Source organism: Dactylosporangium siamense, from assembly GCF_016862795.1.
GTDB classification, from domain to species: Bacteria; Actinomycetota; Actinomycetes; order Mycobacteriales; family Micromonosporaceae; genus Dactylosporangium; species Dactylosporangium siamense.
The window spans coordinates 1-57,671 of the sequence record NZ_BONQ01000042.1; the positions used below are offsets into that span (position 1 = coordinate 1).

Consider the following 57,671-nt stretch of genomic DNA (forward strand, 5'->3'; position numbering starts at 1 on the left):
GGGTCGGTGTCCCGGCTGAACCGGATGGTGTCCGCGGCCCCGTCGAGGAGATGCCGTCGGGCGAGTTTCCGGTTCACTCCGCTGGCGGCTCCCTGCTGGACTGGCCGCCGGCGTCGCGGGAGGCGAGCGCCTGCGCCATGCGGCTGAGCAGGAGTTGCCGTTCCTGTTTGGTCGGTGCGAGTTCGGCCGCGCGTTCCAGCTCGGTCGCGGCCTCGGCGTGGCGGCCGAGGCGGGTGAGGATGTCCCCGCGCACCGCGCCCAGCAGGTGGTAGCCGGCCATCCTGCGGTCGGCGAGCAGTGGTCGGGTCGTGGCGAGCGCGGCTTCGGGTCCGTCGACGTGGAGCACGGCGACCGCGCGGTTGAGCTCCACGACGGGTGACCGGGTGACCTGGGTGAGGGCGTCGTAGAGCGCGAGGATGGCGACCCAGTCGGTGACCGCGAACGTCACCGCGCGGACGTGGCAGGCGGAGATGGCGGCTTGCAGCGAAAACACGCCGAGGGGCCGGGCCAGGTCGAAAGCGCGGTCGAGCATGCTGAGGCCGTGCTCGATCAGCGTGCGGTCCCAGAGTCGGCGGTCCTGGTCCTCGAGCCGGACCGGGATGCCGGCAGCGTCGACACGGGTCCGGAAGCGGGAGGCCTGCAGCTCCATCAGGGCGACCAGTCCGAACACTTCGGGCTCGGTCGGGGAGAGTCCTGCGAGGACCCGTCCCATCCGCATCGCCTCGACGGCGAGGTCGGCGCGGACGAGGTTCGTGCCTGACGAGGCCGAATAGCCCTCGTTGAAGATCGCGTAGAGCACATCCAGCACCGCGCGCAGGCGTTCGGGGAGTTCCTCGGCTGACGGGGCCTCGATCGGCACCCGTGCCTCGGCCAGGGTCCGCTTGGCGCGTGAGATCCGCTGCCCGATCGTCGCAGGGGGCACGAGGAAAGCACGGGCGACCTCGTCGGTCGTCAGTCCGCCGAAGAGCCTCAGTGTGAGCGCGACCCGGGATTCGGGTGAGAGCACGGGATGGCACGTGGTGAACACCATGGTGAGCAGGTCGTCCGGGATCGGATCGAGTGCGTCGGCCGGTTCGCCCTCGTGCCCGGCAACGAGGAGCGGCGCCTTCTTACGGGCCGTCTCCTCGCGCCGGGCGCGGTCGATCGCCTTGTGCCAGGCGGTCTTCATCAGCCAGGCACCCGGCTTCGGCGGGATGCCGTCAGCCGGCCACTGCTCCAGTGCCGACACGAACGCCTCGGACGCGAGATCCTCGGCGATGTCGAGGCTCCCGATCCGGCGGGCGAGTGTCGCGATCAACTGGGGCGCCTCGATCCGCCACAGCGCCTCGACCGACGTGCGCAGGTCCATGGCCGGCTCCGGTTCAGTCCGAGGTCCGGTCGAGCAACCGCTCGCTCTTGGCGAGCGTGTCAGCGTCGACAGTCCGGGCGAAGTCGGCCAGGTCGAACAACGGCCGGATCTCCAGGATCTGCGAGTCGCCGTAGGACGGGTCGAACGGACACCGCTTCGCCCACTCGATCGCCTCGGCCAGCGAGCTGACCTCCCAGATCCAGTAGCCCGCGATCACCTCTTTGGACTCGGTGAACGGGCCGTCGACCACCGTCGTGCCCGCTGTCGAGAACGCGACCTTCGCCCCGGCGGCGCTGGGCTGGAGCCCCTCGCCGCCGAGCATGATGCCGGCGTTGACGAGTTGCTCGTTGAAGACCCGCATCTTCTCGAACATCTCGGTCGTCGGCTCACTGTTGCCCTCGTCGGCGGCATCGCCCTTGGTCATCACCATCACACGCATGAGAATGATCCTTTCGGTTGATCTGGTCTCAGTCCAGGCCGGTGGTACGGCGCAGCAGGCCGGCGATGAAGTCGGTGTCGACCGTGTCGCCCTCGGCGAGGTCGACGACCTTGCGGTCGCCGTTGCCCAGCGACCGCAGCACGCCCGGCACCGGGTCGACCTCACCAGCACCGAACACCATGAACGAGACCTTGGCGGCGGCCACGTGCAGCACTGCGGTGTTCTGGCCGGCGAGGTTGAAGTGCGGCTTGCCGTACTGGATGACCTCCTCGACGCCGGGGACGGTGTCGAGAACGGTCCGGCGCAGCGTCGCGCACAGGTCCTGCTGCCACGGCTTGGTCTTGGCGAGGTAATCGGTGATGTCGTCGCTCATCTTGGTGCTCCTGTTCAGGCGGCGGTGACGCGGTAGGTCGACACGACCACCCCGGACTCGAAGGTGGTGGTGTCGAAGTGCTGGAGGCCGGTTCGGCTCTCGGCGCGGAACAGTGGCTCGCCGCCGCCCTTGAGGACCGGGTAGGTCCAGATCTTGTACTCGTCGAGGAGGCCGGCCGTCGCGAGTGCATCGGTCAACCGGCCGTTGCCCCAGATCAGGATGTCGCTGCCATCGTCTTCCTTGAGTGCCTTGACGGCGGTCAGCAGCTCGGCGCCGGCGATGACGGTCGTCGGGTTCCAGGCGCTGGTGTCGACCGGCTGGGAAGCGACGACGTACTTGTGCATGGCGTTGACGTGGTCGGCGTACGGGTTGCCACCCATGTTGGGCCACGCCTGCGCCATGCCCTCGTAGGTGATGCGGCCCAGGATCAGCGCGTCGGCGCCGAGCGTCAGGTCCAGGGCGTACCGCATGGCCGCCGGGTCGTTGTATGCCAGCGACCACTCGTGGGGGTTGTCGATGAAGCCGTCGACAGTGGTGTAGGTCGAAGCGATGATGCGTCGCATCGGGTCTCCCCTGGTGGTGGGCCGGCGTTTCCGGCCCGCACCCGTCCTTCGCGCGACAGCGCGCCGTTTCGACATCAGAGCCCAAAGAATCTTTTTCCCATGATCCAGTGCACCTTGTGCACCTATGACGGCTCGAGGTGCACCGGATCATGGGACGGGCGGGCCCGGTTACAGGAGCTCGCGGAGGGCTTCGACCAGGAGCCAGACACCGAAGACGACGAACAGGATCGCCGCGCCGTACTTGATGGTGCGTTCCGGGAGGCGCTTGCCCAGCATCCGGCCCGCCACGATGGCCAGGGCGTCGGCGGCGACCATGCCGATCGTCGAGCCGAGCCAGGTGCCGAACCAGCCGTGCTGGGTGGCGAGGGTGATCGTGGCGAGCATCGTCTTGTCGCCGAGTTCGGCCAGGAAGAACGCCACGCCGACGGCGACGATCGCGGAGCGGGTGGTGGGCTGGGAGGCCTTGTCGCGTTCGGCGTCGGTGAGGGAGTCGCCGCGCAGGGTCCAGGCGCCGAAGGCGAAGAAGGCGACGGCCGCGACGAGGGAGATCCAGCCGGTGGGGAGGGCGGTGCCGAGACCGTACCCGACGGCGACGGACACGAGGTGCACGACGGCGGTCGCGACGGTGATGCCGATGAGGACCGGCACGGTCTTGTACCTGGTCGCGAACGTCAACGCCATCAGCTGGGACTTGTCGCCGAGTTCGGCGACGAAGATGACGCCGAAGCTGATGGCGAGGGCAGCGAGGAAACCGCTCATGTGCAGTGAAAACCTTCCCGGTGGACCGGGAGGAGGGCACGGACGACCTCGACCCGGCTTGTTCAGCCTGAGTCGAAGGTCTCGTCCGCCCCGGAGCTCCGGCCTGGCCGGAAGCAACAAGGCCGCGTGGCCGGGAGCGCGAGCGCCCCAGTATGTCGACCACGCAGTTGGAGGACTACTCCCCTTCGCGCGATCTCAGCCTACCTGATCACCCGCGCCGTTCACCTGGCGCAACGCCCGCACGTGCCGAAGATCTCAAGGGTGTGGCTGACGTCGGTGAAGCCGTGCTCCTCGCCGACGCGGTCCGCCCACCGTTCGACGGCCGGGCCGAGGACCTCGACGGTGCGGCCGCAGCCACGGCAGACCAGGTGATGGTGGTGACGGTCGCTGCAGCGCCGGTACCGGGTGTCGCTGCCCGGCACCTGCATCACGTCGATCTCGTTGGTCTCGGCGAGCAGCTGCAGCGTGCGGTAGACGGTGGTGAGTCCGACGTTGGCGCCGCGCTCTCGGAGCATGACGTGCAGCTCCTGCGCGCTGTGGAACCCGTCGACGTTGCTGAGCAGCGCCATCACGGCGTCGCGCTGACGGGTGTTGCGCCTGGCGGGGTGCTGCTCCACGTCGTTCACCCGAAAAAGCTTAGCGTGACCTCACCAAACCGGCGTCGCACGCCCTCGCCAAACCTCCGCCGCCCCACCTGGCGCGCGCGGGCATGGCGTACGGTGCGGGCGTGGACATCAGCCTTGAGGTCGACGACGAGGAATCCCTGCGGATGCTGTACCGCTGGCTCCGCGACGACGAGATCCGCCGAACGGTGCCGGTGACGCTGATCCCGACGCCGCCGCGCCCCGGCGAGATGGGTGCCGCGTTCGAGATCATCAGCGCCGTGGTGAGCAACGGCATCGCGCTCGGCGGCCTGCTCGTCGCGGTGGCCTCGTGGCGCGGCTCGCGCCCCCGGCCGCCACGGGTCCGCATCCGGCACCGCGACACGGTCGTCGAGCTGGACGGCTCCCCCGACGAGATCCGCCGCGTCGTCGACGCCCTCGACCCACCGCCGGCAAACCCGCCGGCCACCAACCCGCCGCCCGCCAACCCGCCGGCCACGAACCCGCCGGCCGGCAACCCGGAACCGACCCGGAACGCGGACCCGGACCCGGCACCGGACCCGGAGTAGCCAGTGCGCGCCTCCCGGCTCATCTCGCTGGTGCTGCTGCTGCAGGCCGGTGGCACCGTCACCGCCGGCGAGCTGGCCGAGGCCCTCGAGGTGTCCGAGCGGACCATCTACCGCGACATCATGGCCCTGTCCGCCGCCGGCGTGCCCGTGTACGCCGAGCAGGGCCGGGCCGGCGGCTACCGGCTGCTGGACGGCTACCGCACGAAGCTCAACGGGCTCAGCCGCGCCGAGGCCGAGGCGTTGTTCCTGTCGGGTCTGCCCGGCCCGGCCCGCGACATGGGCCTCGGCGACGTGCTCGCCGCCGCCGAGCTGAAGGTCGCCGCGGCGCTGCCGGCACCGAACCGGGACGCCGCCGGCCGGGCCCGGCAGCGCTTCCACCTCGACGTGCCCGGCTGGTTCGAGGACCCGGCGCAGCCACCGCCGTGGCTGGCCGACCTGGCCCGTGCCGTCTGGGACGACCGGATGGTGCGCCTGAACTACCGGAAGCGGGACGTCGTCACGCGGACCGTCGAACCGTACGGCCTGGTCCTGAAGAACGGCGCCTGGTATCTCGTCGGGCGGATCGGCGCGAGCGGCGACCTGCGCGTGTACCGGGTCGACCGGATCGTGGACCTGACCACGGAGGAGGCCACGTTCACCCGGGACCCGGCGTTCGACCTGCCCGGGTTCTGGGCGGCCCGCGCCGACGACTTCGTCCGGCAGGTCCTCGCCGAGCGGGTCACGATCCGGGTGACGCCGCACGGCCTGTGGCTGCTGCGGTACGCGGTCGAGGCCCTCGCCGTGCGCGAGGCGGTGCACCACCCGGCCGACGAGCAGGGCCGGGTGGTGCTGCAACTGCCGGTCGAGTCGGTCGAGGTCGCCTACACCCAGTTGCTGAGGCTCGGCCCGGAGGTCGAGGTCCTCGCCCCGCCGTCGTTGCGCGACCTCATGCGGACGGCAGCGGCGCGGATGACCACGCTCTACCAGGAGCCCCGATGACCGCCCTCTACCGGTAGCCGGTCGCGTCGGCGGGCTTGCCGGGCTCGTGGACCTCCTTGAAGTACCGCCACCAGTCGGGGCGGCTGCCGTCGACGTCGGTGAACCCGTACACCCCGGACAGCTGCCCGCTGGCCAGCGACTGCCCGTTCCACCGGGCCACGTCGGGGTCGGCGGCGAGCGCGGCGACCGCGCGTCCCAGGTACGCCGGCGTCTCGGAGATCACGAAGTGCGGCTCCTTGGCCGTCGCGTCGAGCCAGTTGGCCTCGGTCACGCCGAAGTGCTCGAGCATCACCTCCGAGCGCAGCCAGCCGGGCGTGATCGCGACCGCGGTCGCGCCGTGCGCCTTGAGCTCGTGCGCCTGCGCGAACGCCAGCCGCAGCACGGACATCTTCGCCAGGTCGTAGAAGAACGACACCCGGTAGTTGTCGGCGTTGTATTCGAGGGTCCCGTCCGTCACCTCCACGACGAGCCCACCGGGCCGGCGGATGAGTAGCGGCAGCGCGGCGTGGCTGGTGATGATGTGGGTGTCGACCGCGAGCCGCAGGATGTGCAGCCCGGTCTCGAGGGAGTCCTCCCACAGCGGCTTGTCCCAGGTGAACAGCCCCTCGGCGCCCCAGATGTCGTTGACCAGCACGTCGAGGCGGCCCTGCTCGGCGTCGATGCGGGCGACCAGGTCCCGCACCTGCGCCGGCACCAGGTGGTCGACCTGCACCGCGATCCCGACGCCGCCGGCCGCGGTGACGAGCTCGGCGGTCTCCTCGATCGTCTCCGGCCGCCCCATCTCCGACGGCTGCTGCCGGGTGGTGCGTCCCGTCGCGTACACGGTGGCGCCGGCCGCCCCCAGCTGCACCGCGATCTGCCGGCCCGCGCCCCGCGTGGCCCCGGCGACCAGCGCGACCTTGCCCTTCAGTGGTGTGTTCATGGCTTGACCATGCCACCAAAACCTGACAACCGGTGTCCGACTTTACTGGCGGATCTTCCCGTCCACCCGGGGCCGGCGGGCGCCTTCGACGGCGACGCAGATGCCGTACACCTTGGCGTGCCCGGTCCAGCCGTTGATCCGCCCCTGGTTGTTGCTGATCTGCACCCTCCCGGCGGCGGCGTCGACCGCCGACACCAGGTGCAGGTACACCGTGCCGGCGACCTTGGCCAGGACGATGTCGCCGACCTCGACCTTCGCCGGGTCGACCGGGCTGACCGTCACCAGGTCCCGGCTGCGCACCAGCGGCACCATCGAGGACCCGCTCGGCCGGAACCGCACCGTCGCGCCTGCCGCGACCCGCGCGGCGACCATGTCCAGAGCACCCATCGTGTCCGCGAGCATGCGCTCCCGCGCCGCGGGGTGTCGAGCGAGAATTGCCGGGATGAACGTCTCCGGTCCCGCCGTGCCAGGTGCGCTGGCAGCGCCCCTCGCCGTCGCCGGCTGCGCGACCACGGCGGTGACGAGGTGCCTGGACGCCGCCGCCGACCTCGCCCACGCCCGCACCGGCCGGCGCCCGGTGGTCGCGCTCGACACCGCCCACGTCGCCGCCGCCGTGCGCGGTGAGCTGCTGCTGCGCGGCCCGGACGGGCGCGGCATCGAGGGGTTCGCCCCGCTGTCACGGCTGTGGCCGGCCGCCGACGGCTGGGTCCGCACCCACGCGAACTACCCGTGGCACCGCGCCGCGCTGCTGGCCGCCCTGGACACGGACGAGGCCGGCGTGGCCGGCGCGATCGCGGCCCGGTCCGCCCTGGACGTCGAGCGCCTGGTGTACGCCGCCGGCGGCCTCGCCGTAGCCGCCCGCCACCCAGCCGAGTGGCCGGACGGCCCACCGACCGGAAGCCAGGCCGGGCCGCTCGACGGGGCGGTCAGGGGTCCGGACGGGCCCCTGGTGCGCAGCACGCCGCTCGGCGCCGCCGGCCACCCCCGGCCCACCGCGGGTCACGCCGCGGGCCGGAACCTGCCCGCGGCCGGGATCCGGGTGCTGGACCTGACCCGGGTCATCGCCGGCCCGGTCGGCACCCGCATGCTCGCCGCCCTCGGCGCCGACGTCCTGCGCGTCGATGCCCCCGGCCGCCCCGAGCTGCCGCTGCACGCCGTCGACGGCGTCGTCGGCAAGGCCAGCACCACGCTCGACGCGAGCACCCCCGCGGGCCTGGAGACACTGCACCGCCTGCTGGCCGACGCCGACGTGCTCGTCACCGGCTACCGCCCGGGCGCCATGCGTCGCCTCGGCCTGGACCCGGACCAGGTCGCCGAACGCCACCCCGGGACGGTCGTGGTCACGCTGTCCGCCTGGGGCACGACCGGCCCGTGGGGCGCCCGCCGCGGCTTCGACAGCCTGGTCCAGGTCGCCTCGGGCATCGGCTGGCTCACCAGGGACCAGACCGGCCGCCCCGGCGCCCTGCCGTGCCAGCTGCTCGACCACGCAACCGGCTACCTCGCCGCCGCCGGCGCCCTGAGCGCCCTCGCGTCCCGCGAGCGCACCGGCGTCGCCGCCCACGTCGAGCTCTCCCTGGCCCGGACCGCCCGATGGCTCCTCGAGACCCCGGTCGACCCGTCACCCCCGGTGGACACGCCGACCGCACCGTTCCTCGCCCCGCTCGGCGCGGGCTGGACCGGCGTCACCCCACCCGGCACCCTCGACGGCGCCCCGCTGACCTGGCCACACCTGCCGCCGGCGTACGGCACCGCCCGCGCCACCTGGACGCGCTAGCTGGCGGGTCTGCGCAGGGTGGCGAGGATGCTGTCGCGGACGGAGGAGCGGCCGGCCTCCTGGGCACCCAGCAGCGCGGCGTCGTCGTCCAGGGTGCTGGTCGCGATCGCCGTCTCCAGCGGCGCGGCCTCGGCGAGGGCGGTGGCCACCGCCGCGCTCAGGACCGGGCCACCGGCCTGGCCGACCTCGCCACCGATGACCACGAGCGGCGGGTCGAGCACGGCGACGACGGCGGACAGGCCGATCGCGATCCGGCCGGCGAGGGTGGTGACGAAGCTGCGGGCGGCGTCGTCGCGCTCCGACGCCCGGGCCACCGCGGCGGCCATGGTGCCGGCGGCGGTGCTCTCCTGCAGGCCGTGCTCGGCGGCGAGGTCCAGCACGGCACCGCCGCCGACGAGGTCCTGGAAGTCGACCCGGCCGGTGAACCCACGGCCGCCGGTGACGCCGGGCAGCATCATCGGCATGTATCCGATCTCGCCGGCGCCGCCGCGGGCGCCGCGCAGCAGGGTGCCGCCGAGGTCGATGGCGAGACCCAGGCCGGCCTCGCCGAGCCAGAGCAGGGCGAAGCTCTCCGCGTCGCGGCCGGCGCCGTGGGCGCGTTCGGCCACGGCGGCGAGGTTGACATCGTTGTCAACGCCAACGGGAACACCGAGGCGGCGGCGGAGGTCGTCGACGAGCCCGGGCCGGCCCCAGCCGGGGACCTCGACGTGGTGCAGGACGTCGGTGCGGGGGTCGTACGACCCGGCGACGGCGATCTGCACCTGCGCGACCGGGTCGGGCGCGATCCTGGCTTCCTTGCACACGTCCTGGACGGCGTCCGCGATGGCGGACACCGGGTCGGTGCGGGTGAAGTCGACGGCGAGCTCCAGCCGGCCACGCACGGTCCCGGCGAGGTCGGTGACCGCCGCACTGACCGTCGGCAGCGAGCCCGACAGGTCGGAGGCGTCGGGCGCCGACACCGTGCGGTCCCGCACGGACAGCGCGACGGAGTACGCCGCGTCGGGGTTGACCGCGTACACCTCGGCGTTCGGGCCGGGGCCGGCGCTGACATACCCGACGACCGTGACGAGTTTCGCCTCGGTGAGTCGCCGCAGCGCCTCGGAGATCGTGGGTTTGGACAGGCCGGTCAGCTCGCGCAGGTCGCCCCGCGTGAGTGGGCCGCGTTCGAGGACATGACTCAGGGCGGCCGCGTCGTTCATGGCCCTGAGCAGCTTGGACGATCCGCCGAGGTGCGTCATGGTGGCTCGAACCGTATGGGCGGCCGTCGGCGGGTGTCAATCGCCACGCGCGGTCGGGTGGCCGTCACTTAAACTCATCAAGAGGACAAACCCGACGAAAAGCGTGGTCAGGTGATGGCGGTCGATCAGGAGCTGCTCTCGGCGGCGCTCGACCAGCTCGGCACCGGACTGCTCATCACCAGCGCCGACGGCACCGTGGTCGCGGCCAACCAGGCGACGCGGGACCTGCTGGAAGACGCGACGACCGGCGCGATGATCGGCGACACCGTCGCCGCGGCGATGACCGGCAGCGACACCGGCCGCTGGTCGCCGCGCCCCGGCCTCGTCGTCGAGTGGAGCTGGAGCGAGCTGCTGCCCGGCACCGCGCACGAGGGCCGCTGTCTCGTCCTGCGGGACGTGTCACACCGCATCGCCGACCGGGCCAGGCTCCGCCGGCAGAACCGGGCCCTCGCGGAGCTGGTCGCCATGAAGGCCGAGTTCACCGCCGCCGTGTCGCACGAGCTGCGCACCCCGGTCACGTCGATCGCGGCGATGTCGCAGCTGCTCGGCGAGGAGGTCACCGAGCCGGACCCCCTGGCCGCGCCCGTCGCCGCCGTCGCCCGCAACGCTGCCCGGCTGCTCGGTCTCATCGACAACGTGACGGAGCTGGCCCGGATCGAGAGCGCGCCGCCCGGGGGTGCCGGCGAGAAGGTGGCCCTCGAGCAGGTCGTGGCCGAGGCGTTGCACGGCTGGACCGCCGCCGCCCGGGACGCCGCGGTGCACCTGACCGCGGGCGGCGCGCAGGACGCGACGATCGAGGGTGAGCGGGTGCTGCTGCGGCGGCTCGCCGACGCGATGATCGGCATCGGGCTGGCCGCCGCCGAGCCGGGGGCGCTGCTCACCGTCGACGTGGCGCCCACCGACAGCGGCTGGCGGGTCACGGTGCCGATCGGCGGCCGCGGCGGCGAACGGCTCTTCACGTCCTCCACGGCCACCGGCGAGGGGGTGCGGCACGACTCGACGGCGTTGATGCTGTGCCGGGCCATCGTCGCGCGGCACGGCGGCCGGTTGACCACCGACACCGACCCGGAGGGCAGCACGGTCCTGGCCGCGCACCTACCGTCCTGACCCGGTTGCCGCCGGTCGGCGTGAGGCACTGCCGGAGCTCATGGGAGACTCCCGCACCATGCTGCACTTCGTCTTCGGCGTGGACCGCCCGGGCACCGGCCCGCTACGCATGGAGCTCCTCGAGAAGCACTGGGCGTACATGGACGGTTATGTCAAGGAGCTCACCGCCCGCGGCCCGACGCTGAGCGAGGACCGGACCGAGGCGACCGGCAGCATCCACATCGTCGAACTGCCCGACCTCGGCGCGGCCCGGACGTTCGCGTTCGACGAGCCCAACTTCCAGGGCGGCGTCTACGATCCCGTGCTGCTGCTGCGGTACGAGGACACCCTCGGCGGCACCATGTGGCAGCACGCCTCCGGCGCGGGCGAGGGTTTCCTGCTCATCGGCCACGCGACGCCCGGCACCCGACCCGCTCCGGCCGCGGCGCCGACGCGCGGCATGCTCGCCCGCGGTGAGCTGTTCTCGCACGAGGACGGCGGCTGGCTGGGGACCGCGGTGCTGGTCGAGGCGGCACACGTCACCGCCGAGGACGTCCTGCCGGGCCGGTACGACGAGGTGGAGATCCACCCCTGGCAGATGGGCGGCCGCCGCTAGGGCCCTCGCGGAGATCCCACCACTGCGGATCTGGCTCGGGACGTGTACGGTGCCGGTCGATTGATCCAAACGCGAGGGGAGCGCGAGTGCCATGCACATCAACGACTTTTTGAGCGCGATCCCGATCGGCCTGCTCGTCGGTGTCCTCGGCCGGTTGGTCCTGCCGGGCCGCCAGTCGATCGGTCTGTTCATCACCTTCCTGATCGGCGTGGGCGCCGCGCTGCTCGGCACGCTCGTCGCCGAGCTGGTCAACGTCGACGACAAGGCCCTGGTCAAGGTCTGGAAGATCGAGTGGAGCTGGTGGGAGCTCGCGATCCAGGTCCTGTTCGCGACGATCGGCATCGGGCTGGCCAACATGCTGACGTACACCAGGCTCGCCTCCGGCAACCCGAAGCCGCGCAAGCGCACCACCCGCCGCAAGAAGAAAGAGGATTAACCCAACTGGTCGATGGCCGTCCCGCGAGGGACGTTGGATGCATGGACAGACCAGTGGTGGTCGGCGTCGACGGGTCCACGGCGAGTCTCGGCGCGGTGCGCTGGGCCGCCGACGAGGCCGCCCGGCACGACCGGACGCTGCGGATCGTGCACGCGCTGTGCTGGGAGGGCCCCGCCGACGGGCAGGGAGTCGTGCTCGACGCGGCCGCCGACGCGCGGGGCTGGCAACCGGGCCTCGTGGTCGAGACGGTCACCGTCGGCGGGCCCGCCGCCCGGGTGCTGCAGGAGCAGTCGCGCACCGCGAGCCTGGTGGTGATCGGCGGCCGGCCGCACGACGGCGGCCTGCTCAACTCCTCCGTCGGCGCGCACCTGGCCGCCTTCGCGCACTGCCCGGTCCTGGTCGTCAACCAGGGCGAGCGGTGGCTGACCGAGGACCGCAACCCCGCCGACCTGTGGCCCGGCCCGCCCTCCGCGGACCGGGCCGGCCCCGGCGCGGACCCGATGACGGCGCTGCCCGGCTCGGCGCCGGTGGTGGTCGGCATCGACGGGTCGCCGTCCGGCTGGCGGGCCCTGGACTTCGCCTACGACGAGGCCAGGTCCCGGCACGTGCCGTTGCTCGCCGTGCACGCCGGGCACGCCCGCCCGCACAGCGCCGTCTACGCGGACCTGGCGCCGTGGCTGCGCCGCCACCGCGACGTCGACGCCCGGTTCTCCGGATCCGACGAGCCGGTCCTCGAAGCGCTCACCGCCGCCGCGAGCACCGCCCTGCTGCTGGTCGTCGGCGCGCACCGGGTCGGCTGGTACGAGCAACCGAGACCGAACCCCCGCACCCAGCTCATCGTGCACCACGCCGCCAGCCCGGTGCTGGTGACCCGCAGCGTCTGAGGCGTCAGCTCGCGCTGGTCTCCCGGGCGGACTGGAACACCTCGGCCGCGGCCAGCTCGCTGATGACCGCGTTGAGCTCGTCGATCTGCGCGTCGGTGTTGGCGGCCGTGACCTGCACCCGGAAGCCGACCTGGTCGCGGGGCACCCCCGGGTAGGGCGCCAGGGTCACGAACAGCCCGCGCCGCCACAGCAGCTCCGACACCTCGACCAGGTCGCGGTCCAGGGCGATCGGCAGCTCGATGATCGGCGTGTCGTCGGTGTTGGGGGTGAAGACGCCGAGGCCGCGGACGTGCTGGAGCACCCGGGTCGACATGCGGTACAGGTCGGCGCGCAGCTTGTCGCCGCGTTCGGCGTTGACGTCGAAGCCGGCCAGCACGGTGGCGAGGGACGCGGTCGGCGAGGGCCCCGAGTACAGGTACGGCGCCGCGGCCGCCTTGAGCCGGTTCTTCAGCACGGTCGGCACCGCCAGGAACGCCAGCAGCGACGAATAGGCCTTGGAGAACCCGCCGACGAGCACGACGTCGTCGTAGGACTCGCCGAAGTGGCGCACGATGCTGTCGCCGCCGGTGCCGTAGGGGCTGGTCTCCTCCTCGGAGCGGGAGCCGATGACGCCGAAGCCGTGCGCGTCGTCGACATACAGCACCGCGCCGTGGGAACGGCACAGGTCCAGATACCGGCCGATCCGCGGGATGTTGCCGGTCATGCTGTTGACGCCGTCCATGCAGACCAGGACCGGGCCGGGCAGGTCCGTGGCGAGCAGCGAGGCGAGCTCGTCGAGCGTCTTGAACCGTTTCAACGTGGCACCCAGACCACGGGCGTGCACGCAACCGTCCCAGATCGTCTTGTGCGCCCGCGCGTCGACCAGGAGCGTGCCCTGCTGGGCCAGGATCGGGATCACCGACAGGTGGATCTGTGTGATCGTGGGCAGGACGAGGGTGTCGGGGGCGCCGAGCAGATCGGCGAGCCGCTCCTCGATCCGCGGGTACAGCGCGGGATTGCCCAGCATCCGCGACCAGCTGGGGTGGGTGCCCCACCGGCGCAGCTCGCCCTCGACCGAGTCGATGATCTGCGGCTCCAGGTCGAAGCCGAGGTAGTTGCACGACGCCCAGTCGGTGAGCCAGTGCTCCCCGACCCGGATCCGCCGGCCGTCGATCTCGTCGATGACCGCGTCGTAGTAGCGGGTGCTGGCGCGCAGGTGAGCGATGCCGCTGAAGCGGGGATCACTGTCGACCGCCGCAGCGAGATGGTTGAGCACAAGTCCTCCGAGGGCCTAGGCCGCCGTCCGACTTCCCCGTTGAAGCCCCGACGCTTCCTCCAACAACCATTGACTCGCGTCACCGTAGCTCAACGGCCGGGAGAACAAGTACCCCTGGCCGAGATGGCAGCCCATTGCCACCAGAAGATCACGCTCAGCCTCGGTCTCGATACCTTCAGCTACAATTTGCAGTTGCAGAATCGCCGCGAGCTGCACGATCATGTCGACGACGGCGTGCTGCTCGGCGGACGAGGCGATCGTGTCGATGAAGCTCTTGTCGAGCTTCAGCACGTCGACGGGTAGCCGGCGCAGGTAGGACAGCGACGAGAAGCCGGTGCCGAAGTCATCGATGGCGATGCGCACCCCGGCCGCGCGCAGCTCGGCCAGCTCCGCGGTGACCTCGCCGTCGTCGTGCAGCAGCAGGCTCTCGGTCATCTCCACCAGCAGGCTCGCCGGCGGCAGCCCCATCCGGTCGATCTCGTCCAGGACCCACCGGGCGAAGCTCTGCTCGGGGCCCTTGAACTGGCCACGGAACTGGCGGGCGGAGACGTTGACCGACACGTACACGTCCTCGCCGGGGTGCAGCAGGCGCCACTGGGCCGCGGCCTCGACCGCGTTGCGCAGCACCCACGCGCCGAGCGGCACGATCAGGCCGCTCTCCTCGGCGACGGAGATGAACTCGGCCGGGGACACCATGCCGCGGGTCGGGTGGTTCCACCGCACGAGGGCCTCGAAGCCGTGGGTCCGGCCGTCGCCGATGCCGACGATCGGCTGGAAGTGCAGCAGGAACGCGCCGTCGGCGATGGCCCGGTCCAGGTCGGCGCGCAGCTTGTGCCGCTCCACGACGGCGCTGTGCAGCGACGACTCGTAGCGCCGCCAGCGGTCCTTGCCGGCGTCCTTGGCGACGTAGACGGCCAGGTCGGCGTGGCGCAGCAGGTCCTGGGCGTCGGCCGCCTCCGCGGTCGTGGCGACGCCGATGCTGGCGGTCGCGGTGACGTCACCGTGCGGCAGCTCGAACGGGGTCGCGAAGCTGGCAAGGACCTTCTCCGCGACGCGTTCGACGTCGGCGGCGGTGCCGGCCCGGCGGACCAGCGCGGCGAACTCGTCGCCGCCGAGCCGGGCGACGGTGCCGGCCGCGCCGTAGGAGCCGTCGACGGCGCGCAGCGCCTCGGTGAGCCGGTTGCCGACCGCGACGAGCAGCGCGTCGCCGGCGCCGTGGCCGAGGGTGTCGTTGACGACCTTGAAGTCGTCGAGCTCCATGATGAGCACGCCGACCGTGGCGCCGTTCTCCGCGCCGGAGCTGACCGCCTCCTGCACCCGGCCGAGGAACACCTCCCGGTTCGGCAGGCCGGTGAGCGCGTCGAAGGTCGCCCGCTGATACAGCTCCGCCTGCAGCCGGCTGCGCTCGGTGACGTCGCGGAGGGTGACGACGACCCCGCCGACGGTCGGCTCGCCGCGCAGGTCCCGGAACGTCGCCTCGACCAGGGCCGGCCGCCCGTCGGCGCCGACCACGCGCAGGTCGTCGCCGGGCCGGTCGACGCCGCGGGTGCGCAGGTCGTGCAGGCGGCGGTCGACCTCGACGAGGCTCTCCTTCGCGAACGCCATCGGCAGCGGCGTGCCGTCGAGCTCGTCGCTGCCGAACAGCGCCCGCGCGGACGGGCTGGCGTAGCGGATCTGGTCGTGGTCGCCGACGATGAGGATGACGTCGGTGGTGTTGAGCACGAGGGTGCGGAAGTACGCCTCGCTGTTGCGCCGGCCGATCTCCTCGCCGAGCGCGATCCGCTCCAGCGCGAGGGCGGCCTGGGTGGCGAGGATCTGCGCGGCCTCCTGCACGCCGACGAGCGCCACCTCGTCCGCGGCGATGAACAGCGCCCGCCCGGACTCGCGGCCCTCGACCGGCGCCAGGGGGCAGCACAGCGTGACCTCGAAGTCGCCGAGCTCGTCGGCGAGGGACCGCTCCAGGGTGCGGGTGTAGGGCATCGACACGGTGCCCCCATCGTGCGCACCGCCGGCCGGGGCGAGCACGACCCGGTGCGGCCGGCCGAGGGGCAGCAGCTCGGCGATCGCGGTGCGCACGGTCGCGGTCACGCCGGGCTCGTCCGTCGCCATCAGCAGCGCCGCGCCGGCCCTGCGCAGCCGCCGCTCCCGCTGCACGGTGCGGCGCTGCTCGTTGACCGCCCGGCCGAGCCGGAGCAGGACCATGCCGGACAGCAGCGCCGAGGACGCGGCGATGACGTTGGCGTCGTGGACCTCGCCGCTGCGCATCTCGAAGTACAGCACGCACGGCGCGATGAACAGGGCCAGACCGAGCAGCAGCAGCCGGCCGAAGTGCTCCTCGCCGGCCCGGTGCACCTTGGGTTCGGTGAGCTCCCGCATCGACGGGTGCAGCGCGGCGACGCCCCACAGCACGTAGAACGCGGCCCAGCCGAGGTCGACCGGGCCGCCGGTCTCCCACACGCCGTTGAGCTGCTTCAGCCCGTATCCGACGTCCGCGCTGAGCAGGCCGATGCCGCCGGCGGCCAGCAGCAGCAGGGCGGGGCTGCGCCGCACCGCGGTGATGAGCCGGGCACCGACGGCGAGCACGACGATGTCGGCCAGGGGGTAGGCGATGGAGAAGCTCTTCTCCAGCACCGACAGCGCGGGGTCCTCGACGTAGGGGCGGATGAGGAAGATGTACGACAGCAGCCCGAGTCCCGCGGTGACGGTGACCGCGTCATACAACCCGTTGGGGTCGCGGCGGGCCACGCCGATGCGGATCAGCCCGACCAGCGCGGCCGCGATCAGCACGTAGACGGCCAGGTAGAAGCCATCGGCGACGGACGGGAAGCCCTGCCGGTCCAGCAGCCGGGTGAGGACGTCGGCGATGAGGTCGCCGGTGATGAACGAGGCGACGGCGCCCGCGAGCAGGAACCAGGGCGCGCGGCTGCGCGGCTTGTTGAGGCGCACGCCGGTGACGATCGCCGCGACACTGGTGAGGCCGATCGCGGACCACAGGACCAGGTGCAGCGCGGGCAGCGCGAAATTGGCCGCCACGAGGGCAGCCATGATCCCGCAGTAGCCGGCCAGCACCCTACGCGGCGACACGCATCCCTCCCGACCGTCACGGTGGCGCCCCGACGCTACCCAGTGACACCCGTAAACGCCCCATCGGCACGGGGTCAGTCCCATTTAGGCTTTTTGGCGAAGGGAGCCATCGGCCTGCCCTCACCGTAGATTGTTTGCTGCCGAATGAGGAATACCTTGCAGGGACGTGCCGTGTGGCGCTGACCAGGCGATTCGCGGCAATCGTGTGGTTTGCGGAGTTCGTCGCACCGGCCGCTGCACGGGCCGCTGTCAGGCATCTACGCAGCGCGATCGTTCACGAATTCATTCACTTCATTCGGCAAAAGGTAACTTTCACGCCATCTTCGCGCGTCCACGCTGGTCGGCGCGCGGGCCCGGCACGGCCCGTGGACCGGTGGCAACGGCTCGCAATACGGTCTGCCTTCCCGCACTCCGGAAGGACCCCGCATGCGTAGACGTTGGCTCTCCGCGGCAATCGCCGTCGTGACCGCAGGCACCGCCGGTCTCTGGCTGGCCGGCGGCGGGTCGGCGAGCGCCGGCACCATCACCGGCACCTTCTACCGCGACCCCGACTCGCAGGTGATGCGCTGGCTCGCGGCCAACCCCGGCGACTCGCGCGCGGCCCTGATCCGGGACCGGATCGGGGTGCAGCCGCAGTCGAGGTGGTTCACCAACCCGAACCCGGCCACCACCACATCCGCGGTGCAGAGCTACGTCGGCGCCGCCAACGCCGCCGGGCAGATCCCGGTCCTGGTCGCGTATGCCATCCCCAACCGTGACTGCGGCGGCGCCTCCGCGGGCGGGACCACCAACCTGACCGAGTACGCCGCGTGGGTGCGCGCGTTCGCCGCCGGCCTCGGCACCCGCACCGCGGTCGTGGTGCTCGAACCGGACTCCCTCGCGCTGCAGACCTGCCTCGACGGCGCCGGCGTGGCCGCCCGCGACGCCGCCCTGGCCAACGCCGTCTCGACGATCAAGCAGGCCAACCCGGCGGCGAAGGTCTACCTCGACGCCGGGCACTCCGCCTGGAACTCCGCCGGCGAGCAGGCCGGCCGGCTCGTCGCCGCGGGCGTGCGCAACGCCGACGGCTTCTACAGCAACGTGTCCAACTTCCGCACGACCGCCGACGAGGTCGCGTACGGCCGCAACATCCTCAGCGCGATCGGCGCCTCGAACCTGCACCAGATCGTCGACACCAGCCGCAACGGCCGCGGCCCCAACGGCAGCCAGTGGTGCGACCCGGCCGGGCGCGGCGTGGGCGCCGGCCCGACGACCAGCACCGGTGAGGCGAGCGTCGACGCGTACGTGTGGGTCAAACTGCCCGGTGAGGCCGACGGGTGCGCCGCCGGCGCCGGACAGTTCGTGCCGGACCTGGCCTACCAGCTGGCGCTGAACGGCGTCGTGCCGTCGACGCCGCCGTCGTCCCCGTCGGCCTCGGTGTCGCCGTCGAAGTCACCGTCCGCATCGGCGTCGCCCTCGAAGTCGCCGTCCGCCTCGCCGTCGTCCTCCTCGCAGACGGGCACCGGCTGCTCGGTGGCGTACCGGGTGGACAACCAGTGGAACAACGGCTTCACCGCGACCGTGACCATCACCAACCGGGGCCCCGCCACCGTCAGCGGCTGGACGCTCACCTTCGCCTTCGCCGGCGACCAGCGGATCAGCAACGCCTGGAACGCGACGGCGACCCAGAGCGGCACCGCGGTCACCGTCCGGGACGGCGGCTGGAACGGCACCCTGCCCGTCGGTGGCACCGCGAGCTTCGGCTTCCAGGCGAGCTACTCCGGCACGAACGCTTCCCCGACCGCGTTCAAGGTCAACGGCACGTCCTGCTCCTGAACCCGTGGTGGGGGGCCGTCATCGGCGGCCTCCCACCAGCGGCGCCGCGGCGAGCAGCAGGGTGAGCGCGGCGACGAGCAGCACTCCCCCGGCCGCCCACGCCCCGAACAGCGCCAGCGCCGACACCTCCGTGGCCAGGGCCGCCACCGACGTGACGGTCGCCCGGGACGCCCCCTCGATCACCTGCTGCAGCCGGGCGTCGACCAGCACGAGGACGTAGCGGTACAACCCGTAGAACAGCGCGACCAGCACGATCCCCGCCGGTAGCCGCAGCACTCCGGCCACGGCCAGGGCCGCCGCGGCGCCGGCGAGCAACCCCACCTGCACCGATGCTCCCGGTGTCCTGGTGTACGCGACGAGCCCGGCACCCGCCGCGCCGCCGAGCGTGACGACGAGGGTCACCAGCGGGTTGAGCCCGATCGGCACGTGCCAGTCGGCGGCGAGGATCGGGAAGTACTCGTCGATGGCGTCGAGCCCGGCGAGACCGGCGAGCGTCAGGACGGCGGTGCGCACCACCGGCACCCGCGCCGCCTGCCCGATCCCGTCGGCCAGGGTCGCGAAGTACCCCCGCGGCTCGTCCGGGGCGGTCTGCTCCGGTGCGTCCAGTCGCAGGGCCAGGAGGGCCGCGCACAGGCAGATGCCGACGCTGACCCAGCCGACCAGGGCATAGCCACCGAGCGGGAACAGCACGACGGCCGCACCGGCCGCGGGGATCTGCGCGATCAGCCCGGCCGCGTCGACCTGACCGGACACGCGCGCGTAGCGGTCCTCGGCCCCGGCGGCGGCGAGCCCGTCGTAGAGCAGCGCCTCGAGCGCCCCGCTGGACAGCGCCCCGCCGATCCCCCAGACGACGAACCCGGCGGCGAACACCCAGATGCCCGGCGCGGCGGTCCACAGCGCGAACGCGACCGCCTGCGACACCCCCGCGGCGAAGAGCGCACCCCGCCGGGAGAACCGGTCGGCGAGCGCCCCGGTGGGCACCTCGGCGAGCAGCCCGACGCCCGCCCACAGCGCGAACAGCAGCGAGATCTGCCCGTCGCCGAGCCCGGTGTCGGTGAACAGCAGCGCATACAGCGGATACAGCGGCAGCGCGTCGGACAGCAGGGCCCACCCGACCGCTCGCCTCGCGAACCGGCCGGCGGGATCGGCAGTGCGTCAACCGAACGGCATGCGGGGCACGCTACCAAGCCGTCCGCTCAACGGCCCGCGATTTCCGGGCGCGGTCCGCTCAGCGGTCGCGGTTGTTCCGCGGCGCGGTCCGCTGAGCGGTTGCGGTTGTTCCGTGGCGCGGTCCGCTCAGCTGCTCAGCGACCTGCCGAAGGCATCCGCGATCGGTCCGGTGACGTCCTGCCCGGCGCCTTCGACGTAGACGCAGTACGCGACGTCGCCGCGCACCACCACCGACATCCCGGGCACCGTCAGCGTCCCGGTGACCGCGGGGCCGTCCGCGGCGGCCGGGCCCGGCGACGGCTCCGTCACCAGGACCGGCTGGCGCCAGTGCCCCCTGGCCAGGGCGGCGGCGGCGGCCGCGTACACCAGCGGCGAACCGACCACACCGGCCTCGGTGACCCGTCCGGTGAACATGTCCGCCCCCAGCTTCCACGCCGCGCCGAACCCGGCGGCGCCGCCGTCGACCCCGATCGGAGGGCTCGCCACCTCGGCCTGGAACGCCAGGTTGTATCCGGCGGCGTCGGGCCCGTTCGCGGCGGCGAGGACCGTGCCGTCCTTGACGCCGACCGCGACCAGCGCCGACCGTTTCGCGGTGCCGGCCAGCGCGGCCTCCGCGGCCTGCTGCGTCTTCACGTCGATCGTCGTGCGCACCCTCGCCCCGTCGGCCGCCGGCGCCGTGTAGAGCACCTTGTCCCCGGCTTTGTCCCCGGCTTTGTCCCCGGCTTTGTCCCCGGCGAGGACCTCCAGCTTGGGCGTGCCGCGCAGCGCTACGTCGTATCGCCGCTGCAGCCCGGTGAGGCCGGTGATGTCGCCGGCCTTGAGCGCCCCGCCGCTGCCGTCGATGAGCTCCTTCGTCGCCGGCCCGGACGTGCCGAGCAGCGCCCGCCCGAACGTGCGGGTCATCGGCAGCGACAACGTCCCGGTCTTCGTGGCGACCCCGTCCGTGGCGGCGAGGTCCCGCTCGATCTCGGCGAAGTCCGTCTGCCGCAGCGTGACGAGCTCGACGAACGCGTCCGGCTTGGCCGCCTTGATCCGCCCCGGCAGCGCCGACACGTCCACCGACACCCGCACCGACCGGAACACCAGGTCCAGCCGCTGCACCAGCGCGTCGACGTCGCGGACCAGCCGGGGCTCGACCCCCACGTACACGACCGGCGTCTCCGACACGATCGGCGTGCCGTCGGCGGCGAGGACCACCCCGCGCGTCGCGGCCGCCGAGCGCAGCGTCATCCGCTTGCCGTCCGGCAGGTCCGGGTGCACGACCGCCGGCCCGAGGTAGACCGCCCACTTCCCGTCGATCCGGCGGGCCTCGAGCTTCGTCTCATACGCCCAGTGCCGCCCGTCCGGCAACGTCCAGTCGACCCCGGCCCGCACGTCGGCGTCGTCCTTGCGCACCGCCGCCTTCCCGTGCCGGGTCACCACGGGCCGCCGCGCGCCCAGGTCACCCTCGGTGTCGGCGAGCAACTGCCGGGCCGCGTCGGCGGCCAGCGGCTGACCCGCCGTGGTGCGCAGCTCGACGCCGGTGAAGTCGGCCCGCTGCCAGCCGGCGACGAACGCGGCGAACGGGTCCTCGGCGGGTTTGTCGTCCGTGCACCCGGCCAGGGCCACGATGAGTGTGGCGGCCAGTATTCGCCGTACGTGTCGCATCCGTGCCTTCCCCCGGTCGTCCTTCCTGTCTGGAACCGTATCGGGTCGGGCTCAGGTTGTTTCCGCCGTCTGTGGTTTGCGCCACAGTGCACTGGTTCCTCATGATCCGGTAGACCTTGCACACCCCTGGGCGCCCGAGGTCCACCGGATCATGAGGAGGTGTCAGGCCGTCAGCCGGGACACCGACCGCATCTTGTTCATCGCGTCCAGCGCCGCCACCTTGTAGGACTCCGCGAGCGTCGGGTAGTTGAAGACCGCGTCGACCAGGTAGTCCACCGTCCCGCCGCAGCCCATGACGGTTTGTCCGATGTGGACGAGCTCGGTGGCGCCGGTGCCGAAGACGTGGACGCCGAGGATGCTCCGGTCCTCCGGCGACACGATGATCTTCAGCATGCCGTACGAGTCGCCGATGATCTGGCCGCGGGCGAGCTCGCGGTACCGCGAGATGCCGACCTCGAACGGGATGTTGCTGTCGGTGAGGTCGTCCTCGGTGCGGCCGACGAAGCTGATCTCGGGGATGGTGTAGATGCCGATGGGCTGGAGCAGCTGCATGCCGCGCACCGGCTCGTCGCAGGCGTGGTGGGCGGCGAGGCGGCCCTGCTCCATCGAGGTGGACGCGAGGGCCGGGAAGCCGATGATGTCGCCGACGGCGTAGATGTGCGGGACCTCGGTCTGGAAGTGCTCGTCGACCGTGATCCGGCCGCGCTTGTCCGCCTCCAGGCCGGCCTTGTCGAGGCCGAGCTGGTCGGCGGCGCCCTGCCGGCCGGCGGAGTACATGACGGCGTCGGCGGCGATGCGCTTGCCGCTGGCCAGGACGGCGACGGCGGTGCGGCCGTGGCGCTCGACCGCGGCGACCGACTCGCGGAACCGGAACGAGACCGACAGGTCACGCAGGTGATACTTGAGGGCCTCGATGATCTCCAGGTCGCAGAAGTCGAGCATCCGGTCGCGGCGCTCCACGACGGTGACCTTGGTGCCGAGGGCGGCGAACATCGACGCGTACTCGATGCCGATGACGCCGGCGCCGACGACGACCATGGACGCCGGGATCTTGTCGATGTTGAGGATGCCGTCGGAGTCGATGATCGTGATGTCGTCGAAGTCGACGCTGTCGGGGCGGGCCGGGCGGGTGCCGGCGGCGAGAATGATCTTCTCGGCGGACACGGTCGAGGAGTGGCCGTGCTCGTCGGTGATCGACAGGGTGTGCGGGTCGACGAACACGCCGGTGCCCTGCAGCAGCTTCACCCGGTTGCGGGCCAGCTGGCTACGGATGACCTCGATCTCCCGGCCGATCACGTGCTGGGTGCGCGCGCCCAGGTCGCCGACGGTGATGTCGTCCTTGACGCGGTAGCTCTGCCCGTACATCTCCCGCTGGCTCAGACCGGTCAGGTAGAGCACCGCCTCGCGGAGGGTCTTGCTCGGGATGGTGCCCGTGTTGATGCAGACACCACCGATCATGTTGCGCCGTTCGACGATGGCGACCCGGCGGTCGAGCTTCGCCGCCGCGATCGCCGCCTTCTGCCCACCGGGGCCGGAACCGAGCACGAGGACATCGAAGTCGTACATGAACAACAGTCTCCCGTGCCGCCGACGGGCCCGTCCAGATGATCGGGACTATGGTCGTCGGCGTGAAACGACTTCTTCAGAGCCTGGCAACCCGGCTGGGCGGCCGCCGGGCGCCGGCGCCGCAACAGACGCCTCAGCCGGCGCCTCAGCCGGCAAGCCCGAAGGCCACCCTGCACAAGCCCGGGCCGCCGCCGAAGCACGTCAGCGACAAGCTGCTGCAGTACGCCCCGCAGCTGGACGGCGCCGCCGACCCCGGTGAGGTCGTGTGGACGTGGGTGCAGTACGAGGACGACCCGAACCAGGGCAAGGACCGGCCGGTCCTCGTGGTGGGGCGCAAGGGCACGTCGCTCGTGGGGCTGATGCTGTCCAGCCAGAGCGAACGCGACGGGCAGCGCAACTGGTTCCCGCTCGGTCCCGGATCGTGGGACCGCGACCAGCGGCCCAGCTGGGTCCGCCTCGACCGGGTCCTGACCGTCGAGGAGCACGGCATCCGGCGCGAGGGTGCGGTGCTGGACCGGCAGCGCTTCGACCTCGTCGCCGAGCGGCTGCGCGCGTCGTACGGCTGGGACTGACCTCACCGCGGCAGCGGCGCCCTGCCCAGGCCCTTGACGGTGCCGCGCAGGGTGTCGTGCCGGCCGGCCGGGTCGTCGGGTTCGGACACCAGGCACAGCTGCGAGCCGTCCTCGAACCAGCGCACCTCCAGGTCGCCGCGGTCCCGCAGCTCGGCCTCGGTCAGCGACAGGTAGCCGGCGGCCACGGCGGGGCAGCCGGCTTCCACGTCGGCGCCGTCGGCCAGGGCACCGACGACCTCGGCGGCGTGCTGCTCCCCGCAGTCGCCGTACCGGAAGTTCTCGTCGTCCTTGACCAGGCAGGTGATGGCGAGCCGCCGGTCACCGCGCAGGCCGTCCTTCAGGCTGCCGGTGCCGCCGATCGGCGCGGCGTCGGTGCCGGAGGTCTCCGCCAGGGCGCAGAACAGCCCGCCACGCACCTGGTCGGTGACCTCCAGCAGGCCGTACACGACCCGGGACTGCTGCCAGGGCCCGCCGAGGAACGCGTCCGCCTGCCGCTGGCAACGCTCCTCGGCGTCGTCGGAGCGCAGCAGCGAGATGACCTCCCAGTCGTGCGGCCCTCCGCAGTCGCTCCGCCGCAGCTGGCCGCTGTCGGGAAGTCCCGGGAACATCGCCGGAGGCGTGGCGTAGCAGCCCAGGCCGCTGCCGTCGGCCCCACTGGACACGGAGTGCCACAGCAGCGCACCGCCGATGCAGAGCAGCACGGCGATGTACACGACGGTCTTCCTGGGCATGGTCGGGCACAGTAGCGACCCCGCCGGAGATCATCAACGCAGATTCGGGGTCAGGGTGACGGCTGGAACACCGGCAGCATCCTGGCCAGCTCGTCACGCATGAGCGTGGCGGCCTCGTCGAAGCTCTCCACGACGGTGGCCGTGGCGTCGGTGGCGTCGCTGCCGACGAAGCGCCAGGAGCCGTCCGTCGCCGAGGCGAGGGTGGCCCGGGACGGGGCGTCGCCGCGGGCGACGGCCTGCGCGGTCGAGGCGTTGAACGTGGCGACGGCCGGCCGGTGCCGGTGCAGGAACCGGTCGGCGATGGCGACGAGCGGCTCACGCACGTCGACGTCGGCGCCGATCGGCGTGATGTCGTAGCAGCGGTACGCCCGGGCCGCGACCAGGAACCGGGTCATCTCCGCCTCGAACAGCAACGCCCCGTCGGCGTGGTCCTCGGCGGTCAGCCCGACCTGGACGAACGCGCGCGGGCGGTGCAGCCCGGCGGCGACCGCGGCGACCGCCGGGGCCAGCTCCAGCTTCTGCCCGTCGACGGGCGCGGCGAGGTGGCGCAGCAGCAGCGACCCGAGGCCGGCGCTGAGCACCGCGTCGGCCCGGTCGGCGTCGGTCAGCCCGAGCAGCCGGGGCGCCTCCCCCAGCTGGCCCCCGCTCGCGAGCAGGAACGACAGTTCGGCGGCGGTCATGCTGAGCTGTTCGGTGGTCCCGTCCATGGCGTCCATCCCGTCGCGCGGTCATCCGTCGTCGTGGTGCTCAACGCCGGGCACGCGATCACGTCACGCGTTTGCCCGCCGGCTCGCCTTTTTCGATCTGCTGGCACCCGGCGGACCGGTCGGGCCGGACGGCACGGCCGCGGAACCGCTCGGGGTCAGTCCGCAGAACCGCTCGATGTGCTCCGGTCCACCGGCTGCGGCCGTCAGCGCCCGCAGGTCCGCCGGGTCCATCGGCTTGCGGTGCGGGTCGTCGCGCACCTTTTCCCATTCCTTGCAGAGCTTTTTGAAGTCGCCGGCGGCAGCGGTGCTGGACGTGCCCGGGTGGGATGGCGAGACGGTGCTCGACGGCCGCTGCGTCGCGGGAGGGGTGGGTGACTCGGCGCGCCCGGTCCGCTGCGGCGCGGGCTGCGGGTCGGGCTCCGGGACCTGGTCTATCCAGTCGTGCGCGGCCCGTTGCAGGGGTGCCGGGAGGTGGCCCGCGCCGGCCGCGACCCCGGTGCCCGCGAGTGCGGCGGCGGTCAGCGCGGCGGCGAGCACCGCGACCCGGCGTCCCGTCCGGCGGACCCCGCGCGGCGGGCGGCCCCGATCCGCCGCGCCGTCACCGGCGGCGTCCGAGGTCCGCCGGCCGGCGGCGTACTCCTGCCGGAACGCGGCGATCGCGGCCTGCTCCCCCGCCAGTTCGCCGGGCCGGGCCGGGCCGGACGCCGCGCGGAGCAGGTCGGCGACCGCCGAGTCGCCGGACCCGCCGTCCAGCAGCCGCTGTGCCTCGGCCTTCGGCAGCGTCCGGCGCCGCAACCAACCGCGCATCAGGCACCTTCCAGATGGGGATGCGGCAGGTCGGCACCGGTCGGGCCGAGGGCGATCCGGCGGGAGCGGACCTGCGGGTGCGCGGCGAGCCGGCGCAGCCCCCGCATCGCGGCGATGCGCACCGCGCCGGGGCGCTTGCCGAGGACCTCGGCGGTGCCGGCGACGTCGAGCCCGGCGACGACGCGGAGCAGGACCGCCTCGGCCTGATCCGGCGGCAGCTCGCCGATGAGCCGCAGCGCCCACTCGGTGCCCGCGTGCTCGATGACCTCGGCGGCGGCGTCCGGCGCGGGACGGCCGGTGTCGACGTGGTCGCGGCTCTCCTCGCGGCGGCGCCACACCCGCCGGCCGTCGTCGATGGCCCGGTGCCGGGCGATGCGGAACAGCCACACCCGGAACGCGGTCGCGTCGCCGGCGAAGCGGGGCAGGTCCCGCACGACCTGGAGCCACGTCTCCGACGCGACATCCTCCGCCGCGTCCCCGCACACGGCGTGCAGGTACCGTAGGATCGCCGGCTGCAGGGCCCGCCACAGCACGGCGAACCCGGTCTCGTCACCGTCGGCCGCCGCCCGCAACGGCGCGGCGAGGTCGGTGTCACGCACCGGCGGCACCGACCGGGTGTAACGCGCGGTGCGCCCGGACCGCCCCTTCAGGGCCGAGCACCATCCGCGCACCGAAGGGGACCACCGTTGACGCACCGACAGCAGGAGTGGACATGACCGACGCCATCGCGACCGAGACGGTCGACGGGTGTGTCGTGGTCACGCCCACCGGCGCCCTCGACGTGGCGACCTCACCGGCGCTGCACACGTGGGTGCACCGCTGCCTGGACGAGGGCGCGACGCTGCTGGTGCTGGACCTGTCGGAGGTGGAGTTCATTGACTCCACAGCATTGCGGGTCCTCGTGTCGGTGCACAAGCGGCTGCGGGACACCGAATCGGGTGGATTCGCGGTGGTGTGCCCGCACGCCCGGATCCGACGGATCTTCGACCTGACCGCGCTCGACCGGGTCTTCACCCTGACCGACACCGTCGACGAGGCCGTGATCGCGCTCAAGGCGCCCTGAGCGGCAGCGCTCACGGACCGCTGACCCCGGCGTCCGACGGCGCCGGCACGGGGTTGCGCAGGCCGGGGTGCTCCGGCGGCAGGGCCCGGCGCAGCACCCACCAGCTCGCCGTCAGGCACCCCGCGACCAGCGGCCAGGTGAGCACGGCCTGGGCGGTGGCGAGCCACGTCACCTGACCGGCCCACCACAGCGGCACGAAGATCAGCAGGCGCACCAGGTACTGGCCGACCCACACCCAGCTGGCCGCCTGGTAGGCCCGCAGCAGCGGCGGGTCGCGGCGCCACCGGGCCTTCTGCCCCAGCACGGTGCCGACGATGAGCCCGAGGAACGGCCACCGCACCAGGATGCTGCCGGCCCAGGCGAGCGCGCTCGCGGCGTTGGTCAGCAGCCGCACCAGGAAGAAGTCCTCGGCCCGGCCGGTGTGCAGCGCGACGATCGCGCCCAGGCACACCAGCAGCAGGCTGACCACGGTCGCGGCCGGCGCCCGGCGCTGCCGCAGCCGCCAGGCCGCGACGGCGGCGCCGGCGAGGACCGCGATCCCCGCGCCGAGCGCGATCGAGCGCCCGCCGGCGAGCCAGCCGCCGGCGAAGCCGACGACGGGCACGACGCTGTCGAGCGCGGCCCGCCGCCCGCCGAGCAGGTCGGCGAGAGACTCGTCCCCGTTGTGCACCGTCCACGCCCTCCAGAACCAGGCTCGACCGAGGTAAGCCTGCCCTATCATGCCCGGTGCCGGTCGGGGAGTCACGATCGCGGCAGGGTGTCCGGATCGACCAGCGCGGCCGCGTCGTGCCCGCCGAGGTCCTGGCGCAGTTGGTCGACGCGGCCGAGGAGGCTGACGGAATCGAGGACGGCGACCGCGCTCGGAAACACCGTGTGGACCTGCTCGACGGCGGCGATCAGCGCCGCCCGCAGCCGCGTGTCGTCGGTCTCACCGCCGTCGGTCCAGTCCTTGAGCAGCGCGGCGAGGGCCAGCAGCAGCCCGGCGAGCGTGCCGCGGTCCAGGGCCGGCGGCTGCCCGGCCCGGTCGTAGAGCCGGTCGGTGGCCAGCGACACGCCCCGCACCTGCAGCGTGATCCGGACCAGGAACAGTTGCTCGTCGCGCAGGTCGGCGAGCTGCCGGCGGAGCCGGCCGGCGGCGACGTTGAGCCGGGCGGTCTCCTCGACCCCGGCGAGCTCGGCCGCCGCGGCGGCGCTGAGCTCGGACAGCCCCCGCGACGTGGGGATCCAGTCGTGCCGCTCGGTCGGCGCCAGGACCGGTCCACCGGCGCGGCGGTCCAGCTCGGCGGCGATGTCCTCCAGCACCGTGACGCACGTCGCGGCCCAGTAGTCCAGTGCCTCGCGGGCCTGCCGCACGCGGGGGCGTTCCGGCACGATCACGGCGACGAGCAGCCCGACGACACTGCCGATGGCGACGTCGACGAAGCGCCACTGCCCGTAGCCCTTGGCGACCGGCGCCAGCACGAGCACCGCCACCATCGCGATGGTGAGCTGGTTGCGGGCGAGCGGGGTGTTGGTGATCTGCCGGGCCACGGCGAGGGCGGCGAACGCGGCGAACGCGAGCGACCACCAGGTGAGCCCGAGCAGCTGCACCCAGCCGATGGCCAGGGCGGTGCCGACCAGGTTGGCGAACAGCAGCTGCAGGCCGGTGGCGACGGACCCGTACACACTGGCCTGCAGCGTCAGGATGGCGACGATCGGGGCGAACAGCACCGCGGCGTTGTCGTCGAGGTGCCGGGCGAGGACCCATGCCACGGTCGCGGCGACGGTGGTCTTGAGGACGGTCAGCCAGCTCGGCCGGCTCTTCGGCACGCTCGTCAGCAGCGCGCCGAGCGGCTCGGTGACCAGAGCCCTGGACTTCGACGTGGGCTTGGGCCGGGCGGGATCCACGTGACGAAAGCCTACCGGCACACCGGATATGGTCGCAGCGTGCGCAGCTACGACCACCCGAACCTGTTCAACTTCCGCGACCTCGGCGGTTACCGCGGCCGCGACGGCCGCACGGTGCGCTGGCGGCGGCTCTTCCGCTCCGACTCGCTGAGCCGGATCGACCCGGCCGACGCCGCGTCGTTCACCGCGCTCGGCGTGCGGACCGTCATCGACCTGCGGCGGCCGCGTGAGGTCGCCCGCGACGGCCGGGTCCCCGAGTTCGCCGGGCTCACCTACCACCACCTGCACCCGGAGCACGCCGAGTGGGAGGACGCGACCGACAACGACGAGCCCAGCGACGCCCGCTGGCTGGCCAACCGCTATCTCGACCTCGCCTACGGCGGCGCGGCGGCGATGGTGGCCGCGGTCGCCGTCATCGCCGAGGCCGACAACGCGCCGGTCGTCGTGCACTGCGTGGCCGGCAAGGACCGCACCGGGGTCGTGGCCGCGCTCACCCTCGCCGCGCTCGGCGTCAACGAGCGGGACATCGCCGAGGACTACGCGCTGACCGCGGCCGCGACGGACCGGTTCACCGAGCACATGCGCCGGGTCAACCCGGAGATGGCGACGATGCCGGCGCGCTACCTGATGTCCCCGGCCGAGGCGATGCTGCTGTTCCTCGGCGACCTGCACCGGCGGCACGGCTCGGTGCGCGCCTACCTGCTCGAGTCGGGACTGTCCGAGGCGCACCTCGCGGCGCTGGACGCGCACCTGCTGGAGGATCCGGCGTGAAGATCTGCGTCGTCGGCGCCGGCGCGGTCGGCGGGGTCATCGGCGTGCGGCTCGCCTCGGCCGGGCGGCCCGTGTCGGTCCTGGCCAGGGGCGCCACCCTCGCCGCGATCAGGTCCGGGGGGTGGCGCCTGCGAGAGGTGGACGGGCGGCGCACGGCCCACGTCACCGCCTCGGACGACCCGGCCCGGCTGGGTCCGCAGGACCTGGTGTTCCTCACCGTGAAGGCGCACTCGCTGCCGGCCCTGGCGCCGTCGCTGGTCCCTCTGCTGGGTCCGGACACCGTGGTCGTGGCGGCGCTGAACGGCGTGCCGTGGTGGTTCCTGCACCCGCGGCGGCTGCACAGCGTCGACCCGACCGGCAGCATCGCCGCGAGCATCCCGGCCTCCTCGCTCGTCGGCTGTGTCGTGCACCTCAGCGCGAGCGTGGCGGCGCCGGGCGTCGTGCGGCTGCAGGCCGAGAACGAGCTGATCCTCGGCGCCGCACGAGGTGGAGGCGCAGCCGGTCCCGACCCGGGCCCGGCGGCGGACGCGCTGCGCGGCGCCGGGTTCTCCGTGCGGGAGTCCGCCGACGTCAAGGCCGACATCTGGTACAAGCTGTGGGGAAACATGACCGTCAACCCCATCTCGGCGCTGACCGGCGCGACCGCCGACAAGATCCTCGACGACGACCTCGTCAACGGGTTCGCCCACGCGGTCATGCGCGAGGCCGCCGAGATCGGGGCCAGGATCGGCTGCCCGGTCGGGCAGAGCCCCACCGACCGCAACGCGGTGACCCGCAAGCTCGGCGCGTTCAAGACCTCGATGCTGCAGGACGCGGAGGCGGGCCGCCCGATCGAGCTCGACGCGATGCTCACCGTGGTGCGCGAGATCGCCGCCACGGTCGACGTGCCCACCCCGTCGCTGGCCGCGCTGCTGGGCCTGACCAGGCTCGCGGCCCGGGAACGTGGCCTGTATCCGACAGCTCCCTGAGCCCCTCCGGCCGCTACCGTAAGGGCATGATCGGCTCCACCGGATGGTCCACGCCCGAGGCCCTGCGTGCCGAGGGGACCCAGCGCCGTGCCAGCAGCCCCGTCAAGACACTGACCGAGCTGCGCACCGCCACCGGCCGCGACCCCGTCGCCACGATCGCGGCGTCCAACGCCGAACGCGTCGCGGACCTCGTGCCGATCCGCATCGGCCGGATGATCAGCTCGCCGTTCGCGTTCCTGCGCGGCTCGGCCGCGGTCATGGCCGCCGATCTCGCCGCGGGGACCGCCGACACCGGGCTGCACGGCTACATCTGCGGTGACGCGCACGCCGCGAACTTCGGCTTCTTCGCGTCCCCGGAGCGCCGGCTCGTCATGGACGTCAACGACTTCGACGAGACCGTCGTCGGCCCCTGGGACTGGGACCTCAAGCGTCTCACCGCGAGCCTCGTCAGCGCCGGCCGCGAGGCGGGGCTGCCCGACGACGAGTGCCGCGACGCCGCCCGCGACTGCGCCACCGGCTACCGCACGGCCCTCGCCGAGCTGGCCGACATGCCGCTGCTGGACGCGTACTACCTCACCACCGACCACTCCACCCTGGAGCACTTCGGCATCGGCGACCTCGCCGACACCTTCGACCGGGTCCGCAAGAAGGCGAAGAAGAACACCAGCCGCCGGGTGGCGCAGAAGTTCACCCAACGCCTCGAGCACGACGCGTGGCGCTTCAGCCCCGCCCCGCCGATCCTGGTCCCGCTCGACTCGACCGAGGCATTCCCCGTCATCGAGTCCCTCGACGGCTACGCCTCGACCCTTGAAGAGGAGATCCGCGCCCTGTTCGGCCGCTACGCCGTCGTCGACGTGGCGCACCGCATCGTCGGCCTCGGCAGCGTCGGCTACCGCTCCTACGTCGTGCTGTTGCACGGCAACGGCGACGAGGCCCTGGTCCTGCAGGTCAAGCAGGCCCGCGCCTCGGCCCTGGCCCCCTATCTGCCGCCGGTGCCGGACCAGCACGCCGGCGAACGCGTCGTGCGCGGCCAGCGCTGGATGCAGACCGTCAGCGACGTGCTCCTCGGCTGGACGAGCATCGACGGGCAGCCCTACCTGGTCCGCCAGTTCCGGGACATGAAGGGCTCGGTCGACCCGACGACCCTGCGCGCCGGCCAGCTCGACGACTACGCCCGCGTCTGCGGTGTCGTCCTGGCCCGGGCGCACGCCCAGTCGATCGATCCGCGCACCCTGTCCGGCTACTGCGGGGCCCCGGACACCGCCGACGGCGACGAGTTCGACGCGGGGTTCGCCGCGTTCGCCGTCGCCTACGCCGACCAGACCGAGGCCGACCACGCCGCGCTCGTCGCGGCCGTGACGGCCGGCACACTCCCGGCGGTGACGGGGATCTAGCGCCCGTTCGCGCTTGTGACATCGATCAACGGCTGGCACACTGCCCACGCGCGCGTCTTGCGGGGGAGGCAGAAACGTGGTGCGTTTTCGGTTGGGTGCCGTGCTGGCACTGACGCTGGTCGTGGTCGCCGGGTGCACGAAGGTGCCGGCCGGGGTCGACAAGGACATCGTCGACGAGTGGGCCATGATGGGCGAGGCCAAGGTGCCCGAGCCCAAGGCCGGCGACTGCTGGGCCAGCACCTCCATCTCCGTGTTCAGAATGACGGCGGCGTCGACCACGGTGGCGCTGTGCGACGGCCCGCACATCGGCGAGATCGTGCAGGTCGGGCACTTCACCGGCGCCCTCGCCGAGGCCGACTCGCCACCGAAGCTGGACCAGATGGTCGACATCTACACCGCGTGCGACGCCGAGGTCACCAAGTTCCTCGGCGCCTCGTGGCAGCTCGGCCGGGCCCGGATGCTGCTCTTCCCGCCGACGAGCACCCAGTGGCGGGGCGGCGCCCGGTTCTACCGGTGCGACGTCGCGTCGCTCAAGGGCGCCCACGGTGAACTGGAGAGCCGGGTGGCGACGCTGAAGGACAGCATGAAGCCGGGCAGCGACCGGCTGGACGGCTGCGCGGTGCTGGACAACGGCACCGACTGGTCGGGCGACATGACGCCGGTGGTCTGCACCGCACCGCACGACGTGGAGTCCATGGGACTGATCACGGCGAGGTCCGGCGCGTACCCGGCGACCTCGGAGGCGGCGAAGACCGTCTTCGACACCCTGTGCGTGGACAAGATCCGTGAGTACACCGGCGGCGGTATCAACGCCCTGGCGGACGCCAAGGCCCGGTACACGTACCCGCGCCACGCCGCGAGCGTCGAGGAGTGGAACGCCGGCAACAAGAACGCGACGTGCTGGGTGCTGCTGCCGAAGAAGATCACCCGCTCGCTGAAGGGCAACGGCAGCAAGGCGGTCTGACCGCACCTCTTGTCTCGTTGATCAACTACTGGCACACTGCCCTCGCACATCTCACGGGGAGGCACAGTCGTGTCGCGTTTTCGGTTGGTCGCCGTGCTGGCGCTGGTGCTGGCGTCGGCCGCGGCATGCGCACGGGTGCCCGCGGGCACCGACAGGAGCCTCGTCGACGACTGGTCGATGCTGGCCGAGGCGAAGGTGCCCGTGCCCAAGGTCGGCGACTGCTGGCGCACCGACACCAGTGACGTCTACGACATCATCGACCTGCCGGGCGGTGTGCTGGGGGCGCCGTGCGAGAACTCGCACGTCATCGAGACGACCTTCGTCGGGCAGTTCACCGGCGCGCAGGCCGAGGCCGACCGGGCGCCGTCGCTGGAGCAGCTCGCGGACCAGTACAAGGTCTGCGACGAGGAGACGACGAAGTACCTGGGCGGCGCCTGGGCCGGCGGCCGGCTGCGGATGCTCGTGTACCCGCCGACGAGCGCCCAGTGGAAGGGCGGCGCGCGGTTCTTCCGGTGCGACATCGCCGCGCTGCGCACCGAGGCCGGGATCCTCGACCCGCGCAAGGAGACGCTGAAGGGCACCCTGCAACCCGGCGGCTCCATGCTGCTGGGCTGCGCGAACCAGGTCGGCAGCAAGGAGAGCTGGAGCGACCTGACGCCGGCCGAATGCACCGCGGCCCACGACACGGAGTTCGTCGGCGTCATCGTCTCGGCGATCGCCACCTACCCGGCGGACGACAAGGCCATGGACACCGCGTACAGCGACCGGTGCTGGGCCCAGGTCCGCGCCTTCACCGGCAGCCCGGACAGCGTCCTGGGCAAGGCCGACGTCAGGTACGGCTACTGGATGATGGCCGACAAGGACGAGTGGAAGTCCGGCCTGCGCACCGCACGGTGCTACGTGATGCTGTCCAAGAAGATCACCCGCTCGCTGAAGGGCAACGGCGGCACCGCCATCTGATCGCGCGACGCCCGCGCTTGCCACTGAACCGCTAAACGCATTCAGCCTCGGTTGACCGTGCGCTGACAGGTGACACCTGTCAAAGTGGCGAACTGCGACACGTCAAACTGATCTCCGGACGCCGAGGGGGTGCTGCCGATGCCGGCCGGTCGGGTGACCCTGCTCGACGTCGCGCAGCGCGCCGGCGTCTCCCGCACCACCGCCTCCTTCGTCCTCACCGGCCGCCGCGACATGCGCATCTCCGCCGACGCCGAGCAGCGCGTCCTGCGCGCCGCCCGCGAGCTGGACTACCGGCCCAACCTCACCGCCCGCAGCCTGCGCACCCGCGTCACCCAGACGATCGGCCTGGTCTCCGACACGATCGCCACCGACGCCTTCGCCGGCCAGATCATCCGCGGCAGCACCGCCACCGCCCTCACCCGCCAGCACCTGCTCTTCATCGGCGAGACCGAGGGCGACCCCGCCACCGAGAAACGCCTGGTCCAGGACATGCTCGACCGCGGCGTCGACGGGTTCCTCTACGCCGCCATGTACACCCGCCAGATCCGCATCCCGGCCGCGCTGCGCGGGCACCCCGTGGTCCTGGTCAACTGCCTCGCCGGCCGCCGCGCGGTCAGCGTGGTCCCGGACGAGCTCTCCGCCGGCCGCGCCGCCGCGACGGCCCTGCTCTCGGCCGGCCACCGCGACGACATCCACATCGTCGGCGAGTCCGCCGACCACGTGTACGCCGCCCGCAACCGCCGCGCCGGCATCGACGAGACCCTCGCGGCCGCGGGCACCCGCGTGGCCGGCACCATCGAGTCGACGTGGTGGCCCGATCCGGCCTACGAGGCGGTCCGGCAGTTCCTCACCACCGGCACCCGGGCGACGGCGTTCATCTGCCTCAACGACCGGGTCGCGATGGGCGTCTACCAGGCGCTCACGGCGGCGGGGCTGCGGATCCCGCAGGACGTGTCGGTGGTCGCGTTCGACGACTCGGACCTGGCGTCGTGGCTGCGGCCGCAGCTGACCTCGGTCGCGCTGCCGCACTTCGAGATGGGCCGCCGCGGGATCGAGCTGCTGCTCGACCCCGACCGCGAGGAAGGCACCCACCTGATCGACATGCCGCTCATGTCCCGGGCCTCCGTCGGACCGCCGCCGTGACCATCCGGGCAGGCGTCGGGAGAGCGGGCGAGCCGGTCCGGCAGTCCCGCGGCGAGTGCCGCAGCGGCCCCACCATGCCCTCGTCCCACCCCGCCGGCTGGGTGAGCACCAGCCGCGCCGCCCGGCTGGACCGGAGGTCCCCTTGCCGTCGACCGCCGCGCAGGGCATCCGGCCCGTCATCAGTTGACGCGGCGGGGTCCGCTCACCGGGTGACGTGGTGCGGGGTCCGCGGGCCCGGACCCACCGTCGCGGCCAGGGCCAGTGCCGCGGCCCGGCCGGCGCGGTTGGCGCCGACGGTGCTCGCGGACGGCCCGTAGCCGATGAGGTGCACCAGCGGCTCGCGAACGGTGGCGGTGCCGTCCAGGCGGATGCCACCCCCCGGCTCCCGCAGGTGCAGCGGTGCCAGGTGGCTGAGCGCGGCCCGGAATCCGGTCGCCCAGATGATCACGTCGGCGGGTTCGAACGAGGTGCCGGACATGACGCCGCCGGCAACCAGGCGGTCGAACATCGGGTGGCGGTCCAGGGCGCCCTTGGCGAGTGCGGCCCGGACCAGGGTGGTGTAGCCGAGGCCGGTGACGCTGACGACGCTCTGCGGCGGCAGGCCGGCGGCGACCCGCGACGTGACCGAAGCGATGACGGCCCGGCCGCGGTCCTCGGTGAACTCGCCGTCGTGGAACTGCGGTGGGCGGCGGGTCACCCAGCGGATCGACGCGGCGACCCCGGGCAGCTCCGACAGGACGTGGACGGCGGAGTTGCCACCACCGACGACGATGACCCGCTGCCCGGCGAACTCGGCCGGGCCGCGGTAGGCGGCGTAGTGCAGCTGCCGGCCGAGGAAGTCGCCGGCACCGGGGTACGCCGGGACGTACGGCCGGGACCAGGTGCCGGTCGCGTTGATGATCGCCCGCGCGTGCCAGTCGCCGGCGTCGGTGGCGACGACGAAGCCGGGGGTGACCGCGCGGACCCGGACCGGCCGTCGCACGTCGAGCTCGAAGTGCCGCTCGTAGTCGGCGAAGTACGCCGCGACCACCGGTGCGGCGGGGCCGTCCGCCGGCGGGACGAAGGGCATCCCCGGCAGGTCGAAGATGCGGTGCAGGTCACCGACGCCGAGGGACGGCGCCCGGTGCTGCCAGGCGCCGCCGGGCGCGTCGTCGGCGTCCAGGACGGTGAAGTCCAGGCCGAGCCGGCGCAGGTGGTAGGCCGCGGACAGCCCAGCCTGCCCCGCGCCGATGACAACGACGTCCGCGTCCACGATGGGGAGAACCCCACCGTGGACGCGGATCTTCCGGTTGGTGACCCAGCTAACGGGTCATTTCGCCTTGCCCTTGGTGAGGCCCCAGGCCGTGGTGTTCAGCGTGTCCTCGGTGCCGAAGAGGCCCTCGTTCGGGAAGAACTCGTCGTCGCCGAAGTCGTAGTCGACGTCGTCCGCGGTGCCGCCGACGTTGTCCGGGCCGACCCCGAAGAGGCCGGGGAACGCGCCGCCGGCGTCCATGAGGTTCGGGGTGGTGTTGAGCGGGTCGGTGTGGAAGTTGCCGTAGAGGTGGCCGCCCTCGTGGGCGACGACGTTGCCCAGCGCCCGCCCGATGAACTTGATCTTGTCACTGGCGGGAGTGATGTACGTGTTGAGCGACGCCGCTCCACTCGGGTCACTGAGCACGTCCAGCAGGACGATCGCGCTGTCCTCGGTCGCGTAGTTGCCCGGGTCGATGAACTGCGCGATGCCGATGGTGTCGATGCCCGACTCGGCGATCGTGCCGCCGACGACGATGCGGTGCACGTTCGGCTGGCCGAACGGGTCCGGGTCGTCACGGCTGTTGAGGATCTTCAACCCGAAGCGCGGGTTGGTACCGCGGGCCTTCGCGTCGGTGATGATGCTCTCCCTGACCGAGGCGATGACCTCGTTGATCACCTTGCTCTCGTCGGCGGCGGTCAGCCCCCACTTGCCGAGGAAGCCGGCCAGCGGCGACAGGGTGCGCACCCCGGGACCGCCGAAGATCGCGGTGTTGATCCGGGCGCCGTCGAAGTCCAGGAAGAGGGTCTGGACGGTGCCGTTGTCCTGCGCCTCGGGGCCGGGGCGGTAGGCCTCGAGCGTGATGTCGTACAGGCCGGCGGTGCCGCCCACCTCGACGGTGAACCGGCCGGTGGTCGCGGCGACCTGCGACACGACCGCGTTGCCGCCGCCGGGCAGCGGCGAGGACGGCGCGTAGATGAAGCTCGCGTCCTGCTCGGAGCCGAACACGGTCCGGCCCGACGGGTCGCGGACGGTGAGCCGGGTGCCGACGCCGGTCACGGACGCCCCCAGGACGTCCCCGGCGAGCAGGTCGACGGCGTAGAAGTCCCGGTCGGGGAAGGCGAGCGAGGCGTTGAGCAGGTACGGCCCCTCACTGCCGGACCCGAGCCCGCTGCCGGAGTCGAACGGGTCGGCGGGGAACACGGTGCCGGTGCCGAACCCGGAGATCAGCAGGTAGTAGGTGCCGGACGCGGTGAACGTGAAGTCGAGCAGGCTGTCCAGGCCCGGTCCGCCGTCGTCGTCGGTGCCGACGAGCACGCCGGCGGCGTCGTACAGGCCGATGACGGTGTCGAGCGGTCCGCTCGGCGTGTCGGTCCCGGCCAGCAGCTGCTGACCGGCGAGCGCGGTGACCTTGATGAAGTCGAAGTCCCCGGTGTCGTCGCCCGCGCTGCCGTGCGGGCCGTCACCGATGTCGCCGCTGGTCGCGACGCCCTTGCGTCCCGCGCCGAACAGCAGGTCCGACGCGATCGGGATGGCGCCGTTGTCCTCCGCGCCCGCGGAGACCGTGGACAGGCTGACCGTCTCCGGCGAGAGCTGCCCGAGCACGCGCGCCCGGTTGTTGACCTTCTTGCCGGTCCCGAAGCCCTTGACCAGCTCGGCGGTGGCGTGGCTGTCGTTGGAGCCGAACGTGCCGCGCGGCTCCGCCTCGTCGTGCAGCAGCGGTGACGTCGCCGCCGCCGTCAGCGAGTTCTTCTTCAGGTTGGCCCGGGCGGCCGCCTGCGTCTTGGCGACTTCCGACCAGTAGTACTTGTCGACCTTGCTGTTGTCGCGCAGCAGCGCGGTGTAGGGGTTGACGGCGTTCTGCGGGGCCTTCAGCGTCGACTGCTGCTTCGGCACCACCTGGATGCCTGCGGCGAGCTGGCGCTTGATGCCGTCGCTGAGCTCCTTGGCCGGCGCCGCGGTGGCGGGGCTCTGTGGCAACGCCACCAGAGCCGCACCTACCAATCCGGCGACAGCGAAACTCGCGAGCCTTTTCCTCACTTGGCCTCCCCATTGAGTCAGGCGTTTCGTGCACGCTATGGCCTGCAAGGTCGTCTCCACTACCCCCAACCGCTGTCAATACGAGATTTAACAGATTGAATGATCAACGCCTATGTTGATCTCGGGACGCCGGGGCCGGCCGGGCCTCGCCTAGAGTGTTGGGGTGCCGAACGCCGTCAGCCCCACGCAGCGCCTCCTCACCGCCGATGACCTGACCGCCCTGCTGGCCGAGCGGTTCGGCCTGGCCGCCGTCCACTGTGGACAGCTGAGCGGGGGGACGTTCGCCGCGGTGTGGCGGGCGACGCTCGACGACGGGCGCGACGTCGTGGTCAAGGTCGGGCCGCCCGCCGGGGTGCCGCTGCTGCGATACGAGCAGGGCGTCATCGCGGCCGAGGCGCGCTACTACCGGACGGTCGGCGCGGCGACCCCGCACGTGCCGGTGCCGCCGGTGCTGCACGCCGACGACGACGTGGTGGTCGTCGGGCTGCTGCCCGGCCGGCCGCTGACCGAGCTGCCCGGCGAGGACGCCGAGACGGTCCGCGAGCAGCTCGGCGTGGCGCTGCGGCACCTGCACACCGTGACCGGCGGGCACTTCGGATACGACGGTGCCGGCCGGGCGTCCGGGACGACGTGGCGGGACGCGTTCACCGCGATGACCGCCGACCTCCTGGCCGACGCCGCGGACTGGGGCGTGCCGCTGCCGGTCCCGGCGGAGGAGATCCTGGCCACCGTCGACCGGCACGGCGACGCCCTCGACGAGGTCGAGCGGCCGGCGCTGGTGCACTTCGACCTGTGGGACGGCAACGTCCTGTGCGACGGCACCCGCCTCACCGGGCTCGTCGACGGCGAGCGGTACTTCTGGGGCGACCCGCTGTATGACTTCGTCTCCCCCGCCATCGGCCGCCGGATGGAGGAACTGCCCGAACATCCCGTGTTGCGCGGCTATTACGGCGGACCCGGACCGCACACGTTCACCGCGACGCAGCGCCGCCGGCTGATGCTGTACCGGCTGCAGTTTGACATCCTGCTGCTGGCCGAGATGCCCAGCCGCGGCATGGTCGGCGACGAGGCCAGGGAACGCCACGAGTGGGTGACGCCGCGACTGCTCGCCGACCATCAGGATCTTGGTCGCCCGGCCACGGTGTGATATAGAGGACGCTACATACGGTAAGGGTGTCGATGGGCAGACGACAGATCCTGATCACTGCGGTGTATGGCGTGCTGATGACGGCGCTGGGCTCCGTGGTGTTCGTCGCGCCCGACCTCGATTCCGTCGCCTGGGCCGGGATCGGCCTGTGCGGCGCCGGCGCGATCGTGTTCGGCATCCGCCGGATCCAGCCGCAGCGCCCCGGACCCTGGTGGGCCCTGGCCGGCGCGCTCGTGGCGATGACGGCCGGCGACTTCATGTTCGGTCTGATAGTGGACGCCGGCGCCGACCCGCCGCCGCTGGCAAACCTGTGCTACCTGGCGATGTTCCCGCTCGTGGCGACCGCGCTCATCGGCCTGACCCGCACCTCGTCCGCCCTCGGCGGCCGGGCCGGCCTGCTGGACCTGCTCGCCGTCGGCGGCGCCGCGCTGCTCGCCGCGTGGGTGTTCATCGTCAGCCCGCGGCTGGGCACCGGCTCGGTGACCGCCACCGAGTGGTCGATCCAGGCCGCGTTCACCCTCGGCGACGTGATCGTCCTGGTCGTCACCGTCCGGCTGGTCCGTGCCGCGCCGCGCAACCCGTCGGCGGTCCTGCTCGCCATCGGCGCCGCCGGGATGCTCGTCGGTGATGTGGCGTACGGGATCGCCCAGTCCGGCGGTGGGCTCGCGCCCGGCGGCCCGGCCGACCTGGCCTACGTGGTGCTGTACGCGACCTGGGGCGCCGCGGCGCTGCTGCCGTCGATGGTCCGGCTGACCGACCCGCCGGCCAGCCCGCCACCGGGCGACGAGCCGGGCCGCGGCCTCGGCATGGTGCCGCTGCTCGCCGCCGTCGGGGTCGCCCCGGTCGTCCTGGTGGGCCAGGCGCTGACCGGCCCGGTCCACGACGGCCCGGTGATCGCCGTCGCGTTCGGCATCAGCCTCGCGCTGCTGGTCACCAGGCTCAACGACGCCGTGCGCCGGCACGCCGACGGGCTGCGCCGCGAGCGGACCCTGCGGCACGCGGGCACGGTCCTGGTCAGCGTCACCGACGCCGGGGCGGTCGCCGTCGCCGTGCGGACCGCGGTCCGTGAGCTGCTGCCGGTCGACGCCCCGCACGTCATCGTGGTGGACTCCAGCCTCACCGACCTGCTGCCGCTCAACGAGCTGTCCGCGCCGCGGGTCGTGCCGCTGCACCTCACCCCGCCGCTGTGGCACGAGCGGCTGGGCGACTTCGGATACGTGCTGGTCTGTCCCCTGGACGCGGCCGTGCTCTACATCGCCGCCGAACGCCGGGACCTGCGCGTCGTCGTGGACGCGGTCACCGTCCTGGCCGGACAGGCCGCGCTCGCCCTCGCGCGGATCGCGCTCACCGAGGCGGCCAGCCGCCGCGACAGCGACGACTACCTGCGGGCCGTCGCCGAGCACACCAACGACGTCGTGCTGGTCCTCGACGACGACGAGCGGATCCGGTACACCAGCCCGTCGGTGACGGACCTGCTCGGCATCTGGCCCACCCCGTTCGCCACGCTGCGCGAGATCGTCAGCCCGGACGACCGGGACCAGGTCGACGCGACCCTCGGCGTGGCCCTGACCGGTGGCCGGGACGGCACCCGCGACACCTGGAGCCTGCGCCGCCCCGACGGCACCCGCGTCCTGGTCGAGGTCCGCTTCCGTGACCTGCGTGACGACCGTCTCGTGCGGGGCATGGTCATCACCATGCGCGACGTCACCGAGCAGCGCCGGCACGAGCTGGAGCTGCTGCGCCGCCACTGGGAGGACACCCCGGGCGCGGCGAACCGGGACAACTCCGCCCGGAAATATCACTGAGAAGCGTCACAGGTTCCGCTTGGCCGGTGGGTGGCACTGCGTGCCATGCTGAACTGTGGCTACCACTGAAGCGGTCCCTGTCGCGCGGCGCCGGTCGCTGCTGCGCCCCCTGGTCTTCGCGCTGACCCTCGTCTCCGTCCTGACGCTGCTGTTCGGCGTGCCGTGGTGGTCGCTGGTGCAGTCGGGCAACGCGTGGCCGCTGGGTGTCCGCGTCACCGGCACCCTGGTCTTCGCCGTGGGGCTGGTCGGGTTCCCGGTGCTGATGATGCTCGGGCACGGCCGCCGGCACCTCGACTGGGCGTCGCGGATCGCCGACACGACCCTCGGCGTGGTGTGGCAGCTCTTCGTCTGGGCCGTCGCCGGTGACCTGCTGCGCCTCGCCCTGCTCGCCGGCGGGGTCGGCGACCCGCTGCGCTCCAGGGTGGTGGCCGGGTTCACCGCGGTCGTCGCGGTCGGCCTGCTGCTGTGGGGCTTCGTCGAGGCGATGCGGGTGCCGCGGGTCCGCCGCGTGGAGGTCGCCATCCCGCGGCTCGGCGCCGGCCTGGACGGCCTGAAGGTCGTCCTGCTCACCGACACCCACTACGGCCCGATCGACCGGGTCCGCTGGTCCAAGGGCGTCACCGAGGTCGTCAACGGCCTGGACGCCGACATCGTCGCGCACACCGGCGACATCGCCGACGGCACCGTCGAGCAGCGCACCGCGCAGGCCGCCCCGCTCGGCGACGTCAAGGCCCGCCACGCCCGGGTGTACGTGACGGGCAACCACGAGTACTACGGCGAGGCCGAGGGCTGGCTGCAGCGGATGGGCGAGCTCGGCTGGGAGGCGCTGCACAACCGGCACCTGGTCGTGGAGCGCGGCGGCGACCGGCTCGTCGTGGCCGGCGTCGACGACCGCACCGCCGCCGGCACCGGCCTGCAGGGCCACCGCGCCGACCACGCCACCGCCCTCGCCGGCGCCGACCCGGACCTGCCGGTGCTGCTGCTGGCCCACCAGCCGAAGCAGATCGTCGACGCCGTCGAGCACGGCATCGACCTGCAGCTGTCGGGCCACACGCACGGCGGTCAGATGTGGCCGTTCCACTACCTGGTCCGGCTCGACCAGCCGGTGGTGCAGGGCCTGACCCGGCACGGCGCGCGCACCCAGCTCTACACGAGCCGTGGCACCGGCTTCTGGGGCCCGCCGTTCCGCATCTTCGCCCCGAGCGAGATCACCGAGCTGACCCTGCGCCGAGCCTGACCGGCCGGTGCCAACACGCTTCTCATGATCCCGTCGACGTTGTGTACCCAGACGTACCCAAAGTCGACGGGATCATTAGGAAGTACCGGAAAAGGGACAGTCCTATCACGACGGCCGGTGAGGTGGCGCGTCAGGGCACGACGGTGACGGGCCACTTGCCGGACTTCACCAGGCGGACCGCGAGGGAGCCGACGAACCGGTGACCGAGCCGGGAGGAGGCGCCGACGACGACCGCGTCGGCCCGAAGCTCCGTCGCCGCCCGGACGATCTCGGAGTAGGGGTCGCCGCGGACCGCGACGAACTCGGCGCGGATCCCGGCGTGCACGGAGCCCGCCTCGACCTGCCGCCGCATGTCCTCGGTGGCCTCGGTGATGGCCTGCTCGACCGCGGCGTACGCGCCAGGGGCGAAGACGCTGGCGGCTGGCACGCCGGCGACGTAGACCACGACGAGCCGGGCACCCTGCCGGCGGGCCAGGCCGGCGGCATACGCGCCGGCCCGCAGCGACGTGTCGGAGCCGTCGACGCCGACGACGATGACCTTCGGGCCGTCCGTGCCCAGTTCGAAGACCACGGCACCAGCATGCCGCAGCCCCCGGCGGATCCGCATCCGGGGGCCGCGGCACGAAAGCGTCTCAAACAGTCTCGGCAACCGGCGTCAACAAACTCGGCGACCGCCGTCAAACAGTCTCGGCGACCGGCGAAGGGATGGACGCCGGCCGGTAGATGAACCGGTCGGTGATGCCGAACCGCAGGCCGAAGGCGAGCACCAGGGTCACCAGGTTGGCGACCAGCTCGTTGACGCCCGCCCAGGAGACCAGCAGCGCCAGCAGGGGCAGCCGGACGGCCAGGTCGAGGTTGTTGAGGACCACGAACCGGCCGAAGCGCCCGGCCCAGTGCCGGCCCCGGCGGCTGCGGAACACCACCAGGTCGACGAGGACGAAGTTCCAGCAGATGGCGACCTCGGTCGCGGCCACGGCCGCCGGCAGGTAGTGCAGGTGCCAGTGGTCGACGAGGAGCCACATGACGGCGAGGTTGGGCAGGACCCCGGAGGCACCGACGGCGCCGAAGCCCGCCACGCGCAGCAGGGCGCGGAACCTCGCCATGCCCAGCAGGGCCTTCACGCGTGCACCTTCCGGACGACGACCTCCCCGAAGCGGACCACCTCGGTCGACTCGACCATGCCCTGCTTGATGGTGGGCAGTTCGGCGAGGGTGGTGCCGGCCAGTTTGGCGATGACGATGTAGTCGATGCTGGCCACGCCGGCCGGCAGGATGTCGGCCATGACGGCGGGGTCGGTGTCGACTTTCCACAGCCAGACCGGTTTCGTGAACCCGGCGAGCTTCAGGTCCATCCAGATGTAGTCGTCGGTGACGACGACCGCGTCCCGGGCCACGTTGTCGATGATCCATTGCGTCGCCGCGCGGGAGTCGGCGCTGCCGTCGACCTTCGCCTGGTCCCGCAGGGTGGTGACCCAGCCGGGCAGGACCAGCAGGGCCGCCAGTGCACCGGCTGCCAAGGCGGACGGAAGGCGAAAGCGCGACAAGCGCGACCAGGCCACGTCGCCGGCGCCGGCGATGAGCAGTGCCGCGAAGGGCAGCAGGGCGATGACGTAGGCGAACGGCACGTAGCCGCCGCGGCACATCATCACGACCTGGATGAGCAGCGCCAGCGCGACCGGCCGGAACCGGCGCACGACCAGGCCGACCGCGATGAGCGCGACCCCGGGCAGCAGCAGCCACGGGTCGAGGTCGACCCACGACTTCGCCAGGCTGTACGTGCCGGACGAGGGGTCCAGCAGGCTGCCGCTGCCCCGGCGGGCGAACACCTGCCACCACAGCGCCCAGGTCAGGCTGACGTGCCCCTCGCCCGGCAGCAGCTCGTTCTTCAGCAGCGCGAAGACCGGATACGAGGCCACCAGTACACCGAACGACACGAAGAACACACCGAGGTTCCACACGCGGGTGCGCCGCGAGGTGTGCTGGACGAGCAGCCAGACCAGGGCCGGCAGGAGGATGACGATGGTCTCCTTGCACAGTGCGGCCGAGGCGAACCAGATCGCGGTCCACAACGACGCGCCGACGCTGCGCCGCGGTGAGGCGGCCGCGGCGAACGCGGCGATGGTGAACATGGTCGCGAGGTTGTCCAGGAAGACCATGCGGTGGAAGAAGACCGCGAGGGGGCTGATCGCGAAGACGAACACGGCGACGCCGGACCAGGCCCGGTTCAGCCGCAGCCGCCGGGCCAGCAGGAACAGCAGGGCGCAGCTGACCAGCGCGGAGATGAGCATGACCTCGCGGCCGACCATGACCGCGCTGGGTGCGCGGTCGAAGCCGTCGGTGACGCCCGCGTAGCCGGCGATGATGGCCCAGCCGAGGAACGGGTGGTCGTACCAGTAGGTGTAGTGCGACAGGGCGCCGTGGTCGAGCATCGCCCACGCCTGGTTGACGTAGGTGCCCTCGTCGTCGTTGATGCGGCCGGGCCAGCCGTGCAGGTTCCAGCCGTTGACGAACCCGGCGAGGACCAGCAGCGGGGTGAGGACGTACAGCGACCTGCGGTGATGTCGCCAGCGCGACTCCCGCACCGTAACGGCGACGGGCGCGCGGACCGGGCTGCGCTCGATTTCCAGGACCGCGGTCATGCGGGGGTGCCTTCCAGAGCCAGCGGACGGTGGTGGCCGCCGTGGGCGGTCTTGTGCCAGGTGGTGTTGCCGTCGACGTGCTGCCACACGGCCCAGAACGCGGCACCCATCAGCACCCACTGGTAGACGGGCGCGCCGAACAGCAGGAACGCGTAGTGCCGCCACAGGACCTTCTGCCGATACGCACGAGCGAACTCGCGCAGCCCGACGATCTGTGTCGCCAGGGTGATGATGATCGGCACGAACGGCGCGTACATCAGCATCGCCACGAAGACGGGCACCTTGAGCCAGAGGATCGTGACGACCGACAGCGGCAGCAGCAGCGCGGAGAAGGCCTGCAGGAACGGGGTTGCCAGGATGTACCCGGCGAGGGCCCGCTGGCGCAGCGTGGGCAGGGTCGCCCAGCGGCCTTCGAGCAGGATGCTGAGGAAGCCCTGGTTCCAGCGGACCCGCTGCCAGAACAGCGACCCGGACCGGCGGCTGCCGATGGTCTGCGGCACCTCCTCGCGGGTGGCGAGCTCCGGTTCGTAGGCGGCGACGACGCGGGCGTCGTACCGGGTGCACAGCAGCACCCCGAGCGCGCAGTCCTCGGTGAGGTTGTCGGGCCAGCCGCCGGCCTGTTCGAGCAGCTGCCGGCGGATGAACACGGTGTTGCCGCCGAGGGGTACGAACCCGGTCCGCACCTGGTAGAACATGCGGCTGGTGAACCAGAAGAAGTACTCCATCACGTTGTGGACCTTGAACCAGTCGCGGACCCTGGTGCCGAGCGTCATCAGCTGCACGCCGCCCTGCACGACGTCGGCGTCGGTGCTGCCGAACAGCGTGTTGACCCGGGTCAGCAGCTGCGGGGCGACGTCGTCCTCGGCGTCGACGACGCCGATCACGGTGCCGGTCGCGACCTCCAGGGCCGCGTTGAGCTGCCGCGGCTTGTTGGATCTGGTGTACGCGCGCACCACCGTGCGGACCCGGCCGTGCGGGTCGTGCTCGGCCTGGACCCGCTGGACCTCGGCGATGGTCGCGTCGTCGCCGTCGCACAGCGACACGAGGATCTCGTAGTCGTCGTGGTCCTGCTGGAGCAGGTGCCGCAGGGTGCCGGCGATGACGAACTCCTCGTTGAGCGCCGGCACGATGATCGTGAAGCGTTCCTTGATCTCGTCGGGCACCGCGGCCGGCCACCGCATCTGTTCGACGGCTTCGGGGGTGCGCCAGCCGTACAGCCGCCACCGGACCTCGAGGGCACCGACGACGGTGTTGTACGTGGCGACAACCGTCACCAGCAGCGCCAGGACGGCGGCGCCGGACAGCGGCGACACGGCGAGCGCGAGGGTGGCGGCGCCGATGACGCCCAGCAGCGCGGCCCAGCGCAGCACCGGCGTGCCGAACCAGGTGACCAGCCGCAGCCAGGGCAGCTGGCGCAGATAGAGCATCCCTTGCCGGAGGTCGCCCTTGCTGGCGCCGGCGTGCCGCTGCCCGAAGTCCAGCGGCAGTTCGGTCCGGCGGAGTCGGGGGTACCGGGCCAGGATCTCCAGCAGGATCTTGAAGCCCCGTGACCGCAGCTTGTCGGTGTCCATCTTGTCGAGACGAACCCCGAAAAATCCGGTCATGGGGTCCGTCACGCCGCGCAGCGCGAACGGAAACGCCACCCGCGCCAGGAGCGTCGACCCGCTCGACACGAACCGCCGCAGCGGCCCATCGAGGCCACCGCTGCTGCCACCCTCGCAATAGCGGCTCGCCATCACGAGGTCAACCTCGTCGAGCGCGGCCAGCATCGAAGGGACCAGCTCCGGCGGGTGCTGCAGGTCGGCGTCCATGACCAGGGCCTTCACGGCCCGGGCCCGCCGGAACCCGTCGACGACCGCGCCGGCGAGCCCGCCGACCCGCTGACCGCCGGTGCGGTGGAACACCCGCACCCGCAGGTCGTCGCGCTCCAATCGGGCCGCCGCCAGGGCGATCGCGTCGACGGTGTGCTCGTTGTCGCTGTCGTCGACGAACAACAGCTCGACGTCGTGCAGTACCGCCGCCAACCGCTCGATCAAAGGTCCAACGTTGTCTTCCTCATGTCGGCAGGGGATGACGATGGTGCAAAGCACCGCAGGTGTCGCACGGGCGCGTGAAACAGGGGCCGTGGGGGTCACGTGGTTCTCCTTCAACACAGATTCACAACCGGATGACCGAACAGCGCGCCAGTGCGCCACCGCCGCTGTCGAAGTACTCGACGGTGAAGGTGTGATCGCCTTCAGCCAGGGCGGTTTCGAACGTGTACGTGGTCGGCGGGTGGTCGGACCATCCGTCGATCACCACGGCTCCGTCGATCGAGACGCGGATGCCGTCGTCACTGGTGGCGGTGATGCGGTACGTGCCGCCGGGCAGGTGGTCGGTCCTGGTCCAGCGGGCGGAGAACCCGTCGGCGGGCAGGCCCTCGGCCGGGGCCTCGGCGCCCCAGTCGTGGTCGATGGCCAGGTCCTGCCGGGTCAGCACGGGCGCTCCGGTGGCGGTTGTGTTGCTGTAGAAGGACGCCGTCCACGGGACCGGGGCCGGCGGGTCGGCGGTCTTGTCGTAGCTGAGCCGCACGATGGCCCCGCCGGTCTTCTCGTAGTACTCGACGACGATGACGTGGGCGCCCTCGGCGAGGCTGCGCTGGACCACGAACGTCGACGGCGGCTGGTCGCGCCACTCGTCCAGGACGAGCACGCCGTCGACATAGAGCCGGACGCCGTCGTCGGCGAGCAGCTTGAACGTGTAGACGCCGGCGGCGAGGTTGTCCGTGCGGGTCCACCGGACCGAGTAGCCGTCGGCCGGCACGCCGGGGCCGGGCGCGCCGAGGCCCCAGTCGAAGTCGACGCCCGGGTCCTGGCGCAGCATCGCGGGGGTGCCGGCCAGGTCGGTGCCGAGGTAGTAGACGCCATCCCAGCCGGGCGGTGACGTGACGTCGCCGACCCGCCGGTAGCCGAACTGCAGCCGGGCGCCGGCGGCGTTCTCGTAGTACTCGACGCGGATCGCGTGCGGCCCGCCGAGCAGCAGCTTGTCGGCGGTGAACTCCTCGTTCTGGTCCCGCCACTTGTTCAGGATCAGCTGGTCGTCGACGTAGACGCGGACGCCGTCGTCGCTGGCCCCGCTGAAGCGGTACAGGCCGGAGGGGAGCACGTCGGTGCGGGTGTACACGGCGATGAAGTGGTCGTCGCCGATCCCGTCGCCGGGGCCGCCGTCGCCGTACGGGTGGTCGATCGCCGTTTCGGTCCGTTGCAGGTCGGGCGCGCGCAACGGGATCGACGGCTGCGACCCGGAGCCGGGCGTGTTCCAGTAGCTCGCGCTCCACGGCGGCGCCGGGGGCAGGTCACCGGCCCGGTCCCAGGCGAGGCGGGCGACGGCTCCCGCGCCGTTCTCGTAGTACTCCATGACGATGGTGTGCGCGCCGCCGCCGAGCGCGAGCCGGGCGGTGTACTGCGTGACGCCCTGGTCGCCCCAGTGGTCGATGACCTTCTGCCCGTCGACCCACAGCCGGACCCCGTCGTCGGTGGTGGTGACGAAGTCGTAGTAGCCGGAGGCGAGCGTCACCGAGCGGGTGTACCGCGCGGCGAAGTGATCCACGTCGATCACCGGGTCCGGTGAGCCGAGCCCCCAGTCGTGGTCGACGCCGGTCTCGCTGCGGATGAGCTGCGGCCGCGTCGCCGGGAGCGTCGGCGCGGAACCGGCGCCTGGGGTGTTCCAGTACTCCGCGATGTACTCGTCGCGGGGCTGGTCCGGCGTCGTGTCCCAGGACAGCGTCGCGGTGGCGTCCACGGCGGTGTCGAAGAACTCCATCCGGACCTTGTGCGGCCCGGCGGCGAGGTCGGCGACGTAGTCGTAGGCGGTCGTGCCCTGGTCGTGCCACTGGTCGATGACGATCTCGTCGTCGAGGAACAGCCGGGCGCCGTCGTCGGAGGCGATCGTGAAGCGGTACCGGCCGGCGGCGAAGTACTGCGTCTTGGACCAGCGGGCGGAGAAGTTGTCGGCGTTGACCCCGGGACCGGGCGGGCCGTCGGCCCAGATGAACTCGACCTTCTTGTCCTGCCGGGTCAGTGCCGGCGGGCCGGCCAGCTCCTTGTTGTTGAAGTACTCGCCGAGGAACGGCGCCGACGGCGCGTAGTTCGCGGTCCAGGTCGCCGACTGCGCTTCTTCTGTGGGCGGCGTGGTGATGAAGTGCCGGATCGCGCCGCCGTCGGACCAGCCGGTGAAGTGGTACATGTTGCCGTCCGCGCCCTGCAGGGACGGCGGTGCGGCGAGCTCCCGTTTGAAGCCGACGACGCCGTGGACCGTGTCCGGGGTCGCGATCGGCACCCCGTCGAGGGTCAGCCCGAGGCCCGGCGGGTTGGTCCTGAACGTCATCAGCGACGTCCGCGGGTAGATGAACACCGATTTGGCGCTGGTGAGCCCGTTGCGGTCGGTGACGGTCACCTTGATCTCGAACCAGGTGTCCGCGGACGCCTCGCCGGTGACCGGGATCGTGAACGTGCCGACCCGGCCGGTCAGCGGCCCGACGAACGGGTGGATGTGGGTGTTGTGGTGCAGGAACACCTCGGTCTTGATGTCGCCGTCGCTGACGTCGTAGCCGGCGGCCTCGGTGCCGAACGCGTTGTAGGTGATCGTGTCGCCGGACGTGTACAGGGCACCGTCGACGGGCGCGGCGACCTGGACGGTGGGCGGCGCGCCGACCTGCACGACGATCGGTTTGGACGCGACGGTGTTCTGCCCGTCGGAGACGGTGAGCGTCACCGTGCGGACGCCGACCGTCGAGTAGGTCTTCGTGGGGTTCGGCGCGGTACTGCTCGTGCCGTCGCCGAGGTCCCAGTGGTACGTGAGGTCGTCGCCGTCGGGGTCGCTGGTGCCGGCGCTGCTGAAGTGCACCGTCAGCGGCTGCTGCCCACCGGTGGAGTCCGCGGTGGCGCGCACGACGGGCGCGCTGCCGGCGAGGCTGTAGGAGACCTTGTACAGCTGGCCCGGGAAGTACGTGATGTAGTACAGCGAGCCGTCCGGCCCGACCTTCAGGTCCACCACGCTGCCGGCTTCCGGGTCGAAGTCCTTGACCTGGGTGATCTGGCCGGCGTCGTCGAGCAGCGCCTGCTTGATGAAGCCGCGCGAGTAGTCGCCGAAGAACATGCTGCTCTGGTACTCGGCGGGGAACTGGGTGCCGTGGTAGACCGGGCCGGCGGTGACCGCGCCGCTGCCGCCGTCGTGGTTGTAGGCGTGCAGCGGGTCCCGGTAGCCGGCGCAGGTCGCGGTGCAGCGGCCCTCGTTGACCGGCCAGCCGTAGTTGCCGCCCTTGACGATGAGGTTGAGCTCTTCCCACGTGTAGTCCCCGACGTCCCCGCCGTAGAGCCGGCCGGTGGCGCTGTCGAACTGGAACCGCCACGGGTTTCGGAAGCCGTATGCCCAGATCGCGCCGAGTTTTCCGGGCTGCCCGGCGAATGGGTTGTCGGGCGGAATGGTGCCGTCCGGGTTGATTCGCAGGATCTTGCCGTGTGGGTTGGTCAGATCCTGTGCGTTCGGTGGATAGCCATTGTCGCCGACGGCGAAGTAAAGCTTTCCGTCCGGCCCGAACCTGATGCTCCCACCGACGTGCAGCAACTGCGACGGCGATTGGGTCTGGAATATGGTGAACGGCCCGTCGGTGCCGATGTCACCGGACGCGTCGAAGCGCACGAGGTGATTCAGCAGGTCGTGACCGGTGTAATAGAAGTAGACGTAGTGGTTGGCGACGCCGAACCCAGGGTCGAATGCGACGCCGATGAGTCCCCGGTCCCCCGATGCCTCCGAGGGCAGGTCAGCGAAGGGTTCGGGGAGGAGCCGGCCGTCCTTGAAAATCTTGATCTTGCCGGTGCGCTCCAGGATGAAGATGCGCCCGTCGGGGGCGATCTCGAATCCGGAAGGGCCGTCGAGTCCCGACCCGAGGACCAGTTGTGTGGTGAATCCGGGCGGGGTCGCCGCGACGGCCGGCGGCACCGGACCGACCAGTGATGCCACCAGCGTCAGCAATGCGACAAAAGCCAGGCACTTGCGCAATTCCCCACCCCACAGTCGTCCCTCGGCGTGAATCCTCGGGTCGCTGTGTGATGCGGCAATAGCGATTCATCGAATGAACGGTGACGAAATTGCGTCGGCATTGTTTCGCCGCCGCCGTTCATTTCGCGGTCGCACAGGAATGCGGCGAAATTGTTCTTCCGGAAACATGCCGGAGGCTAAACAGTCACTGACGCCGCCACCGGTAGCGAGGCGTAACCGCGCAGCACCCGGGTGCGCCGGCGGCGCGGGGTGCCGTCAATGGCGAGGTCCGGGTGCCGATCGAACAGCGTCTTGAGACCCACCTCGCCCTCCAGGCGGGCGAGCGCGGCGCCGAGGCAGTAGTGCACGCCGCCGGAGAACGACAGGTGGTCCCGGGCGTTGGACCGGGTGACGTCGAAGCGGGCCGGGTCGGTGAACACCGCGGGGTCGCGGTTCGCGCCGCCGAGCATGGGCACGACCACGTGCCCGGGCCTCAGCTCGGTGCCGGCGATCTCGACGGGCCGCTGGCAGACCCTGGCCGTGTTCTGCACCGGCGAGTCGTAGCGCAGCATCTCCTCCACGGCACCCCGCCACAGCCCCGGGTCCGCCTTCAGGGCCTCGAGCTGGTCCGGGTGCGTCATGAGCAGCGCGGCACCCGTGCCGAGGAGGTTGACGGTCGTCTCGAAGCCCGCGGCGAGGAGCAGGCCGGCGGTGGCGAGGAGCTCGTCGTCGGTGAGCTGCTCCCCTTCCAGGTGGACGAGCTGGCTGAGCAGGTCGTCGCCGGGCGCCTTCCGGAGCCGCTCGAAGTGCCCGCGCATCCAGGCGTTGCTCCGCCGGATGCCGATCTCGGTCCGCCGGTACTGCCGATAGGACAGGCCCAGGTCGAGCGTCGGCGCGGCCGCGGTCCCCCAGTCCAGGAACTGCCGCCGCATGCTCAGCGGGACGCCGAGGATGTCGGCGATGACGGTGACGGGCAGCAGCGCGGCGTAGCGCTCCACCAGGTCGAACCGCGGCCCCAGCCCGTCCAGCAGCTCCTCGGCGGTCCGCTCGATCCTGGGCCGCAGCGCCTCGATCGCCCTGGCCGTGAAGACCTTCGAGACGAGGCGGCGATACCGGGTGTGGTCCGGCGGGTCGGTCACCAGCATCGACGGCGGGTCGACCGGGCCGATCGGCGCGGTGCGCCGGGCCAGCCGCCACAACAGCGCGACCGGGGCGGGCAGCCGCCGGTCACTGAAGCCGACCCCGAACGCGTCGCTGCGCAGCACGGCCGACGCCACGTCGTGCCGGGCGGTGGCCCACATGAGGCTGCCACGCACGAGCGGGCCCTGGGCCCGGATCTGGTCGTAGAAGGGATAGGGATCCGCGCGCACCTCGGGATCGACGAAGTACCGCGCCTGGACGTCCCCCTTGCGGGCCGCGGAACTGATTCCCATCCGCGCGAAGCCGTGCTTGGTGGCCCACCGCAGTGCCGTTCCGCTCATGGTACTGAACGGTACCAGCACTGCGGTGGAACCGGGACCACCTCAGCCCGTGGCGCGGGGACGGGTCGTGACCGCCGAGAGGGGGACCGCTACGTCTTCAAGGGACTTGCCCTCGGCGTCGACCCCGAGGAACCACTCGACCACCCCACCGATGATCATCACGGCCGCACCGATCAGGTACCCGATGAACAGCTTGCCGGGGTCCTCGCCCTCACCGATCAGCCAGCCGTAGAAGATCGGCCCGATGGCGCCGAAGCACTGGGCGATGGCGAAGAACACCGCGATCGCCTGGGCCCGGATCTCGAGGGGGAAGATCTCGCTGACGGTCAGATACGCCGAGCTGGCGCCGGCCGAGGCGAAGAAGAAGATGACGCACCACGCGAGGGTCTGGGTGACCGCGGTGAGCATCCCCGCGTCGAACATCCACGCCGAGATCGCCAGGAGCACGCCCGACAGCACGTACGTACCGGTGATCATCTTGCGCCGGCCGATCGAGTCGAAGAGGTGCCCGAGCAGCAGCGGGCCGGCGAGGTTGCCGAGGGCGAAGGCGATCAGGTAGATCGGGGTCTTCTCCGCGTCGACGTCGTAGAACTTCGCCAGGACCAGCGTGTAGGTGAAGAAGATCGCGTTGTACAGGAACGACTGCGTGATCATCAGGGTCGCGGACAGCGCCGATCGGGACGGCAGCTGCCGGAACAGGACCTTGATCAGCGACAGGTACCCGTGCGACGCGGACGGCCGGATCTCGATCGCCTTGCTCTCGTCGAGCGGGGCGAGGGTCTGCCCGGAGCGCTCGACGTCACGTTCGATCGAGGCGATGCTCTCCTCGGCCTCCTGCTCGCGACCGTGCATGACCAGCCAGCGTGGGCTCTCCGGCAGGTGTTTGCGCAGGCTCCAGATGGCCAGGCCGATGATCGGCCCGATCAGGAAGCCCAGCCGCCAGCTGATGTTCAGCGAGATGTGGTTGAGCAGGATGTACGTGCCCAGGGTGCCGATGATCGCGCCGCCCCAGTAGGTGCCGTTGACGCCGATGTCGACGCGGCCGCGATATCTGGCCGGCATCATCTCGTCGATCGCCGAGTTGATCGCCGCATACTCGCCGCCGATGCCGGCGCCGGCGATGAATCTCGTCAGGTAGAGGAAGACCAGGCTCAGCGTGCCGTTGCCCCAGGTCAGCGCGGTCAGGGCGTTGCCCGCGAGGTAGACGCCGAGGGTGACGACGAAGAGGTTCTTGCGGCCGAGGGCGTCGGACAGGCGGCCGAAGAACAGCGCGCCGAAGACCTCGCCCAGCAGGTACACGGTCGCGATGGCGCCGACCTGGGTACTGCTGAGACCGAGGGTCTCCTCCTTGTTGAGCACCGCACCCACGGCGCTCGCGATGGTGATCTCCAGGCCGTCGAGGACCCAGGCGGTGCCCAGCGCCAGCACCATCCTGGTGTGGAACGGGGCCCAGGTCAACCGGTCGATCCGGGCGGGGATGAGGCTGCGGATGATGCCGCCGGTCGAGGCCGCGGCGGACTGCGTGTCGGACAAGGTGCACCTCCCAGGATTCCCTCCCAGCCCCGTGCCCCCATCGGCGAACCTCAAAACGCGGCCCTTGACGCCCTCGCATGGATCGACCACTCTGAGTGTCGAGAGAGCGCTCTCTTCCCGCTTCGCGACCGACGCCCGCCAGCACCGGCAACCGCCCTCCCGGTGCATCGACGTGGTGCGGCGCCGGTCGACCACACCCTTCACCAGGGAGAGAGACCCATGCGCAGACTGAAGGGCCGGCGCCTCGCCGGCCTGCTCGTGGCGACCCTGATCGCCGGGTACGTCGCCATCACCGTCACCTCCGAGGCCAGCGCCGCCGGCCCGCTACTGTCCCAGGGCAGGCCCACGACCGCGTCGTCGACCGAGAACGCCGCGTCCGGCGCGGCCCTCGCGACCGACGGCAACACCGGCACCCGCTGGTCCAGCGCGTTCAGCGATCCCCAGTGGATCCAGGTCGACCTCGGCGCCACCGCCGCCGTCGACCAGGTGGTGCTCAACTGGGAGGCCGCCTACGCGCGGTCGTTCACCATCCAGCTGTCCACCAACGGCACCACCTGGACGACGGCCTACTCGACCACCACCGGCGCCGGCGGCATCCAGACCCTCGCGGTGTCGGGCAGTGCCCGGTACGTGCGGATGAACGGCACCGCGCGGGCCACCGCCTACGGCTACTCGCTGTGGGAGTTCCAGGTGTTCGGCACGATCGGCGGCACCGGGTGCGGGACCGCGAACGCCGCCCAGGGCAGGCCCACGACCGCGTCGTCGACGGAGAACGCCGCCTCCGGCGCGGCCCTCGCGACCGACGGCAACACCGGCACCCGCTGGTCCAGCGCGTTCAGCGACCCGCAATGGATCCAGGTCGACCTGGGTGCGACGGCCACCATCTGCCAGGTGGTGCTCAACTGGGAGGCCGCCTACGCCACGTCGTTCACCATCCAGCTGTCCACCAACGGCACGACCTGGACGACGGCCTACTCCACGACGACCGGCACCGGCGGCATCCAGACCCTGACCGTGTCGGGCAGCGCCCGGTACGTGCGGATGAACGGCACCGCGCGGGCCACCGCCTACGGCTACTCGCTGTGGGAGCTGCAGGTGCGCACGACCGGCGGGTCGACGTCGCAGCCGCCCACCTCGCAACCGCCGACCTCACAGCCGCCCGGGTCGTTCTGGGGTGACACGTCCACGATCCCGAACCCGGCCAACGTCGTCATGGTCAAGGTGCTGAACCGCACCAACGGCCAGTACCCGGACAGCCAGGTGTACTGGAGCTTCAACGGGCAGACGCACAGCATCGCCGAGCAGCCCTACCTGGACATGCCCGCCAACTCCGCCGGCCGCATGTACTTCTACCTGGGCAGCCCGACCAGCCAGTACTACGACTTCATCGAGTTCACCGTCGGGCCGGCGGTCTTCAACGGCAACACGACCCGCGTCGACGCCTTCGGCCTGAAGCTGGCGATGCGGCTGCACGCCCGCGACGGCTACGACGTGCAGGTCGGCGAGGACCAGGCGACGTTCGCCGAGAGCCGGGCGACGACGTTCCAGCGGTTCATCGACGAGGTCCCGGCACAGTTCGACGTCCTGGCCCAGTCGCAGGCGCCCTACCGGATCATCGCGCCGGGCAGCGACCCGACGTTCCGCACCGGCGGCGTCAACGCGAACTACTTCACCGCCTACGCCTCGCAGTACGGCATCAACGCCCCGACGTCGGACGTCTTCGGCTGCGCCGGGGTCCTCGCCAACGACCCGGCGAACTGCGCGGCGCTCAACCGGCACGTGCGGCAGCTGCCGCAGTCGCAGTGGTCGACGCCGAGCCTGTACTACCAGGCCGCGCCGGCGAACTACTACGCGAAGTTCTGGCACGACCACGCCATCGACAAGCTGTCGTACGGCTTCCCGTACGACGACTACGCCGGCCAGTCGTCGTTCGTCTCGCACGGTAACCCGCAGTGGCTGCTGGTGGCCGTGGGCTGGTAACGCAGTGACGGGCACCCCATGGGGTGCCCGTCACCGTGTCAGCGCAGCGTCAGGAACTGCCGCCCGGCTGGAGGACGCCGTTCACCGTGAGGGTGTACGGCGCGTACTGCTGGACCTGCTCCGTCGGCTCGTCGTAGGCGACGACCGCCACGACCTTCGGGAACAGCGACAGCAGCGCCAGCTGGATCCAGTTCAGCGAGACGGTGTTCTTCCCGGTGAACTCGAACTGCCAGGCGAGGTGGTTCGCGTCGTCGATGCCGACGAGCTTGACGTGCCAGTTCTTGACCGCGACCGGCTTGATCTCCGTCGGCGAGTCGAACGGGGCCAGGCTGGACCCGTCGCTCAGCAGCGTGCCGCCGAGGGTGATGTCGTCGAGGAGCAGACCGCCCTCGTTGACACCGCCGTCGCTGACGTAGCGGAAGCCCAGCAGGATCGACTTGCCCGCGTACGCGGACAGGTCGTAGCTGTGCGCCTCGAAGCCGGTCGTCGTGCCGTTCAGGCCGGGCCCGAGCGGCGCGTCGACGGTCCGGTCACCGGGGATCGCGGTGTAGGTCGTGCCACCGTCGGTGGAGACCACGACGTAGCCGTAGTCGTAACCGAGCTCGGCGCCGTACTTCGCCTGGAAGGACAGCGTCGCGTTGGTGGCCGGAACCGTCACCGGGAGGACCGCGGTGGCGTCGGTGTTGTTGGCGTTGCCCGAGAACAGCACCGAGTTGCCCGGCCGGTCGGGGTCGTTGTTCACCAGCGTCCAAGCCAGCGGCAGAGCCGGCAGCTGGGCGGCGCCCGAGAACTTCAAGGACCGCAGGTCCTTGCCCTTGATGGCCGTGCCGTTCTTCTGCAGCAGCACGTAGTCGGCACCGTTGGGCGCCGCTCCGGGCACGCTGTAGCTCTGCGTGTTCGCGAGGTTGACCGAGGAGCGGACGCTCTTCGACGTGACCTTCTTCTTGTCCGCACCGAGCACGATGCTGAACCGCGAGTCGTCAAGGAGCTTGTCCAGCAGCACCGACGACTGGTAGTCGTGCAGCACCGTGTACACGTCCTTGGCGCCCTCGGCCTTCACCGCGGCGTCGAGGCTGGCGAGACCCTGCAGACCCGCGTCGCGGTGCAGCTTCTCGATGATGTCCTGACCGTAGTGGTCGTAGAGGTACAGCATCAGCTGGTATGCGTTGCCGTAGTCGGCGAGCACACCGGCGCCGCTGCCGCCCTCACCCCAGAGGTTGAGCGAGTTCTGGGAGCCACCGCAGTCACGCGGGTTGGGGTTGAAGGGTGTCTGCACCGGGCCGTAACCCTGGAAGCAGTACAGGTGGCTGTCGCCACCCTTGTCGTAGACCGTCTTGGTGCCGTCGACGTAGCCGGTGAGCGTCTGCGCGAAGTCGGACAGACCCTCGTTCATCCAGGTCGTCTCGTTCGGGTCGACGTAGGACAGCAGCAGGTGCTGCCACTCGTGCGCGAACGTGCCCTCGTAGAGGG

50 protein-coding genes (1 of these 50 running past the window's edge) are annotated in these 57,671 nt (G+C 71.8%); 20 read left to right on the top strand and 30 right to left on the bottom strand.

Translation table 11 applies throughout. The annotated features are described in order from the left end of the window. Positions 1-73 precede the first annotated feature (73 nt). The 6 genes from Dsi01nite_RS13590 to Dsi01nite_RS13615 form a co-directional block, all read right to left on the bottom strand. Positions 74-1,348: an RNA polymerase sigma factor gene (locus tag Dsi01nite_RS13590; protein ID WP_203846488.1), complete on the bottom strand. Its 1,275-nt coding sequence runs from the start codon at positions 1,346-1,348 to the stop codon at positions 74-76. 13 nt (positions 1,349-1,361) lie between these two features. Then, positions 1,362-1,787, bottom strand: a complete 426-nt coding sequence (locus Dsi01nite_RS13595; protein WP_203846489.1) for a YciI family protein — start codon at positions 1,785-1,787, stop codon at positions 1,362-1,364. A gap of 28 nt (positions 1,788-1,815) precedes the next feature. Further along, positions 1,816-2,160 carry a DUF1801 domain-containing protein gene (locus tag Dsi01nite_RS13600; protein WP_203846490.1) on the bottom strand — a complete coding sequence of 115 codons (345 nt, stop codon included), beginning with the start codon at positions 2,158-2,160 and terminating at the stop codon, positions 1,816-1,818. 14 nt (positions 2,161-2,174) lie between these two features. Next, on the bottom strand, positions 2,175-2,723 hold the full coding sequence (locus tag Dsi01nite_RS13605) for a dihydrofolate reductase family protein (RefSeq protein ID WP_239135873.1): 549 nt from the start codon (positions 2,721-2,723) through the stop codon (positions 2,175-2,177). Between the two features lie 168 nt (positions 2,724-2,891). Then, positions 2,892-3,482: a TMEM165/GDT1 family protein gene (locus Dsi01nite_RS13610; RefSeq protein WP_203846492.1), complete on the bottom strand. Its 591-nt coding sequence runs from the start codon at positions 3,480-3,482 to the stop codon at positions 2,892-2,894. Positions 3,483-3,703: 221 nt separating this feature from the next. Continuing rightward, entirely contained in the window at positions 3,704-4,108 is a 405-nt protein-coding gene (locus Dsi01nite_RS13615; RefSeq protein ID WP_275423361.1) for a Fur family transcriptional regulator, read from the bottom strand. A gap of 101 nt (positions 4,109-4,209) precedes the next feature. Between Dsi01nite_RS13615 and Dsi01nite_RS13620 the strand changes: the two genes are divergently transcribed. Both Dsi01nite_RS13620 and Dsi01nite_RS13625 read left to right on the top strand, forming a co-directional pair. Beyond that, on the top strand, positions 4,210-4,653 hold the full coding sequence (locus tag Dsi01nite_RS13620) for an effector-associated constant component EACC1 (protein ID WP_203846493.1): 444 nt from the start codon (positions 4,210-4,212) through the stop codon (positions 4,651-4,653). A 3-nt stretch (positions 4,654-4,656) separates the two neighbouring features. Continuing rightward, positions 4,657-5,631 carry a helix-turn-helix transcriptional regulator gene (locus Dsi01nite_RS13625; protein ID WP_203846494.1) on the top strand — a complete coding sequence of 325 codons (975 nt, stop codon included), beginning with the start codon at positions 4,657-4,659 and terminating at the stop codon, positions 5,629-5,631. A gap of 7 nt (positions 5,632-5,638) precedes the next feature. On the opposite strand, the gene Dsi01nite_RS13630 is transcribed toward Dsi01nite_RS13625, so the two are convergent. Beyond that, the gene (locus Dsi01nite_RS13630; RefSeq protein ID WP_203846495.1) at positions 5,639-6,553 is read right to left on the bottom strand and encodes an SDR family oxidoreductase; all 915 of its coding nucleotides are present in this window, start codon (positions 6,551-6,553) and stop codon (positions 5,639-5,641) included. A gap of 42 nt (positions 6,554-6,595) precedes the next feature. Continuing rightward, a complete protein-coding gene (locus tag Dsi01nite_RS13635) occupies positions 6,596-6,940 on the bottom strand; it encodes a S24/S26 family peptidase (protein WP_203846496.1) in 345 nt (114 codons plus the stop codon). Between the two features lie 55 nt (positions 6,941-6,995). Here Dsi01nite_RS13635 and Dsi01nite_RS13640 point away from each other — a divergent pair, with 55 nt between their 5' ends. Next, positions 6,996-8,327: a CoA transferase gene (locus Dsi01nite_RS13640; RefSeq protein WP_203846497.1), complete on the top strand. Its 1,332-nt coding sequence runs from the start codon at positions 6,996-6,998 to the stop codon at positions 8,325-8,327. On the opposite strand, the gene Dsi01nite_RS13645 is transcribed toward Dsi01nite_RS13640, so the two are convergent. Beyond that, entirely contained in the window at positions 8,324-9,565 is a 1,242-nt protein-coding gene (locus Dsi01nite_RS13645; protein WP_203846498.1) for an ROK family transcriptional regulator, read from the bottom strand. The genes Dsi01nite_RS13640 and Dsi01nite_RS13645 overlap by 4 nt on opposite strands. 114 nt (positions 9,566-9,679) lie before the next feature. On the opposite strand from Dsi01nite_RS13645, the gene Dsi01nite_RS13650 reads away from it, so the two are divergent. The 4 genes from Dsi01nite_RS13650 (at position 9,680) to Dsi01nite_RS13665 (ending at position 12,587) form a co-directional block, all read left to right on the top strand. Next, on the top strand, positions 9,680-10,672 hold the full coding sequence (locus Dsi01nite_RS13650; protein WP_203846499.1) for a PAS domain-containing sensor histidine kinase: 993 nt from the start codon (positions 9,680-9,682) through the stop codon (positions 10,670-10,672). A 58-nt stretch (positions 10,673-10,730) separates the two neighbouring features. Then, complete coding sequence (locus Dsi01nite_RS13655; protein WP_203846500.1) at positions 10,731-11,267, top strand: YciI family protein; 537 nt, start codon at positions 10,731-10,733, stop codon at positions 11,265-11,267. Between the two features lie 91 nt (positions 11,268-11,358). Next, positions 11,359-11,703, top strand: a complete 345-nt coding sequence (locus Dsi01nite_RS13660) for a GlsB/YeaQ/YmgE family stress response membrane protein (RefSeq protein WP_239135874.1) — start codon at positions 11,359-11,361, stop codon at positions 11,701-11,703. 41 nt (positions 11,704-11,744) lie between these two features. After that, positions 11,745-12,587 (top strand): universal stress protein, encoded by an 843-nt coding sequence (locus Dsi01nite_RS13665; RefSeq protein ID WP_203846501.1) that lies wholly within the window; start codon positions 11,745-11,747, stop codon positions 12,585-12,587. 4 nt (positions 12,588-12,591) lie between these two features. Here Dsi01nite_RS13665 and Dsi01nite_RS13670 read toward each other — a convergent pair whose 3' ends face one another. Together Dsi01nite_RS13670 and Dsi01nite_RS13675 are read right to left on the bottom strand one after the other, a co-directional pair. Then, complete coding sequence (locus Dsi01nite_RS13670; protein ID WP_203846502.1) at positions 12,592-13,842, bottom strand: aminotransferase class I/II-fold pyridoxal phosphate-dependent enzyme; 1,251 nt, start codon at positions 13,840-13,842, stop codon at positions 12,592-12,594. A gap of 15 nt (positions 13,843-13,857) precedes the next feature. Continuing rightward, positions 13,858-16,926 (bottom strand): putative bifunctional diguanylate cyclase/phosphodiesterase, encoded by a 3,069-nt coding sequence (locus tag Dsi01nite_RS13675; RefSeq protein WP_203846503.1) that lies wholly within the window; start codon positions 16,924-16,926, stop codon positions 13,858-13,860. Between the two features lie 426 nt (positions 16,927-17,352). On the opposite strand from Dsi01nite_RS13675, the gene Dsi01nite_RS13680 reads away from it, so the two are divergent. After that, positions 17,353-18,741, top strand: coding sequence for a glycoside hydrolase family 6 protein (locus Dsi01nite_RS13680; RefSeq protein WP_203846504.1), 1,389 nt, complete (start codon positions 17,353-17,355; stop codon positions 18,739-18,741). Between the two features lie 18 nt (positions 18,742-18,759). On the opposite strand, the gene Dsi01nite_RS13685 is transcribed toward Dsi01nite_RS13680, so the two are convergent. The 3 genes from Dsi01nite_RS13685 to sthA all read right to left on the bottom strand — a co-directional run bounded on the left by Dsi01nite_RS13685 (position 18,760) and on the right by sthA (position 23,124). After that, complete coding sequence (locus Dsi01nite_RS13685) at positions 18,760-19,845, bottom strand: MFS transporter (RefSeq protein ID WP_203846534.1); 1,086 nt, start codon at positions 19,843-19,845, stop codon at positions 18,760-18,762. Positions 19,846-20,037: 192 nt separating this feature from the next. After that, positions 20,038-21,558 carry an NTF2-like N-terminal transpeptidase domain-containing protein gene (locus Dsi01nite_RS13690; RefSeq protein WP_203846505.1) on the bottom strand — a complete coding sequence of 507 codons (1,521 nt, stop codon included), beginning with the start codon at positions 21,556-21,558 and terminating at the stop codon, positions 20,038-20,040. Between the two features lie 162 nt (positions 21,559-21,720). After that, positions 21,721-23,124 (bottom strand): Si-specific NAD(P)(+) transhydrogenase, encoded by a 1,404-nt coding sequence (gene sthA, locus Dsi01nite_RS13695; RefSeq protein WP_203846506.1) that lies wholly within the window; start codon positions 23,122-23,124, stop codon positions 21,721-21,723. A gap of 62 nt (positions 23,125-23,186) precedes the next feature. Between sthA and Dsi01nite_RS13700 the strand changes: the two genes are divergently transcribed. Beyond that, positions 23,187-23,696, top strand: coding sequence for a type II toxin-antitoxin system PemK/MazF family toxin (locus Dsi01nite_RS13700; RefSeq protein ID WP_239135875.1), 510 nt, complete (start codon positions 23,187-23,189; stop codon positions 23,694-23,696). A 2-nt stretch (positions 23,697-23,698) separates the two neighbouring features. Here the strand turns inward: Dsi01nite_RS13700 and Dsi01nite_RS13705 are convergent, their stop codons facing one another. The 4 genes from Dsi01nite_RS13705 to Dsi01nite_RS13720 form a co-directional block, all read right to left on the bottom strand. Next, positions 23,699-24,427, bottom strand: a complete 729-nt coding sequence (locus Dsi01nite_RS13705) for a septum formation family protein (RefSeq protein ID WP_203846508.1) — start codon at positions 24,425-24,427, stop codon at positions 23,699-23,701. A 50-nt stretch (positions 24,428-24,477) separates the two neighbouring features. Beyond that, on the bottom strand, positions 24,478-25,134 hold the full coding sequence (locus Dsi01nite_RS13710; protein WP_203846509.1) for a hypothetical protein: 657 nt from the start codon (positions 25,132-25,134) through the stop codon (positions 24,478-24,480). A gap of 63 nt (positions 25,135-25,197) precedes the next feature. Further along, the gene (locus Dsi01nite_RS13715; protein WP_203846510.1) at positions 25,198-25,941 is read right to left on the bottom strand and encodes a hypothetical protein; all 744 of its coding nucleotides are present in this window, start codon (positions 25,939-25,941) and stop codon (positions 25,198-25,200) included. After that, a complete protein-coding gene (locus Dsi01nite_RS13720) occupies positions 25,941-26,540 on the bottom strand; it encodes an RNA polymerase sigma factor (protein ID WP_203846511.1) in 600 nt (199 codons plus the stop codon). The genes Dsi01nite_RS13715 and Dsi01nite_RS13720 overlap by 1 nt, the downstream gene beginning before the upstream one ends. Positions 26,541-26,653: 113 nt before the next feature. On the opposite strand from Dsi01nite_RS13720, the gene Dsi01nite_RS13725 reads away from it, so the two are divergent. Further along, entirely contained in the window at positions 26,654-27,004 is a 351-nt protein-coding gene (locus Dsi01nite_RS13725; RefSeq protein ID WP_203846512.1) for an STAS domain-containing protein, read from the top strand. 10 nt (positions 27,005-27,014) lie between these two features. On the opposite strand, the gene Dsi01nite_RS13730 is transcribed toward Dsi01nite_RS13725, so the two are convergent. Further along, complete coding sequence (locus Dsi01nite_RS13730) at positions 27,015-27,674, bottom strand: DUF3159 domain-containing protein (protein ID WP_239135876.1); 660 nt, start codon at positions 27,672-27,674, stop codon at positions 27,015-27,017. A 71-nt stretch (positions 27,675-27,745) separates the two neighbouring features. After that, entirely contained in the window at positions 27,746-28,891 is a 1,146-nt protein-coding gene (locus Dsi01nite_RS13735) for an FUSC family protein (RefSeq protein WP_203846514.1), read from the bottom strand. A 39-nt stretch (positions 28,892-28,930) separates the two neighbouring features. Here Dsi01nite_RS13735 and Dsi01nite_RS13740 point away from each other — a divergent pair, with 39 nt between their 5' ends. From Dsi01nite_RS13740 to Dsi01nite_RS13765, 6 genes are all read left to right on the top strand, one after another. Beyond that, positions 28,931-29,662, top strand: coding sequence for a tyrosine-protein phosphatase (locus Dsi01nite_RS13740; protein ID WP_203846515.1), 732 nt, complete (start codon positions 28,931-28,933; stop codon positions 29,660-29,662). After that, positions 29,659-30,630 (top strand): 2-dehydropantoate 2-reductase, encoded by a 972-nt coding sequence (locus Dsi01nite_RS13745; RefSeq protein ID WP_203846516.1) that lies wholly within the window; start codon positions 29,659-29,661, stop codon positions 30,628-30,630. Before Dsi01nite_RS13740 ends, Dsi01nite_RS13745 begins: the two co-directional genes overlap by 4 nt. A 26-nt stretch (positions 30,631-30,656) precedes the next feature. Next, positions 30,657-32,024, top strand: coding sequence for a DUF2252 domain-containing protein (locus Dsi01nite_RS13750; protein WP_203846517.1), 1,368 nt, complete (start codon positions 30,657-30,659; stop codon positions 32,022-32,024). Between the two features lie 79 nt (positions 32,025-32,103). Further along, entirely contained in the window at positions 32,104-32,988 is an 885-nt protein-coding gene (locus Dsi01nite_RS13755; RefSeq protein WP_203846518.1) for a septum formation family protein, read from the top strand. Positions 32,989-33,057: 69 nt separating this feature from the next. Further along, a complete protein-coding gene (locus Dsi01nite_RS13760) occupies positions 33,058-33,948 on the top strand; it encodes a septum formation family protein (protein WP_203846519.1) in 891 nt (296 codons plus the stop codon). A gap of 138 nt (positions 33,949-34,086) precedes the next feature. Beyond that, a complete protein-coding gene (locus tag Dsi01nite_RS13765; protein WP_203846520.1) occupies positions 34,087-35,091 on the top strand; it encodes a LacI family DNA-binding transcriptional regulator in 1,005 nt (334 codons plus the stop codon). A gap of 202 nt (positions 35,092-35,293) precedes the next feature. Here the strand turns inward: Dsi01nite_RS13765 and Dsi01nite_RS13770 are convergent, their stop codons facing one another. Further along, positions 35,294-36,373, bottom strand: a complete 1,080-nt coding sequence (locus Dsi01nite_RS13770; RefSeq protein WP_203846535.1) for an FAD-dependent oxidoreductase — start codon at positions 36,371-36,373, stop codon at positions 35,294-35,296. A 27-nt stretch (positions 36,374-36,400) separates the two neighbouring features. Then, a complete protein-coding gene (locus Dsi01nite_RS13775; protein WP_203846521.1) occupies positions 36,401-38,308 on the bottom strand; it encodes a pre-peptidase C-terminal domain-containing protein in 1,908 nt (635 codons plus the stop codon). 217 nt (positions 38,309-38,525) lie between these two features. Between Dsi01nite_RS13775 and Dsi01nite_RS13780 the strand changes: the two genes are divergently transcribed. From Dsi01nite_RS13780 to Dsi01nite_RS13790, 3 genes are read left to right on the top strand one after another with little or no spacing between them, the layout of a single operon-like run. Next, positions 38,526-39,509 carry a phosphotransferase family protein gene (locus Dsi01nite_RS13780; protein ID WP_239135878.1) on the top strand — a complete coding sequence of 328 codons (984 nt, stop codon included), beginning with the start codon at positions 38,526-38,528 and terminating at the stop codon, positions 39,507-39,509. A gap of 32 nt (positions 39,510-39,541) precedes the next feature. Continuing rightward, on the top strand, positions 39,542-41,314 hold the full coding sequence (locus Dsi01nite_RS13785) for a PAS domain-containing protein (RefSeq protein WP_203846522.1): 1,773 nt from the start codon (positions 39,542-39,544) through the stop codon (positions 41,312-41,314). Positions 41,315-41,369: 55 nt separating this feature from the next. Further along, positions 41,370-42,551 (top strand): metallophosphoesterase, encoded by a 1,182-nt coding sequence (locus Dsi01nite_RS13790; protein ID WP_203846523.1) that lies wholly within the window; start codon positions 41,370-41,372, stop codon positions 42,549-42,551. 130 nt (positions 42,552-42,681) lie between these two features. Here the strand turns inward: Dsi01nite_RS13790 and Dsi01nite_RS13795 are convergent, their stop codons facing one another. The 7 genes from Dsi01nite_RS13795 to Dsi01nite_RS13825 form a co-directional block, all read right to left on the bottom strand. Next, complete coding sequence (locus tag Dsi01nite_RS13795) at positions 42,682-43,158, bottom strand: universal stress protein (RefSeq protein ID WP_203846524.1); 477 nt, start codon at positions 43,156-43,158, stop codon at positions 42,682-42,684. A 70-nt stretch (positions 43,159-43,228) separates the two neighbouring features. Next, complete coding sequence (locus Dsi01nite_RS13800) at positions 43,229-43,672, bottom strand: GtrA family protein (RefSeq protein ID WP_203846525.1); 444 nt, start codon at positions 43,670-43,672, stop codon at positions 43,229-43,231. Beyond that, positions 43,669-45,189: a glycosyltransferase family 39 protein gene (locus tag Dsi01nite_RS13805; RefSeq protein WP_203846526.1), complete on the bottom strand. Its 1,521-nt coding sequence runs from the start codon at positions 45,187-45,189 to the stop codon at positions 43,669-43,671. Before Dsi01nite_RS13805 ends, Dsi01nite_RS13800 begins: the two co-directional genes overlap by 4 nt. Then, a complete protein-coding gene (locus tag Dsi01nite_RS13810; RefSeq protein WP_308442047.1) occupies positions 45,186-47,384 on the bottom strand; it encodes a glycosyltransferase in 2,199 nt (732 codons plus the stop codon). The genes Dsi01nite_RS13805 and Dsi01nite_RS13810 overlap by 4 nt, the downstream gene beginning before the upstream one ends. Then, a complete protein-coding gene (locus Dsi01nite_RS13815; protein ID WP_203846528.1) occupies positions 47,347-51,189 on the bottom strand; it encodes a PA14 domain-containing protein in 3,843 nt (1,280 codons plus the stop codon). Before Dsi01nite_RS13815 ends, Dsi01nite_RS13810 begins: the two co-directional genes overlap by 38 nt. 215 nt (positions 51,190-51,404) lie before the next feature. Next, positions 51,405-52,688 (bottom strand): cytochrome P450, encoded by a 1,284-nt coding sequence (locus Dsi01nite_RS13820; RefSeq protein ID WP_203846529.1) that lies wholly within the window; start codon positions 52,686-52,688, stop codon positions 51,405-51,407. Between the two features lie 42 nt (positions 52,689-52,730). Continuing rightward, the gene (locus tag Dsi01nite_RS13825) at positions 52,731-54,221 is read right to left on the bottom strand and encodes an MFS transporter (RefSeq protein WP_239135881.1); all 1,491 of its coding nucleotides are present in this window, start codon (positions 54,219-54,221) and stop codon (positions 52,731-52,733) included. A gap of 219 nt (positions 54,222-54,440) precedes the next feature. Between Dsi01nite_RS13825 and Dsi01nite_RS13830 the strand changes: the two genes are divergently transcribed. Then, positions 54,441-56,201, top strand: coding sequence for a galactose-binding domain-containing protein (locus Dsi01nite_RS13830; RefSeq protein WP_203846530.1), 1,761 nt, complete (start codon positions 54,441-54,443; stop codon positions 56,199-56,201). Between the two features lie 49 nt (positions 56,202-56,250). Here the strand turns inward: Dsi01nite_RS13830 and Dsi01nite_RS13835 are convergent, their stop codons facing one another. After that, a protein-coding gene (locus tag Dsi01nite_RS13835) for a choice-of-anchor J domain-containing protein (RefSeq protein WP_203846531.1) crosses the window boundary here: on the bottom strand, positions 56,251-57,671 show its 3' portion. It continues 790 nt past the right edge of the window; the window shows 1,421 of its 2,211 coding nt (coding positions 791-2,211); the start codon falls outside the window, past its right edge; it ends in the stop codon at positions 56,251-56,253.

Coding starts and splice junctions, on each gene's coding strand:
- Dsi01nite_RS13690 (WP_203846505.1), bottom strand. CDS start 21,558: ATGCGACACGTACGGCGAATACTGGCCGCCACACTCATCGTGGCCCTG.
- Dsi01nite_RS13665 (WP_203846501.1), top strand. CDS start 11,745: ATGGACAGACCAGTGGTGGTCGGCGTCGACGGGTCCACGGCGAGTCTC.
- Dsi01nite_RS13635 (WP_203846496.1), bottom strand. CDS start 6,940: ATGGGTGCTCTGGACATGGTCGCCGCGCGGGTCGCGGCAGGCGCGACG.
- Dsi01nite_RS13715 (WP_203846510.1), bottom strand. CDS start 25,941: ATGCGCGGTTGGTTGCGGCGCCGGACGCTGCCGAAGGCCGAGGCACAG.
- Dsi01nite_RS13595 (WP_203846489.1), bottom strand. CDS start 1,787: ATGCGTGTGATGGTGATGACCAAGGGCGATGCCGCCGACGAGGGCAAC.
- Dsi01nite_RS13765 (WP_203846520.1), top strand. CDS start 34,087: ATGCCGGCCGGTCGGGTGACCCTGCTCGACGTCGCGCAGCGCGCCGGC.
- Dsi01nite_RS13785 (WP_203846522.1), top strand. CDS start 39,542: ATGGGCAGACGACAGATCCTGATCACTGCGGTGTATGGCGTGCTGATG.
- Dsi01nite_RS13590 (WP_203846488.1), bottom strand. CDS start 1,348: ATGGACCTGCGCACGTCGGTCGAGGCGCTGTGGCGGATCGAGGCGCCC.
- Dsi01nite_RS13660 (WP_239135874.1), top strand. CDS start 11,359: ATGCACATCAACGACTTTTTGAGCGCGATCCCGATCGGCCTGCTCGTC.
- sthA (WP_203846506.1), bottom strand. CDS start 23,124: ATGTACGACTTCGATGTCCTCGTGCTCGGTTCCGGCCCCGGTGGGCAG.
- Dsi01nite_RS13645 (WP_203846498.1), bottom strand. CDS start 9,565: ATGACGCACCTCGGCGGATCGTCCAAGCTGCTCAGGGCCATGAACGAC.
- Dsi01nite_RS13705 (WP_203846508.1), bottom strand. CDS start 24,427: ATGCCCAGGAAGACCGTCGTGTACATCGCCGTGCTGCTCTGCATCGGC.
- Dsi01nite_RS13650 (WP_203846499.1), top strand. CDS start 9,680: ATGGCGGTCGATCAGGAGCTGCTCTCGGCGGCGCTCGACCAGCTCGGC.
- Dsi01nite_RS13710 (WP_203846509.1), bottom strand. CDS start 25,134: ATGGACGGGACCACCGAACAGCTCAGCATGACCGCCGCCGAACTGTCG.
- Dsi01nite_RS13605 (WP_239135873.1), bottom strand. CDS start 2,723: ATGCGACGCATCATCGCTTCGACCTACACCACTGTCGACGGCTTCATC.
- Dsi01nite_RS13725 (WP_203846512.1), top strand. CDS start 26,654: ATGACCGACGCCATCGCGACCGAGACGGTCGACGGGTGTGTCGTGGTC.
- Dsi01nite_RS13680 (WP_203846504.1), top strand. CDS start 17,353: ATGCGTAGACGTTGGCTCTCCGCGGCAATCGCCGTCGTGACCGCAGGC.
- Dsi01nite_RS13805 (WP_203846526.1), bottom strand. CDS start 45,189: ATGACCGCGGTCCTGGAAATCGAGCGCAGCCCGGTCCGCGCGCCCGTC.
- Dsi01nite_RS13600 (WP_203846490.1), bottom strand. CDS start 2,160: ATGAGCGACGACATCACCGATTACCTCGCCAAGACCAAGCCGTGGCAG.
- Dsi01nite_RS13795 (WP_203846524.1), bottom strand. CDS start 43,158: ATGCGGATCCGCCGGGGGCTGCGGCATGCTGGTGCCGTGGTCTTCGAA.
- Dsi01nite_RS13655 (WP_203846500.1), top strand. CDS start 10,731: ATGCTGCACTTCGTCTTCGGCGTGGACCGCCCGGGCACCGGCCCGCTA.
- Dsi01nite_RS13820 (WP_203846529.1), bottom strand. CDS start 52,688: ATGAGCGGAACGGCACTGCGGTGGGCCACCAAGCACGGCTTCGCGCGG.
- Dsi01nite_RS13640 (WP_203846497.1), top strand. CDS start 6,996: ATGAACGTCTCCGGTCCCGCCGTGCCAGGTGCGCTGGCAGCGCCCCTC.
- Dsi01nite_RS13750 (WP_203846517.1), top strand. CDS start 30,657: ATGATCGGCTCCACCGGATGGTCCACGCCCGAGGCCCTGCGTGCCGAG.
- Dsi01nite_RS13610 (WP_203846492.1), bottom strand. CDS start 3,482: ATGAGCGGTTTCCTCGCTGCCCTCGCCATCAGCTTCGGCGTCATCTTC.
- Dsi01nite_RS13630 (WP_203846495.1), bottom strand. CDS start 6,553: ATGAACACACCACTGAAGGGCAAGGTCGCGCTGGTCGCCGGGGCCACG.
- Dsi01nite_RS13830 (WP_203846530.1), top strand. CDS start 54,441: ATGCGCAGACTGAAGGGCCGGCGCCTCGCCGGCCTGCTCGTGGCGACC.